We start from the raw sequence: 52120 nt of genomic DNA on the forward strand, positions 1-52120 counted from the left end.
CAATTATTTGCCAAGTAGAGTAAGAGTGTTAACAAGTGAAGAAGGTAAGGCTGAACCTGATATCGTTGATGAAGCAATGGAAATTGAAGATGATCTTGGTGGCTATTCAGATCAGGAAAAGGAGTTAATCACTAATGCTTTGACTGATAAGACGCCAGAGTTGATGGATCAACTTTATATGATGTTGTTTATTAAGCAATGTGATGCTTTAAGTGAAATTTTACCTGGTCTTTTTGAAAAGACGCGTAATTATCTGAAGTTGTTGTTTACGCCGCATTATGATCGCGGAGTTATTCAGGACTTGATTAATGAGATTCCGGAAAGTTACTTTGACGTAAATGAGGAAGGTCAAGTTCAGATTATTGGTTGGCTTTATCAGTATTACAACACAGTTCCTAAAGAAAATTCATTTAAGAAAAAGAGATATCAAACCGATGATATTCCACCAGTAACCCAATTATTCACTCCAGACTGGATTGTCCGTTATATGGTAGAAAATTCTTTAGGAAGATATTGGATTGATATTCTTCATAGTAAGGGAGATGCTCGCTCTGAAAAAGAAATTGCTGAAAATTTTGGATGGAAATATTACATGCCAAGTTCAGAGAAAAATGGAGTTCAAACTAATGATGAATTGGCTAAAAAAGATGTAACGGATATTAAATTTGTGGATCCAGCAATGGGTTCAGGACATATTCTTGTTTACGCCTTTGAAGTTTTCATGCAAATTTATGAAACTCAGGGATATTCTGACAGGGATGCAGCAAGTCTAATTATTAAGAATAACCTCTATGGCTTAGATATTGATACGCGTGCTTATCAACTTTCTTACTTTGCTTTGTTAATGAAAGCTAGACAAAATGACCGTCGTTTATTTAGAAGAGATCATCAAGTTCATCTTTATGATGTGCCTGCAATTCATTATGGTGTTGAAGATTATCAAGATTTAATTGCTGACTTAGGTTTAGATAAAGAGAAGACTACAAAGGACTTGAAGAAGGTTCTAGATGTATTTAGATATGGTGATGATTTAGGCTCAATTATCAAGGTGGATAAAGACATCGATATTGATAATTTGGAGAAGTTAACTGAAACAAAAAAAGAAACTGAACAGTTAAACCTCTTAGCTGATTCAATTAAGAAACGTGAGCAATTAAGTGAAGTATTAAATGTAGCTAAAGTGCTTAGAAATAAATATGATATCGCTGTAACCAATCCTCCATATATGGGTGGAGGAAAGATGGATGCCCCACTTAAAAAGTATGTTCAAAAGAATTATCCTGATACTAAAGCTGATTTGTTTAGTGTATTCATGGAAAAATTAATGAAACTAACTATAGAAATTGGTTACATTGGAATGGTTACTATGCATTCTTGGATGTTTTTGGCTAACTTTGAAAAATTAAGAGTGAAAATTCAAAGACATACTATTATCAATATGGCTCATCTTGGTACGCGTGCCTTTGAAGATATTGGCGGTGAAGTTGTTCAAACTGCTACTTTTATTTTGCAAAATCAATTTAAAAGGAATTACATAGGTAGTTATGAAAGATTAGTTGATTATAGTTCACAAGATGGAAAGAAAAATACTTTTCTTGAAATAGTTGAAGAAAATGATCAAGAGGATCTTTATCAGGTAAGTCAGTCTAATTTTGATAAAATTCCTGGTAATCCAATTGCTTATTGGATTACTGATCAAGCTTTGTCTACATTTGATTATCAAAAATTAGGATCTGAAATTACTGCTGTTAAAGGCTTAGATACGTGCAATAACAAAAGATTTGTAAGGTTATGGTATGAAGTTGCCATCAACAAAGTGGGTAAAAAAGTAAAAGCACTTGATGAAACTTATAATTTTAAATGGTATACATATTGTAAAGGTGGAAATTATAGAAAATGGTATGGTAATACTCAAAATGTAGTTAATTGGGAAAACAATGGTGAAGAACTAAGAAATTATAGAAATCCTGATGGAAGTTTAAAATCCAGACCACAAAATATCGCTTTTTATTTTAAGCAAGGCATAACTTGGTCTACTATTACAAGTTCTAGAACATCATTTAGAATTATGGAAAATAGTATATTTGGAGGCGGTGGATCGGCAATGTTTCCAAATAATAAAGAAAAAATTGAAGTTATATTGGGATTTATGAATAGTAAAGTACCTGCTTTTTATTTAGATCTTTTAAATCCTACTCTTAATGTATTAGTTGGAGATATGTTAAAAATACCTTTTAACATTGAAATTGCAGATAATATAATTTGTTTGGTTAGATCTACGATTAAAATGTCCAAATTTGATTGGAATGCTTTCGAAACATCATGGAATTTCAAACGTAGTCCATTGTTAACTACCAATGCATCAACTTTGCAACAAGCCTATAATAATTGGTCACAAGAAGCATCAGATCGTTTCAATCAACTTAAATCAAATGAAGAAGAGTTAAATAAAATCTTCATTGATCTCTATGGCTTACAAGATGAATTAATCCCAGAAGAAGATGATAAGGAAGTCTCCGTCCGTAAGGCTGATCAAGTCCGTGATATCAAAGCATTTTTGTCATACTTCATTGGTTGTGTATTCGGTCGATATTCATTATACAAAGATGGTCTTGCATTTGCTGGTGGTGATTGGAATGCTTCTAATTATCAAACTTTCATCCCTAACCAAGACAACATTATTCTCTTAACTGATCGTCAATACTTCGAAGATAATCGTGATATCATTGTTCGATTGAAAGAATTCTTATCTAAGACATTTGATCCAGATCACTTATCAGATAATATGAACTTCATTGCTCAAACTCTGGATTCAAAGAAATTTGAAAAAGGCACCAACGCCGAGCAAATCATCAGAGATTACTTCCTCAATGATTTCTACAAGGATCACTCCAAGATCTATCAAAAGAGACCAATCTACTGGGAATTCAGTTCCGGTAGAAATAAAGGCTTCAAAGCTCTAATGTATCTGCACCGCTACACTCCAGATCAACTTGCCATGGTTCGTCATTATCTTCATGACCTGCAACCAGCAATGAATAACCTGATCAATGTTGACCAGAATTTATTAGATCAAGAAACAACAGCTAGTGCTAAGAGTAAGTATCGTAAGACTATCTCAACTCTGAATAAGCAAATGGCAGAAATGGTTAAGTATGACCAAATCTTAGATCACTTATCCCAAAATCCAGTTGACTTGGATCTTGATGACGGCGTACTAGTAAATCATGATAAGCTGCAACAAGGCGAAAAGCTGTTGTCGAAGTTATAGATTATAGAGTCCAAAAAAAGACGCGTCAATCAGTGAGATTAACGCGTCTTTTTATTCTAAGAAAATTTCATTTGTTTCAGGATAGGAAAGAGTTTTTGAGTCGAATCTTTTGGTACATATATTTCAAGCTGAAGATTTGGACATTTTTTATCAAGATATGCGTAAACTTGTAAAACACGTCTGATGTAAAGCTCATTCATTACTTTGGCATACCAGCATTCGTCTGCTACTAAAATTAGCTTAGTACATTCAGGAACTTTGCTAACAACGGCATCAATTTCAGAGAATGAATTCGTTTTTAATAACGATGAACAATTGACTCTCCTTATACAGTGATCGTAGTCAAATAAATTGAAACTAGTATTAAGATCGTCAATTGAATTAAGATCTAGACTAAAAACAATCTTTGGAGGACAACTGGGTAATGGCAGACCATCTAATTGAATTGACAATAGTTTATAAGTAGATTTCATAAAGCACCTCTAGAAATCAAAACCTATTCCAGTATGATATTTAATAGCCTTATTCGCATAGTCTAACATAGTATCATATACTGGTTTTACAATGGTGTTTGTTGGAGATTTTAGACGCTCAATAAGCCATTGACGAAATGTAATACACTTTTTGTAATCGAAGTAATCATAATCTCCCCAGTCGAAAGTAGCATCAAATTTGTGCCACATTTCACTCAGAAATCCATCCTTTTCTAATGCTTGAGCCACTTTTTCGTCAAAAAAATAATTATCTGATGGTTCACCGTCCACATAAGGGATAGGGTATTCTGGATCACATTTAACAGCCGTAGGATTTAACGCAACATGTAACCACATATTATTTTTCCTTTCTTTTTTTAATTTTAAAGTGAGTTAATCGCAAACTATTTGATGGGGTACCGTCAATCTTGCAATATTTGCGCGCTTGTTTATCATAAATTCTAAGATAACCTGCAACTTTGTCAGCTTTTACTATATATCTAGTTCCGTAAAAGCTAAATTTAACTCCCGAATTTGTTTTAATATGTCGATTGGGATCGTTGGTTGGAATAAATTTATTAACCACTTCGTTTAAATCCACGCTTTGTTTAACCCAATCTTTATTCCATTTTCGTTCCCGTTCTTTACTTCTTTGATACCGCTCTTGATCTAAATGATTTTCTGGTACCGTTTTTTTAATATAAGTATTTGAAGCAATGGAGTATCTAGTCTTATAATCGCTCATTAGGCTACTACCTCCATTTTGCTTTTACTGTGAAAATCTTGGAAATACAAGTAATTAATACCTAAAGTATCTAATTGCATGTCAATTTTCTTGTCATGCTTGCCGTAAATAAGCAATGTTTCAGGGAGGATTCTAAGAATCTTATTGGTGTACTTAGATGCCTCAAAAAAATTAGTTGAATTTTTACAACCTAAAAATCCAGAGGCACACATTACTCCTTGAGGGATATTTTTAAAGGTATCGAGTGTTGTAATATCAGCAGTACGGGTATTAAATACAACTTTAACACCATTGGCGACAAGATAAGCCGCAAATAAATGATTAGCCAAAATGAGAGTTTCTTGTAATTCATGATCCATATCTGTAGTTATGGTGATGTCAGGGAATACTACTCCTGCGTATTGCTTATAGATAGGCAAATCCTGTTTGATTTTACTTAAGCGAGGATAAATTCGTCTATCGGGCTCAAAGAAAGCTAATACGGTTTTATTCCTAGGCGCAGTAATTAAAGAATTGGTACGATAATCAAAAGTTACAAATTCTTCGGGAACTTCACTTACAAAATTCGTTCTTTGAAAAATAGGCCAACCATCGGAATCGAATTCAATTTGCTCTTTTAATTCGTCATGCATTTGTTGCATAAATCGACAAATATCTACGATATTATTAATAGCTAGGGGCATAATTAGCTCCTTTCTACACCATTTAAGGTGAAACATTTCAATAATATTTGAGAAACATAGCTAAATGTGCGATAATACAACTGAATCATATAGCTTGTATTTCCGTACACTTGCTGACGTATTAATTGCTGTTGCCTGAGCAATTTAATACGTTTTTTCTTTGCTCAAATTACGAAATAAAATGACATTTTTCTTCTAAAATGGAATATTTGTATGGACATCACTTCCTTTGCTGTTAATTGCCGATCAAGAAGCAATTAAGTTATTAATTTCTAAATTATACAAATCTAAAAGTTGCTGTTCATAATCGGTTAACTCACCGTTTTGCTTATAATGTCGTAGCCATTTTTGATAATAATTAAATGAATATTGTGAAGCCTCGCTGCTAATTTTAAAATTTTCATATATATCATCAGGATCTTGAGCCTTAATTTTATAAACAAGTATAGGTGGTGCAATAATAAATTTAGCAAAAAAATCTGCTTCTCTTTCTTCAGTATCAGTTCTACCTATATGGTCTAAAAAGAAATGTCCTAACTCGTGAAGAATTGTCCAATTTTGTCGTTGAGAACAGTCACAGTTATTATAGTAAATACAATCTTCATTACCGTTTTCTTCAAATGCTCCGTCTTTGCTAAGTGCTTTGATTGCTTCTAGTTTTTTTCCAGATAAGGTTGAATAAGGAATCAATTTAATATGTTCTTTCATAGCAATTTCTTGACCTAAAATAGGCCGAAGACGAATGTGGTCTTGTACGAGAACATGTGTAGCTTCTCCTTTGATGTATTCATATACTTCATCTGTTAACTTATGAGGATAGTCAATCATCTTTTTCTCCTAATAAAATATTAATTAAATCCATTTTCTCTTTTTTAGTCATATTTTTAGCGTTACGAGCAATAAGCTTTTTCGCATAACCTAATTCTGATTTTTGATCTTGAGGAATACCATCAATTAAATAATCAGAAGTGGTATTTAATGCACTCGCAATTTTAGTCATTACGCGTGCTCTTGGCGTGCGGTCACCTTTGATATAATGCGAAATTGCAGCTTGAGTGCAACCTGTTCTTTCTGCTAAATCTTTCTGTGTTATACCGTTTGTCTTTAGTAAATCCTTTATTCGCTTGCCTAAGTTATCCATTATTATGTCTCCTTCATTAATCGACAATTACATTCAACAGCAAAATTATCATTATGTCAAGTAAAAACACAACATGTATACTAAGTGGCAAACTTAACTGCTACATATAGTACTTAATAGGAAGAAATGTCAATTAGTATGCGATAAATCTGCCTTTTTTGCATCCCCGCCTACTGATATAATCTATTTAACAATAGTAGGAGTGAACATGCATGACCACATTAACCACCGATAAAATTATTTCAGAACTTAATAACTATTTCGCTGATGACTATCAATACGTTTTTTGGTATGACAATAAGCAACAATTCCAGGACATCATTGACCAGATCGCTAGCAAATTAACTGAAGCTAAGCTCTACAAGGCACAAGCGGATAAACAATTTAAGACCAAGATCGATCTTTTAGATGATCCACAACATAAATACTTGATTTATGCTCCATATGAGCGCCCAAAGATCCAAGAAAATTACTTAACTGATATGGAACATTATTCCAAGCTCTTCACCGCGGATGCAACACAAATTATTCTGGAAGAATTGAATCTGCCTGAGAATAAATTGTCTTTCGTAAAACGATATCACACATACTTTGGTGCTAAGACTAGACGTAGTGATTTTGTTAAATATTGGTCAGAAGACTTTGAATCTAATCCAGAAAAGGGCATTATTGCGGCAATTACGAAGACTGAAAAGCTAGACATGAACGAACTGCTCATGAAAATCATCGCTGCTGGCAGTTCCAATAATCGCTATTTGTTCTCGTTTGCTAAATACAATGTTTTGGATCCGTTTTGGAAACTGATTGGTAACTACTTTGGCTATGATACAGAGGAGAATGTTAGTCTTCTTGATCTGTTCAACCGACTTTTTGTAACTTATTTGGCTAACGAATTAAGCAGCAAATTGCCACACAAGCTGCAAGAATTGGTGCTTAAGAATAAAGACAACGTTCAAATCTTCATTGATCGCTTCGCCGATTCTAACAAATATCAAGAATATTATGATAATGAGTCAACGCGTGTCTGGATTGATCTTGAGTTGCACGACGTTTTAGTGCAAGAGGCACTGAGCGATTTAACGCAAGTGACAATTTTTGATGAAGTTAATGATCTGATTTTAGCTAAAATTCGCAGTAAATTCGTTGGCAATCAAGTTACCGACTATGAGCAAGTTTTGGAGATCATTGATCAGATGCTGAAGCGGACGCGCAATAACTTCGCTAACCGTACTGAGAATGAGTATAAGTTTTTGCGTTATGCCGCTGAATTGTTGAACTTGCGGGTGCCATTGGTAGAAAACTGGCAGAAAGAACTGAGCGAATATCTTGATAATGAGTACCAGATTGACACGATTTATCGTAAATGCTTGCTAGCTTATACCAGAATTGCGGACACTGATGAATATGCTGAAATTAAGAAGACGGTTGATCTTTACTACGGAAACGGTTTACTTAACAGTTCAGTTAAGCAATGGAATGAAACCTTCGATCTGGCGCAAGTGCCTGCCAAATTAAGACAAGAGCGTTTTTACCATAATTATGTCAAACATGTTCGTGAGCGTGTGGTTGTTATCTTCTCTGATGCGCTACGTTTTGAAGTGGCTAAGGAACTTGAAGAAGAACTCAACAGCAACGACCGTTTAACAATGAAGATGCAGTATGCTTTGACAGGATTGCCATCGGTCACTTACACGGGAATGAACGTGATGTTGCCGCATGATGATCTAACTTGGGATGCCAAGGCTGTCAAGGTTAGAGTGGATGGCAAGAATGCGGAAACAACGCTTAACCGTGATAAGATTCTGAAGGCCGTTGATGAAAGTAATTCGGCTGCACAATTAAAAGATATTTTGGAAATGACCTCCAAGGAAATCAAGCAGTTTATTACTGGGAAAAAAGTAATTTATCTTTATCACAATCAAATTGACGCAAAAGGTCATGAATTAAAGACAACCAAAGAGTTGGTTGATGCCACTGAAAAGGCAATTGCAGAAATCAAAGCTGCAATTCAGTCGTTGAGAACTAACGGTGTAGCCCATATTATCGTTACTGCCGATCACGGGTTTATCTATCAAGAGCGACCAATTCAAGATACGGATAAGATTGACTTGAGTGATCAAAGTTATGAGGGCAATGCTCACTTACGATACTTGATTACGCCGGACAAGATTAACGTTAAGGGTGTGAAAGGCACCACAATGGGCGTCAGTCTGGGCAATAACGATCAGACCAATGTTTATTATCCGACAAGTCCTAACGAATTCGTTGCCAAAAGTGGTAGTAAAAATTACGTTCACGGTGGTTCATCTATTCAAGAAATGCTGATTCCAGTACTTGATATTAAGGCAACTTCAAGAAGATCCGCTGCTAAGCCAGCAGAAATTAAACTTGCTGCAACGACCTTCAAAATTAATAACTTGAAGATGAATCTATTGTTCAATCAAACCGCACCAGTCAGCGATGTAGTTTTACCAACGCAATACCATGTTTACTTCACTGATGAGGATGGCAAGTTGATCTCTAACAGCGTAACGATAGAAGCCGATCGCAAGGGCTCTGCTGCCGATCGCACAATCGCCGTCACGATCACAATTCAAGACGCGCAATACGATATTAACAAAAATTACTTCTTAGTTGTTGAATGCGATGGCTCAGATGAGGATCCGCAACGCTTTAAGTACACCATGGATTTGTTTACTACTAGAGGATAGTTTTAGAAAGATTATAGAGGCTTTTCTTGTTGATTTTGAATCTTTCTTGAGGTTACATATGATACAATTAAGAACCGAATTTTTAGAAAGTTTACAAGTATAATAGATAAAAAATTGTCTTTTGGAGAATAAAGTAAATGAGTTAAAAATTATGGTGTATAAGTCACTAATAAAAATATAAGTGAGGAATATTTAAAGCAAAGAACATACTTTTTACAAGTTGATAAGATTTGATCAAACTCAAAATCTTGAAGTCTCTTTTAATTGATAGATATGGCTCTTGTTGGCATGGAATTAAGATATATTTTATTGCATACTTATCTTGATATTGAACACTGGGTTAAAACCATTTTTTAAGGATTATCACGAATGAGATAGATGAAGATGGTTATTGAATTGTTTAAGAAGTAATTCAAGACAATGCTAATCTAACAGATTTCAGAAATAGCAATATGCTATGGATTAAAGTTGTTGATTATTATGCATAAATTCGCTATGATGAATATAGAAACTATGGCAGATGCCGCCTCAGTCTTTTACTAAAGACTGTTGTAACAGAAAGGAGTACATAAGTACTCTTTTTTGGTTAAAATAATAAGCCCCGAAAGTTGAGTGCTTTCGAGGCTTTTCTTTTATATTATTTTTTCTTAGAAATAGAGTCACGGATATTTAATTGACTATGGCAAGTGATCGTAAGTGGAATTTGAATATATTCCGTAATTAGATCTTTAGCCAAACGAACGGCAGTCTTGCCCATTTCTTCAGTATTCATATAGACACTGGATAGGGTAGGAGTTAAGAAGCGATTGATATCTACATCATCAAAACTAACAACAGAGATATTATTTGGAATATTAACACTAGCATCATTGAAAGCTTTGTATATACCTAGTGCCATAGGATCACTACCTACAATTACAGCAGTAGGCCGATCTTTTAATTTTAAAATTTCTTTTCCTGCGTCAAATGCTGAATCTGTTGACCAATCAGTAATAAAAGAGTGACAGTACTGATCAAGATTATGTAGCTTCATCCAGGACAAATAAGTGAGTTCACGTAGATCATTTTTTTCACAAGCAATCTTACCGTCAAGATCAAGAACCAATGATTTTCCACCGATATAAACAATGTTCTTGTGTCCCAGATTATAGAGGGTATCAAGAATATGAGAAGTTTCTTCCACGAAGTCATTACGAACGATATTACAATTATGAATATTGGTGTTGACGTCGATAAAAATTATATGGGGATTAATGCTTTGAATCTGCTTAATTGCTACAGGTGTCATTTCACCCTCGATTAGCACTGCGCCAAATTTAGCTAAGTCAGCCCAATTTTTATTATCATCTTCTATTCTAAAAGGTTGCTCAATACGTAAATGCCATTTCTTGGCTTCTTCATTAATGCCTTTATGCAGATTGAGAAAATAGGGATCGGTGATTTCACGAGATTTGTTATAACGCATGATTAGTGCAATCGAGAGCTGGTTATCAGTTTGTTTGGGACCAGGATGTTTTTGAGATTTCGAATAATGCAGGCGTTTGGCGGTTTCGATAACGCGGGCACGACTAGCCTCATTGATTCTAAAAGTTGGATCATTGTTTAAAATTCGTGATACGCTAGCTGGCGATACCCCAGCAATACGTGCAATGTCTCTAATACTTGCCATAAAGATGCTAAATTTACTTATTTTACTACACTACATAGTAAAGTGTAGTAAAATAAGTAAAAAAGCAATTGAAAAAGAAGAATATGGAAATAATAAAATCTTAATAATTTGTTCGCTTGTTTTTATATTTGTAATTCATTAAACTTATGTTCGAAATAATGAAAGGAGAAATATATTTTTCAATTGTGGGTAATATAATTCCATATTCGTATATTGACAGTACTTATGAAACAAAAATCATTGATTAGTCAACTAGCAAAAATACATAACGGTACAATTACTCATCGTGAATTAGCATTAAATGGAGTATCAAGTTATAGTATTTCGAAAGCTGTTCAGGATGGTACGTTAGAAAAAATACGTCCGGGAATTTATTTATTTGGTGATGATACCGAGGATATATTTTATAGTTTGCAACAAAAATATAAAAAAGGAATCTATTCTTTAGAAACAGCATTATATTTATGGGGGTTAAGTGATCAATATCCTTTTAGCTTAGATATGACTTTTCCTAGGGGCTACAATAATCCAACTTTGGATATTGAAATAAATCCACATATTCAAACTAAAAGTTTGGCTACTCAGGGAATAACTCAAACTGAATCATTCAATGGAAATGTGATTAATCTCTATACTCCTGAAAGAACTCTAGCTGAAATATTGCGACCGATTAATGCTGTAGATATCGAAATAATTACCAATGCCTTCAAGATGTGGAATAAGGAAAAGAAAAAAGACATAAATACATTAATGTCTTTTGCAGAAAAGTTTAGGGTAACTAGAAAGGTAAATAGCTACTTAGAGGTGTTGTTGTGAAAAATTATGTTGATGAGAAGCAGTTCAAAGCAGATGTAAGAAGGTATGCTAGAGAGCATAATATAAAAGGAAATGAGATTGGTCGATTATGGCAAGAAATTATGTTAGATGATTTGCTAGAAAGAATTTCAGTATCAAAATATCGAGATAATTTCATTTTAAAAGGTGGTTTTTTGTTGTCGGCTATTGTTGGTATCGATAAAAGATCCACGGAAGACATTGATGCTGAGATAAAAGGATTAGATTTGACCGAAAAACAAATAGCTAAAGTATTTGAAGAAATCTGTCAAATAAAATTAGCGGGGGATCTATTAAGCATTTCGTTGTCAGAAATTGAACAGATTCATGAGCATGAAGAGTACAAGGGCTATCGATTACATTTTAATGCTTCTTTTCGGAAGATAAGATATCCATTAAAAGTAGATGTTTCAACAGGGGATGTTATTACACCTAGGGAGATTGAATATAGCTATAAATTACATTTAGAAGATCGACATATTAATATTTGGGCATATACTATGGAAACTATAGTAGCGGAAAAATTAGAAACGGTAATTACGAGAGGAATAGCTAATACACGTATGAAAGATCTCTATGATTTATTCATACTGCAGAGAGAACGAATCAATTTAGCTACTTTAAAGTCAGCTTTTGCTAATACTACTAATTACCGTGAATCAATCTTTTGGACAGGACAAGATATAGATTATAAGTATTGTCTAAGACAAGTAGATATTATTGCTGAAAATAGTAATATGCAGAATCTTTGGAATAGATACGTGAGAAAACATCCTTTTGCTAAGGGAATCACTTTTACTCAAGTTATTCAGGCAGTTCAAACTTGGGTAACTAAATTAGAGTTTGAAAAATAATTTCAATCAAAAATGACGCTAGTTGATCGAACCAGCGTCATTTTTTAGATAATAGATGTAGAAAATAGTTTGAAAAACGATTAGTTTTTATAGAAATCTTTATTATACTTTACTTGTCTTCGTAGCCCTTTGGGTGACTCTTGTGCCAGTTCCAAGCAGTGGCGATCACGTCATCGACATTTTCATGCTTTGGCTTCCAACCAAGAACTGTACGAGCCTTAGTTGAGTCGGCAACAAGCGAGTCAGGATCGCCGCCACGGCGTGGCCCCATTGTGTAAGGGATGTCAATGCCGGTAACTTTCTTAGCACTTTCCAAGATTTCCAAGTTGGAGTAGCCATGTGCAGTACCTAAGTTGAAGACATCTGACTTATTAGTCTTCATCATATGCTTCAATGCTAAAATGTGAGCATCGATTAAGTCTTCAACTTGAACATAGTCACGGACATTAGTACCGTCTTTAGTATTGTAATCATCACCAAAAATAGTAAATTTACCATCACCAGAAATAGCACTCTTCAAAATGTTTGGAATAAGGTGAGTTTCTGGCGCATGGTCTTCACCAATGGTACCATCGCTTGAAGCACCAGCTACGTTGAAGTAACGTAAGGCAGTGTACTTAATGCCATCAGCCTTGTCAGCCCAAGCCATGATCTTTTCCATCATCATCTTGGTTTCACCGTATGGGTTGATTGGGTTAAGTGGGGTGTCTTCAGTGATTGGCAACTTCTTAGGAATACCGTAAGTTGCGGCAGAACTAGAGAAGACTAAGTACTTAACGCCGGCATCATTCATCGCTTGTAATAATGAAATCATGCCAGTAACGTTGTTATCATAGTATTTAAGTGGCTTTTTAACTGATTCAGGTACCAATGAGTAAGCGGCAAAGTGCATTACGGCATCAATCTTTTCATCCCGTAAGATCTTGCTTACTAAGAAGGCATCTTCAATATCGCCTTGGTAAAACTTAGCCTTGGGATCAACAGCTTTTCTGTGACCAGTATACAAGGCATCTAAAACAACGACGTCATTTCCTTCTTTAACTAATTCGCGTACAGCGTGTGAGCCGATATAACCCGCACCACCGACAACTAAAACTTTCATGTTTTGCGCTCCTTTATTTTAGTTATTATCTTTTATTGAAATCGATTACATTATAACACACTATTTAGTAAATTATTTACTAATTCAAAATAAATTCTTTAAATTAATTTAGCGTAAATGAGAATTCATGATCTTGCTCAGGATCGATGTGGTATTGCTCTTCTACATCGGAGCCCCAGCTGTCGATGCCGCCTACGCCGCGAACAGCTCCCGCGATTACCAATACGCTTCTACGAGCCAATGGCAACTCTTCAATGTGGGTGGCATTTTCTAATTCTTCTGCAGTGTATGGCAGTAAACTGAAGTTAAATGGCTGCTTAGTTTGCGTAATCTTTAAACTAAAGTCGCCATCTTTGTCCGCATTGTTTTGCGTAGAATTACGGGTGATGACTAATTCATTAGTCTGCATGTGCATCCCGTTTTCCTGTGGTACAAGATACTTAGTAACTGGCAAGCCGTCAATGTGGAAAGTTCCGCGTTCTGCTCCAGCCATTCTGTCAGGGTAGGTTTCACCAGACAAGCCAGTATAGTCAAAACTTTTAGCCTTGGTTGGCATAATGAATCTCATGCCGATAACAGGCAAAGGCGGCAAGCCTTTTTTACCAAAATAATGCATGGTAATCGTCATGTGACCAGCATCATTAATATTGTAAATGATTTTGACTTTGGTTGCAGGAGTAGTTAAAGTTTCGTAGTCAAAAGCCACTTTTACTTCATGGGCAAATTCCTGATTGCTAAATTGATTATTGATTGGAGCGATAGGCAATTCGTCGAATTGGTGATCGTCAACTTGAACGTGAATACCCACACATTTAGTGAACATGTCAGCTCCTAGCCATTGGGCTGCTTTTTGATTAAAGCCGCTACCGCGATCGTTATCGGTGGTCGCCCGCCAAAAAGTTGGTGTAGGCGTGCGGTAAAGCCATTCTTTGTCCTTGATTTTCAAAGATTCAAGGCCACCACGCTCGTAGCTGAATAAATAGGCGAAATCTTGATCATTGACTCCTAAACTAGCTTCGCCATAAACGACGTGTAAATTATTTGTGTAAGCCATAGTAGTATCTAACCTCCTGCATTGCTGGTTTGGGTGTGCGGTCTGCGAACATTAAACCGTCGCCAGAGAATTCATAATCGGAGTGACGATCATCAAAGTCGCCACCGTAACGCAATACGTCCTGTCCGCTGACTGGATCATGCACAAGCAGAGCCTGATCGATGAAGTCCCAGATAAAGCCGCCCATGTACTGAGGGTATTTATCAATTAGCTTGATGTAAGAGCCTATGCCACCGTCGGAGTTGCCCATGTCGTGCATGTATTCACATTCGACAAGTGGCTTTTTAGGATTTTGGAGATATTCTTCTGCCTCTTTAGGTGGCAAATACATACAGCTTTCAAGGTCTGAGATTTCTTTCTTAAATTCTGGTGCATGGAAGACGCCTTCGTAGTGGGTGAGGCGAGAAGAATCGTGATCTTTGTAGAGTTTGTTCATAGCGGCGATGTTGCTGCCGGCATATGATTCGTTGCCAAGTGACCAGAATAAGATTGCAGTGTGATTCTTGAAGGTTTCATAATTGCTGCGGGCACGGTCGACGACGACTTCACGCCATTCGGGGATGCTGCCGGGTACATTGGAAGTAGCTTCAACTTGGCCTAACTTTTGCCAGGTGCCGTGGGACTCCAAATTGTTTTCCGCCATCATGTAAATTCCGTTTTGATCGCAGAGATAGTACCAAGGAATTTGATTTGGATAGTGGCAGGTCCTAACGGCATTGATGTTGTTGTGTTTAAAGGTAGCAATGTCTTGCTTCATGTCGGCTAGGGTAATACTGCGGCCACGCTTAGCATCCCATTCGTGACGATTAACGCCGTTGATGATTAATCTTTTGCCGTTAAGCAAAACCACATGATCCTTGGTAATTTCAATTTTTCTAAAACCAAATTGGTAAGGAATAAGTTCAACTAATTTGCCATCTTGGTCATGAACTTTAATGATTAATTGATAAAGGTATGGATCATGGTTGTCCCATAGGTGAACATTGGCAAAAGTTTCGTTTTCAATTTCAACGGTTGATTTAAGTGGCAACTTTTTATTAAGCAAAGTTTTGCCATCGATATCTTCAATTAAGACGTGGACATTGCCACTGGTTTTACCCATAAAGTGCAATTTAGCGTTGAAGACACCGTCATGGTAATCATTAACAACAGTTGGTTTGATATCTAGATCCATTAGATGAGTCCGAGGTAAGGCTAAGAGTTCAACTGAACGAAAAATACCGGAGAATCTAAACATATCTTGATCTTCTAGCCAGGAAGCAGTGCTGTGTTTGAAGACTTCGACAGCTAAGATGTTGTCTTTTGCTTGAATGTAAGGTGTAAGATCGAATTCGGAAGGTGTGAAACTATCTTCGGCGTAACCGATGAAGTGACCGTTGAGATAGACATACATGGCCCGTTCAACGCCTTCGAATTGAATATGGATGTCATGGCCGGCTAAAGCAGGATTTAAGTCAAAGTGTTTAAGATATGAACCGACTGTGTTGTCTTTTCCTTGACTAAAATCGCCATCCTTGATGCCGCGCCCCAGGGTGTAGGCAGGTTTACGATAGATTTTGCTTTCCCAGGGATACAGAATGTTAGTGTATTGATTTTGGGCGTAGCCGTTTAATTCAATTTCACTAGGAACGGGGATGGTGTCAAAGGAAGATGAGTCAAAGCTGCGTTTGTAAAAATCAATGGGCCGGCTTTGAGGATCTTTTGAAAAATGAAACTGCCAGGCACCGTTGAGGCTTTGTTTAAAACTGCTGCTGTGGTTTTGCCATTCACGGTAATCTTTGTAAAAAGGATGATCACTGTGAGCTGGCAGTTGATTAATACTGAAGACTTCAGGATCATCAAGCCATTTGATATTTGCTTTCATGATAAGACCTAGTTTCTATAAAAAATATATTTTGAAAACGGTTTTATTATAACACCAAATTAAATAATTTATCAAATAAATAAATAATTTAGTTGTTAAAAGTAAATAAATTAATTGGCAAATCTCGAGAAAAATATTTTTGAATAAAATTGATCTTTATTGGAATTAAGTAAATATTTTGTATAATAAAGACAGGAATATTAGTAAATGGGAAAGAAATAATTATGACAACTATTAAAGAAATTGCACAAAAGTCGGGGTATTCTTCTGCGACTGTTTCGCGGTTGCTCAATAATGATCCTAACTTATCGATTACTGCAGATACCAAAAATAAAATTTTAGAAATTGCTAATAAGCTTGGTTATTGGAAAGACCACCAAGAAAAGGAAATTAAGCCTACAATTGCGCTTCTTTACCGCACTAACCATAAAGAACAGTTGCAAGATGAGTATTTTACTTCTTTAAAGCAAGCCTTGGTAGAAACCGTTAAGCAAGAATCAATGAAGATGAAGACCTTTTATAATGCGGCTGACTTAATTGAAAATGCCTCATTGTTCCAAGGTTTTATTGGAGTTGGAGCAGCGCCAATCGAAAATGCTGAGTTGGTAAAATTGCACGGAGTTTTACCAAATGGGGTGTTTGTTGATACTAATCCAGCTCCCGAATTGTTCGATTCAATTAGACCTAACTTAACTTTAACAGTTAAGAATGCTATTGATTTGTTTATTAAAAACGGCTATGAATCGATTGGTTTTATTGGTGGTGTTGGCCCTAAGCATGATCATATTCAAGAAAATGATCCACGTTCCGTTGCCTTTGCGGAATATATGAAGGTTCGCGGAAAAGATGACAGCAACGTGTTCGTTTCAGGACCATTCAGCGTTGAAAATGGTTATAAGCTTGGCAAAGAAGTAATAAAGAAGTACAAGAACAATTTACCAGATGCATTTTTAATTGCTTCTGATACATTAGCAGTCGGTGTTTTACAGGCCTTTAACGAAGAAAATATTAACGTACCAAAAGATACCGCAATCTTGAGTATCAATAACAGTAATGTAGTGAAGTACGTATCACCACCACTTTCTTCTTACAACATCAACCAGCAGGAAATGATTGATTTAGCTTTAACTATGCTGACCAATTTAATTATTCAACCTGATCGTGCGCATATTGATGTGAATATGAACACTAACTTGGTGGTACGTAAAAGCTTTATTCCTAAAGGTGAGTAAATTTTTTAGTAAATAAAAATTTTTTATTTTGAATATTTTGAAAAGAGAATGCTGAAGCATAGCATTCTCTTTTATTTTTACTATAAGTAAATAATTTAGTTATATTAAATAAATAATTTACCGAAACTGATACTAAGCGTATACTCAGATATGTAAACGATTACAGATTATAACAATTTAGGAGGAAGCATTATGACAAACGGTCATAAAAATTCAGGGAAACAAATAATTTCCTATGCATCATTCTGTCTGGGTAACTTAGGACACGCAGCTTTTTATGGTGTAATGAGTACATACTTTATTATTTTTATTACTAGCGGAATGTTCAGTGGGCTAGAGCAATCAGTAGCTGATAAATTGATTGGTTTAATCACTGGCTTAATGGTAGTGATTAGAATTGTCGAGTTGGTTATTGACCCAATCTTGGGCAACATAGTTGATAATACCAAAACAAGATGGGGAAAGTTTAAGCCATGGATTTTCTTGGGTACTGTAGTTAGTGCAGTATTATTATTAATTTTATTTACTGGAATCTTTGGCTTAGCGCAAAGCAATTGGATTTTTTTCGCTATCTTATTCGTAATTATCTACATCGGTTTTGATATCTTCTATTCATTATCCGATGTTTCATATTGGGGTATGGTTCCGGCTTTAAGTGAAGATTCACATGAGCGTGGTATTTATACTTCATTGGGTGCCTTTTCAGGTGCTATTGGTTGGAACGGTTTAGCAATTATCGTTGTTCCTTTAGTAACTGGGGTAACTTATGCAGTTACTGGTAAACATGAAGAAGGCGCACCAGGTTGGCTTGCCTTTGCGGCCGTAATTTCAGCTTTAGCAATTGTTTGTGCCATTATTGTTTGCTTAGGTACTAAAGAAAAGCACAATTTAATTAGAAATTCAGCCAAGCAGAAAACTACTTTGCCTCAAGTCTTCAGTGCTATTTTCCATAACGATCAAATTCTTTGGCCGAGTTTAGCCTACTTAGTCTTTTCACTTGCTAACACTATTACTAACGGGGTTTTGTTCTACCTGTACAAGTTTGTCATTGGTAAACCAGGCGAATTCTGGGTTGTAGGGCTTGCTGCAACGATTGTAGGGTTCTGTGTCAGTCCATTATTCCCAGTTTTAAATAAGTACATTCCAAGAAAATGGTTGTTTGTTGCAGGTCAAACTTGCATGATCTGTGCTTATCTTTTATTCATTTTCTGCCGTGATAATGTTGTGTTAATGGACTTAGGGTTGGTTTTATTCAACATCAACTTTGCTCAATTAGTAACTGTTTTGACCTTAACTGATGCGATTGAATATGGTCAGCTTAAGAGTGGTCAAAGAAACGAGGCCGTCGTTTTGGCAGTTCGTCCAATGATCGATAAATTCACTGGTGCTGTTTCTAATGCTTTGGTTGGATATGTAGCTATTGCAGCTGGTATGACAGGTGCCGCAACTGCTGCCGACATGACAGCACATGATATCAGCACTTTTAATACAATGGCCTTATATATTCCTTTAATCTTAGCTGTGATTTCAATCATCGTGTTCTTAAGCAAAGTAACTTTGACCGAAAAGAAACACGCCAAAGTTGTTGAAGAATTGAAGACTAAGCTTGCTGAAGGTGAAATCGAAAAAGACGATTCAACTAAAGCAAAAACTAGACAGCAAAAGATTTACGCACCAGCCGATGGTGAATTGATGCAAATGTCCTCCGTCGTCGACGAAGATGGTAAGCCATTCCCAGGAAAGGGATTCGCAATCAAACCAAGTGCCGGCAAGATCTATGCACCATTCGATGGTAAGATTAGATTTACCTTTGGTACAAAACACGCCTTTGAGATTGTCTCAGATAATGGCTTGCAAGTAGTCGTCCACGTTGGTCTTGGAACAGTAAACTTGCGTGGTGAAGGCTTTGAAACGTATTATGATGATGGACAAGAAGTCAAGAAGGGTAACTTATTACTAGAATTTGATCGTGATTTGGCTCTTAAGAATGGCTACAAGGATACGATCGTTACCTTCTACACTCAACCAGGTAGAATTAAAAAAGCTAGTTCAATTAAAGCAGGTTCTACTGTAAAACATGGTGATGAAGTAGTAGAAGTCCAGTTTAAGTAGAGGCTTAAAAATGACAAAAACATTATCACGTTTTCTTTATGGTGGAGACTACAATCCCGATCAATGGACAGAAGAAACATGGCCTGAAGACATTAAGGTCTTTAAAAAGGTAGATTTAAATTCAGCTACAATTAATATTTTCTCTTGGGCAGTTCTTGAACCTAGAGAAGGAGTCTATGACTTTTCTAAATTAGACAAGATCGTTCAAGAATTATCTGATGCAAACTTTGATATTGTGATGGGTACGGCAACAGCCGCAATGCCAGCCTGGATGTTTAAAAAGTATCCGGATATCGCAAGAGTTGATTACCAAGGCAGACGTCACGTCTTTGGTCAGCGGCACAATTTCTGTCCGAACAGCAAGAATTATCAAAGACTGGATAGTGAGTTAGTTGAAAAATTGGCCCAGCACTACGCTGACAATCCGCATATCGTAGTTTGGCACGTGAACAATGAATACGGTGGCAACTGCTACTGTGGAAATTGTCAAAACGCCTTCCGTGACTGGTTGAGAAACAAATACAAGACCTTGGGTGCGCTCAACAAGGCTTGGAACATGAATGTTTGGAGTCACACGATTTATGACTGGGATGAAATTGTTGTTCCAAACGAGTTGGGGGATGCATGGGGTCCAGAAAGTAGCGAAACCATTGTTGCTGGCCTTTCAATCGACTACTTGCGCTTTCAATCCGAAAGTTTGCAAAACCTCTTCAAGATGGAAAAGGCAGTCATCAAGAAGTACGATCCTGAAACGCCTGTAACTACTAACTTCCACAGTTTGCCAAACAAGATGATTGACTATCAAAAGTGGGCCAAGGATCAAGATATTATTTCCTATGATAGTTATCCAACTTACGACGCACCTGCTTATAAGCCAGCATTCTTGTATGACTTAATGAGAAGCCTTAAGCATCAACCATTTATGTTAATGGAATCTGCACCTTCACAAGTTAACTGGCAATCTTACAGTCCACTAAAGCGTCCAGGTCAAATGGCCGCAACCGAATTGCAAGCTGTTGCTCACGGTGCTGACACTGTTCAGTTCTTCCAATTAAAGCAAGCAGTGGGTGGTTCCGAAAAATTCCACAGTGCAATTATTGCTCATTCACAAAGAACTGATACACGAGTCTTTCATGAATTAACTGACTTAGGGCAAAAGTTAAAGCAGGCGGGATCGACCATTCTCGGCTCAGAGACTAAGGCTAAAGTTGCTATTATTTTTGACTGGAGCAATTTCTGGTCTTATGAATATGTCGATGGCATTAGCCAAGACCTGCATTATGTTGACTCAATTCTTGATTATTATCGCCAGTTTTATGAACGAAATATTCCAACTGATGTAATTAGCGTTGATGATGACTTTAGTAACTATGACTTGGTTGTTGCACCAGTGCTTTACATGGTTAAAGCAGGTTTAGCTGAAAAGATCAACAGCTATGTTGAAAAGGGCGGCCACTTCGTTACTACCTACATGTCAGGTATGGTTGATTCAACTGACAATGTTTACCTTGGCGGCTATCCTGGTCCATTGAAAGATGTCACCGGCATCTGGGTTGAAGAAAGCGACGCAATGGTTCCAGGTCAAAAAGTTAGAGTTAAGATGGATGACAAGGAATACGAAACCAGCTTAATGTGTGATTTGATTCATCCAAATAAGGCCAAAGTTTTGGCAAGCTACGCTGATGAGTTTTACGCTGGCACTGCTGCGATTACTGAAAATGATTATGGCAAAGGCAAGGCTTGGTACGTGGGAACCAAGTTAGGTCACCAAGGTTTGACACAATTATTCAACCACATTGTGCTTGAAACTGGAGTTGAATCATTAGTTTGCGACAGCCATAAGCTTGAAGTAACTAAGCGTGTCACAGCAGATGGCAAGAAACTTTACTTCGTGCTTAACATGAGCAATGAAGAAAGAGAATTGCCAAATAAATTTGCGGATTATGAAGACATCTTAACTGGTGAAAAAGCTAAGAGTTCAATGAAAGGATGGGATGTCCAAGTCTTAACCAAGTAACAAATCCTATTTCTTTCCCTCGAATTTAGATCAATAAATAAGGAAGCTAGGCGAAATGTCTAACTTCCTTTTTGTGTTGCTTATATATTTTTTATAAATAGTTCTAAGATCATTAAAACAATAGTGAAAATGACGCCTGCTTTAAATACTAGTACAAATAGTGGGTAATCTAGTAGCCAGTACGATAGTATAAATACCCTCTAAATATAAGAAAAAAACATCAGCTGATTTAGGATCTGCGGAATTACTTAAGATTGATCAAGATTACGGTTCTTTAGAAGTAGGAAAATATGCAGATTTCTTAGTGCTGAAAGATAATCCGTTAAAAGACGTATCTGCAGTTGAACAAGCTGATAAACAAGTTTACCAACATGGTGAAAGAAAATTTTAATAAGCAAAATGGTCTTAGTGTGAGCTAAGGCTATTTTTTCGCAGACAAACGTCTGGCTTTTTTAGTTCACTTAATTAAATATTTTATTTATTATAGTAAACTATTTACTAAAAGAAGCGAAAGAGATATACTAGTAGCTGAAAACGATTACAGTACAAATTTGAGGTAAATAAAAATGAATAAAGAAGAATTACTTACAGAATACGAAAAAACTTTTGGTGAAAAGGGTCAAGACGTCTTTTTCTCACCTGGCAGAATCAACGTAATTGGTGAACACACCGACTACAACGGTGGACACGTCTTTCCGGCCGCAATCAGTTTAGGTGTTTATGGAGTCTATGGTCCAAGAGAAGACAAGAAAGTACGTCTTTTCTCAGGCAACGTTGATGGCGAGATCGTTGAATTTGATATTGATGATACAACTGCTGAAAAAGATGAAGACCGTTTCTGGGCTAACTATTTCAAGGGTATGATCACTTATTTACGTGAGAAATATAATGGCATTGATCATGGCTTTAACTTATATATCGAAGCTAATTTGCCATCAGGTTCAGGTCTTTCATCTAGTGCAGCCATTGAAATGTTAATGGGAATCATCTTGAAAGATGAATTTAACTTAGACGTTGATCGCGTTAGCCTAGCCAAGATGGGTCAAAGAACTGAAAATGAATTTGTCGGTTTAAATTCAGGAATTATGGATCAATTTGCCTGCATTATGGGTAAAAAAGATAGTGCAATTTTCTTAGACTGCAACACCTTAAAGTATGAATACATGCCACTTGCATTAGGCGATTACGAAATTATTATCATGGCAACTAACAAACCACATACTTTAGCTGATTCTGCTTATAATGATAGGGTTGCTGAATGTGGTCGTGCTCTTAAAAAGTTGCAACAAAAGCTTGATATTAAGGCATTAGGTGAACTTGATAACGATACTTTTGATGAATATTCTTACCTCATCAATGATGAAACAGAAATTAAACGTGCGCGTCATGCAGTTAGTGAAAATCAAAGAACCTTACGTGCAACTCAAGCAATGAAAGACGGCGATCTTGAAAAACTTGGTCGTTTAATTAATGCCTCTCACGAATCTCTTCACTATGATTATGAAGTAACTGGTAAAGAGCTCGATACTTTGGCAGAAGCTTCATGGAAACAACCTGGAGTGCTCGGTGCCAGAATGATCGGCGGTGGCTTTGGCGGTAGTGCAATTGCTATTGTTAAGAAGTCAAAGGCTGAGAACTTTAAGAAGAATGTTGGTAAGATTTACCGCGATACAATCGGTTATGATGCTAGCTTCTATGATGCAGAAATCGTTGATGGTACTAAGAGAATTTAATTAGTGTGAGAAGGGAAAGTTATGAAGGTTATTGAAAAATTTGCGGATGAAGTTATTAATAGCGGTGCTTACGAGCCATTAGATCGAGTATATGTTATTAACAAAATTAGAGGATTAGTTGGTGATCATGATGAAGAAGAAAACGATCAACCAGCAGCTAAGCAATTAGTTGACCTGGCCGTTAAGAATGAAAAAATTCCTGACGACATCACTTCACGTGAAGTCCTGAATGATCAATTATATGATTTAGCAACGCCAACACCATCTAAGACTAATAGTATTTTCTGGCAAAAAATGCAAAAGTCTTCAGAAAAGGCTACAGATTGGTTTTATAAATTATGTGAAGACAATAATTATGTTAAAAAAGAGGCTATTGCCAAAAATGTTGTCTTCTCCGGCACTAGCTCAAAAGGTCATGGCTTAGAAATTACGATTAATTTATCTAAACCTGAAAAAGATCCTAAGGCTATTGCTGCAGCGGCACATGCAACAGGCAAGAAGTATCCTCAATGTGCACTTTGCCTTGAAAATGAAGGTTATTTAGGTGGCTATGGTAAAAATGCCCGTTCTAATTTAAGAATCATTCGTATGAATATCGCAGGTCGTCCATGGGGCTTCCAATATTCACCATATGCTTACTTTAATGAACACTGTATTTTCTTAGATCAAAAGCATATTCCAATGGTAATTAATGAACAAACATTAATTAACTTGGTTGAAATTGAAAAGATCTTCCCACACTATTTCGTTGGTTCTAACGCTGACTTGCCAATTGTTGGTGGTTCAATGTTAGCACATGAGCACTACCAAGGTGGTCGTCATACCTTCCCAATGATGAAGGCAGGCATCAAGAAGACCATTGTCTTTGATTCATACCCAACTGTAATGGCTGGGATCGTTGACTGGCCAATGAGCGACTTGCGTTTAACTAGTGAAAATTCACTTGACTTAATTGACCTTGGTGCAAAGATTATCAAATTCTGGGATAACTATTCAGACACTGCACGCAGCATTAAAGCTTACGATGGTAAGACTCGTCACCACACGGTAACGCCAATCATGCACCGTGAAGGCAAGAACTTCGTGCTCGATCTAGTTTTGCGTGATAACAATACTAGTGATCAATATCCTTTGGGCATTTTCCACCCACACGAAAAGTTATGGCACATTAAGAAGGAAAACATCGGCTTAATTGAAGTAATGGGTCGTGCTATTTTGCCAGGACGTCTTAAGAGTGAACTTGAAGAAGTAAAGAAATACTGGCTGGGTGAAGATAACAATATGGCTGCTAGTCATAAAGAATGGGCTGATCAAGTTAAGGCTGAAAACGAAATTAGCTGGGACAATGTTGATCAAGTAATGCAGCAATCACTTGTCGAAGTATTTGAACAAGTTCTTCAAGATGCTGGCGTGTTTAAGAATGATGCAGACGGTGATGAAGGCTGGGATAAATTTATTACAGCTTTAACCAAAAAGATTAAGTAAAGTAATTGAAGCGAGATCTTGAGGGTCTCGCTTTTTGTTACCGGTAACGCATATGTTATTGATAAGAAATACTTTATAATATTAATGAAAGCGAATACAAAAAAGAAAAGGCGAGAACATGAGAACAAGTTTTAATAAATATGGTCGAAAAGATGGCAAAGATCTTTGTGAAATTAGTTTAAAAAATGACAACGGCATGGTTGTTAAGGTACTTAACTATGGTGCAACGCTAGAAAAAGTTTTGCTTAACGACAAGAATATGATTTTGTCATTAAATTCACCAGCTGATTATTCTCAAGAAAGAAATTATTTAGGTGGTACAGTTGGCCGAATTGCCGGTAGAGTCAGAAAAGGTCAATGGAGACATGGTCTTGAAATTCATCAATTGCCAATCAACGAAGGTGAGAATCATATTCATGGCGGAATTGGTACAGATACTGAAGTATGGGATTTTGAACCTTCTTGTGATGAAAACAGTGCACGAGTAGATTTAACGTTATTTGATCCAGATGGTCATAATGATTATCCAGGCAATTTAAAGATTCATGTCAAATATGAATTGGACAATGATGATACTTTGCATTATTCAATTAATGCGGTGAGTGACCAATTAACTATTTTTAATCCGGTAAATCATGTTTACTTTACCTTGGGTGAAAAAGATAATATCAAAGATCTTAAGCTAAAAATGAATGCTGATTATTATTTGCCAGTTGATCACTCTGGAATGCCTAATCGCGGAATGGAAGAAGTTGCTGGCACTGCTTTTGATTTTAGAAAGACTAAGCGTGTAGGGGATGCTTTGGAAGCTGACGATCCTCAAATCAAAGACAGAGGAGGCATGGATCATCCATTTATTTTAAATGGCAATCGGCCTGGCGCTGTTTTAAGTTCTGCAGATCATAAGGTGACTGTAAATACTGATGCACCATCATTGATTATTTATACTGGAAATGGTTTTGATCATACTGGAAAGTATACTTCTGACTTTGGCCAATATGCGGGGATCACTTTTGAAGCACAATTTCCGCCGGCTGAAGGCAGCGATTTAGGTCGTATTACTTTGTTACCAGGTGAAGAATTTAAGCGCAATGTAAGTTGGAAGTTTGAGTAAAAATATAGGATTGGAAATTGTGGTTTCCAATCATTTTTTGCTTGTCTCAATGTTTAATACAAGTAAGAATTTTCTTAAGATAGTACAATTTAGCTATAGTTTATGAAACGAGGTAACTATATGCGTTTAGGAAAAGTGATTATTATATCTGCACTCTTGGGAGTCAGTACTCCGTTTTTAGTAAAGCAGACTCCAGTTGCTCAAGCAGCACAAGAAACGCAAAATAATACGTTTACTCTGGAAATTGCTTCTTATGCTTATCGCAAAGATGGTAAACAGGTTCATCTAGATGAGTTGCGGGATGCAAATGGAGAGAAAGTGGCTTTAAAACAAAATGGCCAGGTCACTTTGATTCCGAAGGGAACGGTTCTTAAATATTATGGTAAGCCTGTCCCGTTGAAAACATATATTGGTACTTCGTCTCAGACTAGTAACGGCGATATTAAGATGTATTACAGCATTGGTAATGGTTATTATATTAATGCTAAAAATGTTGGCTTGCCAAATGGTCCAGCCAATTTGACTATCGATCATAATTCATATGTGTACAATTATAAAGGCCAACGTAAAAAGGCAAAAACAATAAAAAAGAATACTACTCTAGAAGTACCTGGTAAATTTGAAGAAATTAATTCTCCTAAAAAGTTTTATTCTGAGTACTTGTCTTCCTCCGGTATTAAATTTGTTTCTTGGCAAAAGCGGCATCGTTTTTGGTTAAAGTATAAGACAATTCATGGTAAACAATACTACCGCATTGGCAAGAATCGCTATATCAAGGCAAATAATGTGCGCTATCTTGATGGTAAGCCGATTTACGTCGATGAGAAAGAGACTACCGTTGTTTTGAAGAGCAGTCAGCAAATCGTCAATAGAAATTCTAATCGTGAAAGTGGACGTTACTATAAAAAAGGTAAGAAACTAGTAGTTGATAAGTATATTTCAACTTTCCGCGGCTATCCTGATGACTTCTGGTTCAAAACAGGAGTTGGAGATTCAGTTTTCTACCATGTTAAAGGAACCAAGGATGATTGGTTTTGGGGACGTGTCTCCGAAGTTGATGTCAAACGTCATATTGAACCGGTTAATGTTTTTAATCAAAAGAATACAACTATTCAGGCAAAGCCGGGAATTACCAAGGCTGCGATTTACAATAGTCATGGTGAACAAGAGTATGACGACAAGTTCTTAAAAGCTACTAATTACAATCAAGCTGGATATTATCCAATAATTGTTAAAGAACTAAAATATATTTACGTTCCAAGTAGCAAGAAAGTAGAGTTGTTCTATCGGATAAAGAATAATGACTACATGCAATTCTTTGTTAATAAAGAGAGGAAAGGCATTGGATCGGACCCTAGAATTAACGACTTCTATTTGAAAGTTGAAGACTTTGAATATGTTGCTGGTCCAAAATTAACGCCAGTTAACACGCCTGCTGAAGCTGAGAAAGATAAATAATGGAGAATCAATAAGTAAAAAAGATTGGAAACCAAATGATTTCCAATCTTTTTATTTCGTCAAACTTTGGCGATAGATTTTTGGACTGAAGCCAGAATACTTCTTGAATGCCTTTGAAAAGGTAAATTCATCATTATAACCAATAATTCTTGAAATCTCCTGAATCGTATTATCAGTATTAGCTAGATATTCTTTAGCTTGTTCCATCCGTAAATTGATCAAAAATTGTTGTGGAGAAAGCCCTAGATTGTTTTTAAAAAGAGTATAAAGATAACTGCGAGAAAGATCCACCTTGTTGCAAAGATCAATGATTGACAGAGATGAATCTTCGAAGTTTTGTCTTAAATAAGTAATAGCAGCACGCAATTGCTCGTCCTTAGTGGCTGAATTCTTTCTTCTCTTGGTAGGATATTCAATATTCAAATTGTAAAAAGTGTAATAAAGCAAAGCTTCGATCAGTATGTCATTAGTAAGAGAGCTAGGTGAATGTGCGGCCTCAAATAAATTCTGCAGGCTCTGACAAAATTTGCTGTCCTGAACCTGCCTTAAATAATTTTGCGTAGATAAAATTGAGTCTGAAAGCATCGCTCTAATTTTAATACCGGATAATCCTAACCAAAAATAACTCCAAGGCTCTTTACTATCTGCTTGATAAAAGCAGGGTACGCCTTTAGGAAGAATAAACACATCCCCAGCTTGCAAGGTAACCATGGAGTGATTTGCCGAAGCAAAAGTTCCTTTACCTCGTTGAATGTAGTGAATAACATAGTTGTCACGCACATTATTACCTTTAAAAGTGTAATTAGGTGCACAATTTTCTTGTCCCCAGAATAAAATATTGCTTTCTAAGCTTTTATTGCTTAATGCTCTGTATGATCCATCCATAAAAATTCCTCAATTTTACTATTTATACATGTCTTTATGTCTTTAGATTTGCTATATAATACAATGATATCACTGATTGGTGAATTAAACATGTTTTTATGTTCATTAAAAATAATGACATAAATCGTGATGACAGTGCTATGGTTAAAAATTCTTCTCTGACAGATAATAATAACTATAATGAAAGCGAATACATGAACGCTATAGAGGGGGAAAGATCTGATGAAAAAAGATCAAGGAAAAATGTCAATAGGCGCACGACTAGCTTATAGTTTTGGTGCCTTTGGTAATGATTCATTCTATGGATTGTTATCAGGATATTTAATTATGTTTATTACGTCACACTTGTTTAATACTGGTAATGCGGCAGAAGATGCCAAAATGATCAGTATCGTGACATTGATTATCATGGGTTTAAGAATTGTAGAATTATTCATTGACCCATTTATCGGTAATGCGATTGACCGTACTAAAACTCGTTGGGGTCACTTCCGTCCATGGGTTGTAGTTGGTGGTTCAATCTCTGCAGTCATTCTTTTAATGTTATTTACTAACCTAGGTGGTTTGTATCAAAAGAATGCTATCTTATACATGATTGTCTTTGGTGTTTTGTATATCACCATGGATATCTTCTATTCATTTAAGGATGTCGGCTTTTGGTCAATGCTTCCATCATTAACTACTGATTCACGTGAACGTGAAAAGACAGCTACTTATGCTCGTGTTGGTTCAACTGTCGGTGGTGGTTTAGTTGGTATCCTAGTTATGCCAGCTGTAATCTTCTTCTCAGCCAAAGCTACTTCAACTGGTGATGACAGAGGTTGGTTTATTTTTGCAGCAATCATTTGTGGTATCGCATTTGTTTCTGCTTGGTGTGTTGGTTTATTCACTCGTGAAGTAAACAGTGATATTCGTAAGAATAAAAAAGATACTAAAGGTATCGTTGGTATCTTTAAAGCATTATCTGGTAACGACCAATTAATGTGGGTAGCTTTAGCTTACTTATTCTACGGTATTGGTATTAACATTACCAACTCTCTTGAAGTCTACTACTTCACTTACATTATGGGTATGCCAAAGGCATTCTCAATCTTTTCAACCATTAACATTTTATTAGGTATTATTGCAACATCATTGTTCCCGATCTTGTCTAAGAGAATGAGTCGTAAAGCACTTTTCACAAGTTGCTTAGTTGTAATGCTTTGTGCAATGGGAATCTTTGCTTTTGCAGGTAGCAATCTTCCATTAGTTTTACTTGCTGCATCATTATTCGGTTTCCCACAACAAATGGTCTTCTTGATCGTTTTAATGATTATTACCGACTCTGTTGAATATGGTCAATTAAAACTTGGTCACCGTGACGAATCACTTGCTTTGTCAGTTCGTCCATTGATCGATAAATTCGGTGGTGCCGTTTCTAACGGTGTTGTTGGTCAAATTGCCATCATGGCAGGTATGACTACAGGTGCAACAGCCGCATCAATTACCGCTGCTGGTAAGATGAACTTTAAGTTGATGATGTTTGCTGTACCAGCCGTAATGCTTGTTATTGCGATTATTATCTTTGCTACTAAGGTCATCTTAAGTGAACAAAAGCACGCAGAAATTGTTGCTGAACTTGAAAAAACTTGGGGTAAGAAGTATGCTGGCGATCAAGATGCTGCTAAGTCAGCTACTGGTCAAATTGAATTAGCTACTCCAATTGCTGGTAAGTTAATGAATTTATCAGAAGTTAACGATCAAACATTCTCAAGTGGCTCTGTTGGCCAAGGCTTTGCAATTAAGCCAGAAGATGGTCGAGTATTAGCACCATTTGACGCAACTGTTCGTCAGGTCTTTACTACTAGACACGCAGTTGGTCTTGTTGGTGATAATGGATTAGTATTATTAATTCACATTGGTCTTGGCACCGTTAAATTAAAGGGTACTGGCTTTGTCTCATATGTTGAAGAAGGTCAAAAAGTTAAGAAGGGCCAAGAATTAATCGAATTCTGGGATCCAACTATTAAGAAGGCTGGACTTGATGATACTGTAATTGTAGTAGTTACTAACTCAAATGAATTTGAAAATATTAAATTAACAGCTAAGGCAGGTACTGAGGTCAAGGCAGAAGATGAAGTCATGACTTTGGCAGCTAAAGAAAAAGTTGAAGCTAAATAGGAGAAAAATTATGGCAGAAGAATTAATTACTTTCGACGAAAAGAATAAAGTCTTTCATCTTCATAATGAGCAAATTTCATATCTTCTTTCAGTAGAAGATGGCGATACGCTTTGTCATTTATACTTCGGTAAAAAAGTAAATAATTATCATAATGAATTGCGTTACCCAAGAGTCGATCGTGGTTTTTCCGGTAACTTACCTGGCTCATTAGATAGAACTTTTTCTCGCGATTCTTTACCTAAGGAATATAGTACAGCAGGCGAAATGGATTATCATACGCCAGCTGCGGTTGTCCGCCAAAAAGATGGTTCTAATGCTTTGTTTTTAACTTACAAGGATTACCAAATTGTGGATGGTAAGCCGGACTTGAAAGGATTGCCTCATTCATGGGTAAAGGATAATAATGAAGCTCAAACTTTGATCATTACTCTTGAGGATCAAAAGACTAAGCTTGATTTTGACTTATTGTACACCATCTACCGTGATCGTCCTGTAATTGTAAGATCAGTAAAGGTTAAAAATTCAGGCGATGAAACAGTCAATATTGAAAAAGTTGCTTCAATGCAGCTTGATTTTGTCGATCGCAACTTTGATTCAATTACTTTACCGGGTGCTCACGCCCATGAAAGAAGAGTGGATCGCGAACACATTAACCAAGGTATTCACGTCTTTTCTAGTCACCGCGGTACTTCCAGTCACCAAATGAATCCATTCTTGGCTTTAGTTGATCCAGATACCAATGAATTTAATGGGGATGCTTATGGTTTTGCCTTTGTTTACTCTGGTAATCATAAGTTTGAAGTTGAAAAAGATCAATTTGCTCAGACTCATGTTAATGTTGGTATTAATGATTTCAACTTTAACTGGCAACTACCTGCTGGGGATGAATTCCAAACTCCAGAAGTCTTGATGGTTTACTCAGATCAAGGTTTAAACAAGATGAGTCAAGCATTCCATAGCTTGATTCATGATCGAATTATTCGTAGTAAATACAAGAATGAAGTACGTCCAATCTTAGTTAATAACTGGGAAGCAACCTACTTTGATTTTAATGAAGATAAGTTAAAGACTATTGTAGATGATGCTAAGAAGCTTGGCATTGAGATGTTCGTTTTAGATGATGGCTGGTTTGGTCATCGTGATGACGATAATACTTCATTAGGTGATTGGAAAGTTTATAAAAAGAAGTTTCCAAATGGTTTAGGACATTTTGCAGATTATGTTCACGATCAAGGGATGAAATTTGGTCTATGGTTTGAACCTGAAATGATTTCATATGATTCTGATCTTTACAAAGAACATCCAGATTATTTGATGCATGTTCCTGGCAGAAAACCAAGTCCATCCAGAAATCAATACTTGCTTGACTTGGGACGCAAGGAAGTACGCGACAATATTTATAACCAAATGGAAAAGATCTTGGGATCAGGCAAGATTGACTATATTAAGTGGGACATGAATCGTCACTTATCAGATATCTATGAAGCTGATTTACCAGCTAATCGTCAAGGTGAAGTTTACCACCGTTATGTATTAGGTCTTTATGATTTACTTGAAAGAATAGTTGATGCTCATCCAGATCTGTTAATTGAAGGCTGCTCAGGCGGTGGCGGTAGATTTGATGTCGGTATGGCTTACTATGACCCACAAATCTGGGCTAGTGATGATAGCGATGCAATTGATCGTTTAACCATTCAATATGGTACAAGTTTGGTTTACCCGCAATCAATGATGACTTCTCACGTTTCAGTTAGTCCTAATGAACAAAATGGCAGAATTACTCCATTTAATACCCGTGGCGTTGTTGCCATGTGGGGTGATCTTGGTTATGAACTTGATTTAACTAAGATGAATGAGGAAGATCGTGAAGCTGTCGCAAAGCAGGTGGCAGAATACAAGAAGATTAGAAAAGTTACTCAATTTGGTAAGTTCTACCGCTTGAAATCCGCTCAAACCAGCAATCAATGTGCTTGGGAAACTGTTTCAGATGATCAAAATGAGGCGGTTTTGAGCGTAGTCAAAGTAATGGCTTCAGCTCAGCCATATTTAACTAAGACTAAATTAGTTGGCCTTGATCCAAATAAACAATATGAAGATCAAAGAACGCACCAAGTTTATGGCGGCGACGAATTGATGAATATGGGTATCTATGATCCAGTTGAACATGGTGACTTTAAGGCTTATATGTACTACTTCAAAGCAATAAAATAGGAGTAAATTATGGCAATTACAAATAAGGTCATGCTAATTACTTATCCAGATAGCTTGGGTAAAAATTTAACAGAATTAAACGAAGTTTTAGAAAATGACTTAAAAGGTGCAGTTGGTGGCATTCACTTGTTGCCATTCTTTCCCTCAACTGGTGACCGCGGTTTTGCGCCAACTGATTACACTACAGTAGATCCTAAGTTTGGTGATTGGGCTCAGGTTGAAGCATTAGGTGAAAAATATTACTTGATGTTTGACTTCATGATTAACCATATTTCTAGACAATCTAAATATTATCAGGATTTTCAAGAGCACAAAGACAAAAGTCCTTATGCTGATATGTTCTTAAGTTGGGATAAGTTTTGGCCTAAAGATCGTCCAACGCAAGCAGATATTGATTTGATCTATAAGCGTAAAGATCGCGCACCATATCAAGAAATTACTTTTGCTGATGGTAGCAAGGAAAAGCTTTGGAATACCTTTGGTCCTGAACAGATTGATTTGGATGTGCAGAAAAAGGTAACGCAAAAATTCATTAAAGATACTTTAACTAACTTGATCAAGCATGGAGCAGACATTATCCGGCTAGATGCCTTTGCTTATGCGGTTAAGAAATTAGATACCAACGATTTCTTTGTGGAACCAGAAATCTGGGACTTATTGAAGCAAGTTCAAGACGATATTGCAGACGAGGGTGCAACCATTTTACCGGAAATTCATGAGCATTATTCAATGCCATTTAAGATTGCCAAGCATGGTTACTTTATTTATGATTTTGCTTTGCCAATGGTAACTCTTTACTCACTTTATTCTGGTAATTCTAATCGTTTAGCAGCCTGGCTCAAAAAGTGTCCAATGAAACAATTTACTACTTTGGATACCCATGACGGCATTGGTGTAGTTGATGCGCGTGATATCCTTTCTCCTGAGGAGATCGACTATACCAGTCAAGAGCTATATAAAGTTGGTGCCAACGTTAAGAAGAAGTATTCTAGTGCTGAATATCATAACTTAGACATTTATCAAATCAATACTACGTTTTATTCAGCTCTTGGTGATGATGATCAAAAGTACTTCATGGCACGACTCTTGCAAGTCTTTGCACCAGGCATTCCACAAGTTTATTATGTAGGGATGCTAGCTGGCAAGAATGATATTAAATTGCTGGAAGAAACTAAAGAAGGTAGAAATATCAACCGTCATTATTACAGCAAAGCAGAGATTGAAAAAGAAATTCAACGTCCGGTTGTTGCATCATTACTCAAGCTCTTCACTTTTAGAAATACAGAAGCTGCATTTGACTTGAATGGCTCAATTGATATTTCTACTCCTAATGAAAATGAAATTCGAATCGTCCGTATGAATAAAGAACAAACTAGAAAAGCTGAACTAGTTGCAAACTTGAAAGATTTAACTTATCAAGTGCTAGTGAATGGTGAACAGATAAAATTCTAAACCCTTTCTCTTACTCTCTCTCAATTTAAAAAGCATATGTCGATAATTATTCGATGTATGCTTTTTCATTTGTAATCTTAATTCCTTAGTAATTGTTCCTTCAAAGAAAAGTCAAATTTCATTGTTATGATGAATATAGGAAGAAGGAATAAATGTTGAATATTTACGGAGAATATACCCCTGCTTTAGATAAATTGCTTAAACAAATGACGGAGCAATTTACTACTTTAAATCAAAATTATGAAAAAAAGTATCACGAAAGACTTTATGAACACTTGCGTGGTCGAGTTAAAAGCGAAAAGAGCATGGAAGATAAATGCCAACGGAAGGGATTACCACTTACGCCCAATTCTGCCTTAAGGGAAAATCGAGATAGCGTTGGTTTACGTATCGTCTGCAATTTTGTCGATGATATCTACACTTGCATTGCAGCTATTAAAAAATGGGACAACGTTAGTGTAGTGAAAGAAAAAGATTATATTACTAATGCTAAACCTAATGGTTATCGTTCCTATCATATGATTTTAGATGTAATGGTTCCCGAGCAAGATGTCGATGGTAATATTCCAGGACATTATTTTGTCGAAGTACAATTAAGAACAATTGCCATGGATACTTGGGCAAGCTTAGAGCATGAAATGAAGTATAAACATCAAATCAAGAATCCAGAAATGATTGGTAAAGAACTGAAAAGAGTTGCTGATGAATTGGCATCTTGTGACATTAGTATGCAAACCATCAGACAATTGATTAGAGAAGGGGATTGATTATTTAATGAAGATTTTAGTCGCAGAAGATGAACCACAACTACTCAGAGTATTAACTGTTGCCATGCAAAAGGCAGGTTATGAAGTTGATCCTGTCGATAATGGCTTAAAAGCCGTTGAACACACTAAGGAAAATTCATATGATGTCATTATCTTGGACATTATGATGCCGGTAATGGATGGAATTACCGCTTTAAAAAAATTAGAAAAAGTGGTGATAAGTCATATATTTTAATGCTTACCGCAAAGTCGGAAATTGATGATCGAGTAACTGGCCTTGATAGTGGGGCAGACGATTATATAACTAAACCATTCTCATTAAAAGAATTGCTGGCTAGACTGCATTCAAAGGAAAGAAGGGAGGATGACTTTACTCCTAATGAAGTGAGCGTTGGTGATGTTACTCTGAATGTGTCTGAACAAGAATTAGTGAGTCATAATTCCATTCGGTTAAATGGACAAGAAACGCAGTTGATGGATTACTTTATTTTGAATGAAGGAAAAGAATTATCGACTGAAGAATTACTTAGCCATGTATGGCGCAATGACGAAGATGCAAACAGCGACATAGTTTGGATATATGTCTCCTATTTAAGACAAAAATTGCAATCAATTCAAAGTTCTGTGAAGATTAACGGAATAAAAGATGGTAATTATAGCTTAGTTAAGTAGGTGATAAGATGATTCAAAAATTTCGCTGGAAATTTATTGGTGCTTCTGTCGCTGCTTTATTGATAGTTTTGTTAATTACACTAGGTAGTTTGGTAGGAATTACTCGTATTCAAAATCAAAATGAAGTTAATCGAGTTTTGACCGCTTTAGTAAAAAATGAGGGTCATCTTTCACCGCATAATGCGCAGCCGGCTTTTGGCAATCAGGATGACTTAATTAATCGGAATTTTTTAGCGGGAAAATATAATCCTGAAGCTGTTTATCAATATCGCTATTTTGCAGTAATGATTGATGAAAGTCATCGCGTACATGTGATCAACGATAATAATGTTTACAAGGTTAATAATTCTAAGATTCAGAATATTACCAGAGCAGCTTTAGAAAATGGAGACAAAAGCGGTGTAGTCGCCCTAGGGCAAAATCAATATGCCTTCAGAGTTGCTAAAAATTCTACTGGTGAAACGATGATTGTCTTTTTAAATGAGACCCTAATTTTTAATCGTTTTTGGTTATTATTCAGGGTAGCTTTAGTTTTAGGATTAGGAGCTTTGATTGTCTTCGCTTTAGTTTTGATTTTAGTTTCAGGTAAAGCAATCAAGCCTACTGTTGATGCTTATCATAAGCAGCAGGAGTTTATTACTAATGCTGGTCATGAATTAAAAACACCATTAGCAGTTATTTCAGCGAATACAGAAATGGAAGAGATGCTTGGCAATAATTCTGAATGGAATGAAAGCAATAAAGAGCAAGTAGCAAAATTAACCAAATTAATTAATCGTTTGATTTCGTTAGCTCGTACCGGCGAGATGGGTGAACTTACCTTAAGTAAAATTGATTTTTCAAAAATTGTTGAAGAAACGACTAAAGATTTTAAATCAGTCATGAAGAAGAATGACTTAGTTTATCAAGTATCGGTGCGTGAAGGGCTGAATGTTTTAGCTGAAAAACATACTTTAGCTGAGATAGTTAACATCCTATTGGACAATGCCCAGAAATATTGTGATCCTCATGGCAAGATTCAGGTAAAATTGACTAAAGGTGGTACCTTAAGTAAATATGCAGTTTTGCGGCTAGAAAATACTTATCGTGAAGGTAAAGGCAAAGACTATAGTCATTTCTTTGATCGCTTTTATCGTGATGATAAGTCACATAATTCTAAGAAAGGTGGCTTTGGCATTGGTCTAGCCATGGCACAGGAATTAGTGGAAGCTTTTCATGGTAAAATTTCGGCCCACCACAAAGGTGAAGACATTGTTTTTACTGTTAGTTTAAAAATTGCTAAATGATCATTCTGTGATAGTTGTATAATTAGAGCAGAATTGGGGGATCATTTTGGCGAAGAGAAAATCAATTTATACCAAAGATGTTGTCCTGGTTATGGCAGCATCTTTCTTTTTTATGTTTAGTACAATGTTTGTTAATCCTTTGATTAATGGATATGCCAAAGAATTAGGCGCTAGCAGTGCTTTTGCTGGAATCATTGTCGGGATTATGAGTTTAGCAGCAATGTTTTTGCGACCGGTAGCTGGCAATTTAACCGATAAATTTTCTAAATACCGCTTATCGTTTATTGGCGGCACTTTAATTTTTGTAGGGGTAATGGGTTACGTTTTGACTCCGTCAAGTGGTTGGCTTTTGCTCTTTAGGTTAATTAACGGCACCGGTTATGTCCTGTGCACAGTTTGTATGACTACCTGGCTTGCTTTTTTAGTGCCGCGCCAACATGTTGGTGAAGCAATGGGCTTTTATGGTTTAATGAATGCTTTGGCAATGGCGTTAGCTCCAGCAGTTTCGATTAATATTTATCAAAAAATAGGTTATCGAACAAGTTTGGTGGCATCAGCTGTTTCAGCTTTACTTATGATTGTGGCCATTCAGTTTGTGGGCGATCATGCTTTGCCTAAAAAGCGAGTTCGAACGCAGAAGAAGAGTTTCAAAATTATCCAGTTTAATGTTTTACCGGTAGCAATTTTGACAACTTTATTTGCTATCCCGTATTTTGTAACACAGGCAGATATTGTAACTTATGTAGAACAAAAACATCTGACTGTTGCAGTTGGGTCATATTTCTTGATCTATGCGGTTGTTTTGTTGATTATTAGAGTAGGACTAAAAAGGTATTTTGATACAGTACGTTTTGGCGTCTGGTTTTGGTTAAGTTTAGTTTCAACGGCTGCTTACATTATCTTGCTCACAGTAATGAATAATGATTGGCAAATGGCTTTAGCGGCAGCTTTAATGGCGTCAGGCTATGGGATCATTTATTCAGTTTTGCAATCAACTGCGCTGTTGTTAGCACCGATTGAAGAACAAGGCTTAGCTAGTGCTACTTTTTATTTAGGATTAGATATTGCTATGGCCTTTGGCCCGATGATCAGTGGTGTAATTGATTCTGCTTTACCGATAGAATGGTTCTATCCAGTAGAATTAGTCTTAGTTCCATTGATTTTAGTAGTTTATTTCATTTGGCGTAAGCGTTTGAATGGCGCAATTGACCATCATTAGAGGGAAAAATATGAGCGAATATGTAGTTAAATCTAAGTTAGAAGATAAAGAATGGCAAATTGCCAACCAAGTACGTGATCATGTTTTTGTTTGTGATGATATTAAACATGATGCAGGTCCCAACCCAGTTGAGTATCTATGTGGTAGTGTTAATTCATGTATTGTGATGTCGGCAGGGATGATTACTAAAGCACATCAACTTGATGTTAAAAATTTTAGGGTAGAAAATCAGGCACAAACGGAGAATCTGGGCCATGGTAAATCAGTAGTAACTGAGATGAAGATCAAGGTCTTCTTTGATTCGACAATGACTAGAGCAGAGAAGGAAGAATTTTTAGCTCACACTTTGCATGTTTCAACTGTTTATCAAACTATTAAAGCAGCTGTCAAAATTTATGTGGAATTAGGAGAATAAGCGATGAGCGAGCCATATTACAAACAAGAATACCAAGGTGAAAGAAAGTTAGACGGTGAGGCCCCAGTTTTTAGTTTTGGTCAAATTATGAAAGAAACTTTTCTGCGACCATTTACCTGGAATGCAAGAACTACCAGAAGAAGTTTCTGGATTGGCATCATTGTAAGCGAGATTTTAATCTGGATCGGGGGCATTATTACTTTTTGTGCTACACTTATGCCAGTTTCACATTATGAAAATGATTCTGTTGATATGATTAATGGTTTTGCTTTCAATAGTAACCATATTTCAGCGATAGTAATTATTGGCATGATCATTTGGGGCTTGATCTATCTTTATTTGAAATTATGTCAATTAGGCCTAGCTGTAAGAAGATTGCATGATATCAATTATACAGGTTGGTGGATTTTGTTAATGCTGATACCGTTAGGTTGGATTTTTGTTCTGTATTTTGCAATTCAGCCAAGTAAGCAAGAACCAGTGAAATGGGGGACGTATCTTTACCTTTACGAATAATAAAAAATGTTATAATTGAACTATAAGAGATTACGTTAGGAGATTATATCGATGAAAACTAAGAATTTATTTACTTCATTAGCTGCCGCAGTGATGCTTTCAGCTGGTTTAGCTGGTGCAGGTGTGTCTGCTGCAGAATCAGTTCATGCAGCAACTACACAAACTTCAAGCAAAAAAGGTACCATTAGTATTAAGCGTAGATCAGTATCAGCTACAGTTAATAATGCTAATCCTAAGCTTTACGCTGTAAACCAAGATGGTAAAATCGTAAAGTCAATGGATTCAAATTATACTAAAGGTCAAACCATCCAGCTTTACTTCTCTAACGAGGCTAAGAACGATCAAGGTTCTGTTACTTTCTATTATGTTGACAGTCAAACTGTAGATGGACAACAATGTGCAATTTATGTTGTTTCGACTGATGTTACCCCTTCAGCAACAGTTCCAAGTCAAGCAGACTGGTACAAGCAAGCACAAAGTGACCAAAAAGCCATTCAAGATGCTTACAATAATAGAGCATTAAAGTACATCGTTGTTTCACCTAAGTCAAAAAAGGGTGCAAAGATCTACTACGCATATAAGAAGAGTGCTAAGGCTAAAAAGGTTTACTTTAAGGCAACCAAGAAGAAGATCAAGTACGGTAAGAAGTACAAGTCATCGATGATCGTTAAAAACGGTAAGAGCAGATATGCTTATATTGGTAAGAAGAGATACTTAAAGACCTCTACTATTAAAGTAGTAAGTGCTAAGTACGCACCAGTTCAATTATCAGATGATTTGAAGAACTTAATTGTTCAAAACTAGAAAAAGTTAATAAAAATTGTAGCGTAAAGGATGAATTATTGTCCTTTACGCTTTTTTGATCTAAAAATTAATAATAATATTGATAAAAAATCTCACTGACCTACAATAGACTTTGCGTTATTTTTAGGGAGTTGTAAAAATAAGAATGAAGAGAGTAAAAGTCTATTTAGGATTAGCTTGTTTGATGACGTTATTATGTTTGAAGCCGCAAGTGGTTGGGGCGCGAGAACTAAATCCATTTCAGACTAAGATGATTAATCCGCATACGTCTTATAGAATTTATCAAAACTTAACTCGTAAAGGTCCGTCAAGAAGTCTATGCCTTGCTAATACGTTTAAACATGGCAATGTTCAAGCCAGTGCAGTTAGAAAAGTTCGCGGTAATAAGTATTGCTATGTTTGGTTAGACGGACATAGAGGCGGTTGGGTCAATCAACGAGCTTTTTTAAGAAGAAAGATTGCAGTTGTACATCAGATTAGTTTAGTGAAGAATTCGCATTATAGTTTTCCAACTAGGGATGCGATTAATTATGCAACAGATGCAGCAGGAACGGTAATTGAGCCAAGTAAAGTTAAAGTATCTCGAGCAGAAGTTTCATCAAGTAAAAAGGAAAGCTATCGGGTAAGTTATTCTTATGGTAAAGCTCATGCTCAGACAATTGTTCAAGTGAGAGCTAATGCTAGAGAGGGCATTGTTAAAGCAACCAAAAAACCACAAGCTGGAGACAGTGCTCGTAGCTGGTTCAAGCACTATAAGACGTCTGGTAATTGGGGTAGAAGCTTTGCTCCGGAAACTAGACCGCATGTTTTGAAAAGTGGACATTTTAGACTGAAAACCTATTTCTATCAACCTGCGACTTTATGTCAAAGTGATTCGGTAACTGGAACGGTGGGACCAGTACCAGAAGGATTGACCGTGTCAAATGGTTCAATGTATGCAACAATGTATCATTCACCACATGATACACGTGCTCACATTGTTTCTTATCAGTTTAATCATGTACCTAATCGCTATGTTATGCAAAAGTTGTCATGGCTACCTTGGTCACAATTTCTGCGGCTTGCATCCCATGTTAAGATTAAGCCCATATATTAAATTGGGACATGGACAAGCAATCGGTTCAACTCGAAAGTATATTTATGTGATTGCTAATAACCATTTATTGCGCAAGAGCTCTCAATCAGAAGAAATTATGCAGATTAGTAAAAACAATTTGCAAATTAAACAGATTTGGACTTTTAAAGTTTGGAATCATTCAGCTAGAACAGGTCGTTATTTCCATAATGCTACTTTTGTAAATGATCACCAATTTATTGCCCTTTACCATGATGCCACAGACCACCGTTTTGAATATTGGGAAGTTACTCGTCAGGGTAATAGTTGGTATCCTAAAGAGATTGGCGCTACTAGAGGAGATTTTATGCGCAATGATTCTCCCGTTCAAGGAATTACCTATGACAAGCATAAAAAACAGATTTATTTGGCCTTTAATGATTATTTGTTTAAATTGAAACGCTCAGGTAAAGTGCTGGCTAGAGGTCACTTTCATACAGGTCGTGAATTTGAGGGGATTAGCGTAAATGGTCGCCATCTTTATGCGGAATTAGCTCAGCGACCAGAGTTATTGTGGCAGAGGATAAGATAATTAAAATTTTAAATTTTTATGTATCTTCTAATAGTTGAATTTGTACTGTATGATATTAGTAATGATTATTAGATAAAAATAAGGGAGTGAGAATATGCAATATCCTGATAAATTTCATTTGACGCAAGATCAGAACAGAAGATTTGCTAGGAAAAATCTTGTTAGATTAATATTTACTAATTCACGTTTTGAAGGATTGACTACGACATTGCCTCAAACCCAAACCATTGTTGATGGAATGAGTGCTGCAGGTGTGTCAATAGATGATACTAACGTAATTGTACAGTTAAAGAGAGGATGGCAATATATAATTAATGAAAATAAGCCTCTTTCTTTGAAAATTGAACAAAACATTAATTTATTAGTAGCACGTTATGATTCATTAGATCCAGGAAATTTTAGAACTGGGGAAGTTACAGTTGAGTTGGGCAATAATCGGGGAGAGTACAAACCAGATAGTCTAAACTATAAACAAGAAGAAAAATTTTTTGATGAGTTAATGCATAGTGATACTTCAATTGCAGATAAGGCAATGACGTTGATGTATCATAATATGCGTAATCAATTATTCTGGGACGGGAACAAGCGCACTGCTACACTAGCTGCAAATAAATTAATGATTGACCATGGGGCAGGACTAATTAATGTTCCACTAGATAGATGGGATAAGTGGAATGAATTAATTAGTAAATATTATTTGAGTGGAGAAATGAATGCTCTCAAAGACTGGACTTACGAAAATGGTATTCAAGGTGTTGTGTTGAATAAAAACTCAAATCTACCTAAACCAGATATTAACCCAACTGATTATGACTAGATACTAAAGTAGACCATTAAGGTCTGCTTTTTTATATTAAAAGCATTTATTAATAAAAAATTGTTAAAATAAAAAAATGTTAGTGCAATTACGAATATATAAAGATTTTGATAGATAACAAGATGTAGAATGCAAAAGATTGGTTAAGAAAGTAATGAGGAGAAAAAGATGAATAAAAAAGTGAAAGTTACTAGTCTAGCCGCAATTGCATTAGCATCTTTAGCATTAACTGGTGCTAATTTGAATGATCAAGTTAAGGCAGATATTACTACAAATGCTGGTAGTAGCAAATCAGTATCACAACCTAATTCTGCTGTAGTAGCTAATGAGAGTGATACAAATAAATTAGCAGGATCAAAATCTGCTGCACAATCAGAAGAGAATAAGAACGATACTTCAAAGTCTTCGGCCACCAATGCTCAACCTAAAATGAGTCAACCTGTAGTTAATACAAATAATGATGTTAAGCAACCTGTAAACAATGGCGATTCGATTGACACAGCTTATGAACTTAATTTTAATTATGATGATGCTATTAAGAGGAGCAATAAAATTAAATTCATCAAGGGATTAACTAGTGATGATGTAAGAAATTATTTTATGAATCATTCTAGTATGTTTATAAATGGTAAAAAGGCTGTAAATCGTTATACCGAAAATATTAATAATACCGACGATGAACAAAAAAATGTTGATGAAAAATACGGTTATGAAACGGACAAATACTCTAAATTCAGTGGCTATGCTATCATTGTAAGAAATAAAAAAATCAACAGATTTATAATAAAAAACATGTTTTGATTCTTGAACCAGGAGATACTATTGAAATTAAGCGAAATGCTTCATATCTGTTACCTAATAAGTGGTATAAATGGATAATGACTGGAGATACTATTGGTAAGAATGTGATTGAAGAAATTGAAAAAGAAATGGGAAAGAAAATACCTGTAGAAATCGTAAGTAGAGTGTCTGAAAGTAACGGTTTCTTAACAGAAAAAACAGATTTGTTTGGTAATTTACCTAGGATTACATCAAACAAAAAGATAAATGGTAATCCTGTTTTTTATGACTTTGGTAGATATATGACGTTGCCATTTGTTCAATTCGTGATTTCAAATGATACAGATGCAACTGTAATTCCACATAATCCATATGACGTTGGAGCACCAGCCGATTGGGTACAAGATACTCCTGTAGTACCTGAAAATGGTGACAAGAAGGGAAGTCAAAAAGCTGATGATGCAATTAAGAACGATTCTGATTCAAATAAGTCAGATTGGAATAATGCACCAGTAGATAATGGTACTGACTTTTCATTTACTCCTATTACTAATGTTGAAGAACCTACATCAGTAACTACAAGTTCAACAGCAACAACTGTTAATACATCTTCCGAAAATACTGATAAACAAAATATAAGTCAAAAAGCAACCGTAGCAAATACCAAAAACTTGGTTTACATTCATAATGCTTTTGTTTATGACAAAAATGGCAAGTTGATTTTATCTAAGGATGGCTATCGCTTAAAGGCACTCCACACTAAAGCTAAGATTCTTGATAATGGCAAGATTTATACCATCAAAGGCAAGAAATACTACAGAGTGGGCAAGAACCGTTTTGTAAAAGTAGCTAATGTTGGTAGAGTGTCAAAGGCTCAAAAGATTAATACCCGTGGTACGATTGCTGCTACTAAGAAGTATGGTGTTAAACTTTACAATGCTAATGGTAAATACACTAAGAAGTACTTAACTGTGGCTAAGAAAGTTAAATTTGATGCAAAGAAATTTATGAAAGGAACAACTTTCTACAGAATCAAGGGAACTAACACTTGGGTTAGATCAGGCAATATTAAGTTAGTTAAAACAGCCAAGTAATATACGTTTCCTGCAGATAACACGTACTGATGGAATATTGTTTCTAAAAACTCTACAAAATAAAAAATATTCATTCTTGAAATGATTTTCCAAAAAAGTTATCTGCAGTTACTACTCTTTAAATGATTTAATTGCTATACGAAGCGTAAGTCGTTCCATGACGAGATAGCATCATGCTATCTCGTCTTTTTTTATTCGAAAGCTCTTTTTGAAAATATCATGATAAAAGTTCATAATAGAAATTGTTTGTTTATGTTAAAGGAGTTGTTTTATTTTTTATGAAGAATAATGATCACAGCAAGATAAGTCGTAGTAGTCTGGTCTTGATGATTTTTTCTTCTATTTTTGGATTTAGTAATTCTCTGACAGCTTTTTACCAAATGGGTTATTCAAGTATCATTTGGTATATTGTCACCGCTATTTTATTCTTCTTGCCATCAGCCTTAATTTTCGCTGAATATGGTGCTTCCTTTAAAGGAATTAAAGGTGGAATCTTTTCATGGCTTGAAGGATCTACTAATGAAAAAGTAGCATTTATTGGAACTTTTATTTGGCTATCAGCTTGGGTGATTTGGTTGGTTTCTTCAACCCAATTCTTCTTGGTTTCAGTTTCAACTGCAATTTTTGGTCATGATACAACCCAAAGTTGGCATTTAGGACCATTAACTTCAACCCAATTATTAGGTGTTTTAGAAGTTATTTTTTGGCAATTGTTACATTCTGTGCCGCAAAGGGAATTGATAAAATAAAGGCGATTAATAATATTGGTGGGATCTTTACTTTAGGAATTGCCATTGGTTTTACAGCAGTTTCACTTTTTGTATTTATTTTGAATCGTGGGCAATTAGCTGAACCAGTGACCGCACAAAATATGGTTCATTCACCTAATCCAGCATTTCAGTCACCGATTGCGGTTATTTCATTTATTGTCTATGCTTTATTTGCCTATGGTGGTCTGGAAACAACCTCAGGAGTAATTGATTCAGTTGATAAACCGGAAAAGAATTATCCTAAGGCTCTGATTACGGCCATGGTCTTGATGACAGCACTTTATGTTGTAAACATCTTTATGTGTGGGGGTGGCTGTTAATTGGAACAAATCGTTAGGTGGTAAAGGTGTTGACTTAGCTAATGTCGAATATGTTTTGATTAATAATTTAGGTATTGTCACTGGTCATAGCCTAGGTCTATCACATTCTACTTCACTGGCAATTGGAACTGTCTTTTCTCGTTTGGCCGGAATTGCGGATGTGTTATCAGGAATTGCCGCTGCCTTTTTGATGGTTTATTCACCGATTAAATCATTTATTGAGGGGTGTGATCCGCGACTATTGCCTAAGAAGATGGTCAAGTTAAATAAGCACAATATGCCTGAATTCTCGATGTGGGTACAAGCAATTGTGGTTAGCGTTATTATCTTATTTATTTCATTTGGTGGTAATGGAGCACAACAATTCTATACAATTTTAATGGATATGATGAATGTTTCTTCATCAGCACCATATTTATTTTTAATTGCTGCTTACCCATTTTTTAAAGCTAAAAAAGACTTAGATCGGCCATTTGTTTTTATTGAAGGTAAGAAAAAAGTTTGGGCAACGACAATTGTTGTTTGGTTAGTGGTTGCGGTCGGAATTATCTTTACTTGTATCGAACCACTCTTTACCGGAGACTGGCAAACTTCATTCTGGACGGCTATTGGTCCAGTGGCCTTTGGTGTTATTGCTTGGATTTATTACGCATATAATGAACGAAAAGAAAAAGCAATGGCTTAATACGCAAAATAAGACGAAGGATTTTGTCCTTCGTCTTATTTCTTTTCTCTATTTTTTACTTTAAGCCAGCTACTCTGACAACATCGCGTTCAATCATTAATTCCTCATTAGTTGGAATAACCATACCAACAATAGTTGAGTCGGGCTTGGTAATAATGGTGGCATTTTCTTTATTAGCGGCTGAATCAGGCTTAAGGCCTAAAAGTTCGAGTGAATCCATGACATGTTCACGGACACCAAAGTCGTGTTCACCAACACCAGCTGTAAAGGCGATACCATCTAGGCCACCCATTTCAAGGGTATAAGCACCAACATAGCGAATGATTCGATTAATGAAAATGTTTCTAGCTAAGTCAGCACGCTTCTTCTTTTCCCCTTCGAGCTTAGTCATGTCACCACGTAAATCACGCATATCTGGTGAAATGCCTGAAATTCCTAACAAACCAGATTCGTTGTTTAGAACCTTAAGCATTTGATCAGCATCAAGATTTTCCTTTTTCATGACAAAAGCAAGTAAAGAAGGATCAACATCACCTGAACGGGAACTCATCGTAATACCCGCCATTGGTGAAAAGCCCATTGAAGTATCGAATGATTTACCATCTTTCACAGCGGTAACTGAAGCACCAGATCCTAAGTGACAAACGATTAATTTCAAGTCCTTTAAGTCGCGTTTCATAATTTCAGCGGCTTTTTGACTAACATATCTAACCGAAGTGCCATGTGCGCCATATTTTCTTGCACCGTATTTTTCATAGTATTTATATGGAAGTGAGTACAAGTAGTGCACTGGATCCAAGGTTTGGTGGAATGAAGTATCAAAGACAGCGACTTCAGGGACGCCAGGCAATACTTTCATGAAGGCATTAATGACATCGGCTTCAGCGGTATTATGAAGCGGCGCATATTGTTTCAAATCATAAATCTTTTGTAGTGACTTTTCATCAATTAAGGTGGAGTCCTTAAATTCTTCACCACCCGCAACAATTCGATGTCCGATTCCGATGATTTCTTTAGGATCGTCAATTAAATCATACTTTTTTAAATTTTCAAGCAAGATTGTAACGGCAGTTTCGGAATCAGGAATGTCAACTTTTTCTTGGTGTTTTTCACCTTTAACCTTGATTGTAAAGGTGGAGCCGTTAAGCCCAACTCGATCAGCCATCCCTTCGCTGATAACTTTTTCATCAGGAAAGGTGAAAAGCTTAAATTTAAAAGAAGAGCTACCCGAATTAATCGCTAAAATTTTTTTCATAAATTATGCCTCTTTTTCTTAATTTTTGCAGTGCAACCTATCCAGTAAGGGCCTGCAATAAAGAAAATGCCACTAATCTGCTTTAAGTAAGTTCTTGCAGTAATAGTGTCAACGTCTTTATTATACAACTTTTGCTGTAAGCTCTTACAGATATTTTTTTATTACTAAAATTTATATATAAATTTGATTGATCATATATAAATTTAGAATATCAATTTGCAACAAAACCGCTTACAAACTATAATGAAATTAACATACAATATATATTGAGAGGAGAAAAACGAATGACCCACTACTACGAAGGCTTTCCACAAAGTGACCGCGATGAAAAAATCAAGATGGTGAATGTGGATGAACTTGAAGAACGTGTTAAGAAGGTAATGCCAGAAGGTGCATATTATTATATTGCTTCGGGTGCAGAAAATGAATGGACCTGGCGTAACAATACTGCTGCTTTTAATCATTTTCAAATTGTACCTCGTGCTTTGACTGAGATGGCTGATCCGCAAACTGATACTGATTTTATGGGGATGCACTTAAAGACGCCAATTATGATCGCTCCAATTGCTTGTCATGGAATTGCACATAAAGATGCGGAAGTCGCAACGCAAAAGGGTGCTGCTATGGCTGGTGCGCTCTTTAGTTCTAGTACTTATGCTAATAAGAGTGTAGAAGAAATTGCAGCTGCAGCTCCAGAAGCACCAAGGTTTTTCCAACTTTATTTGAGTAAAGACTGGAATTTTAATCAGATGGTTTTTGATGCAATTAAAAAAGCTGGTTATCAAGGCATTTTCTTAACCGTTGATGCTTTGGTATCAGGTTATCGTGAAGCAAACTTGCGGACTAACTTTACTTATCCTGTACCATTGGACTTCTTTAAGCGTTACCTTGGTGCAAAAGGTAAAGGTCAAAGCGTAGCTCAAATGTACGCTTCTTCTGCGCAAAAGATTGGTCCTGAAGATGTTAAAAGAATTAAGAAAGAATCAGGTTTGCCAGTCTTTGTTAAAGGTGTTATGTGTGCTGAAGATGCCTATAAAGCAATTGGAGCCGGTGCTGATGGAATTTACGTAACTAATCATGGTGGTCGTGAAGTTGATGGTGCTCCTGCTACCATTGATGTTTTGCCAGAAATTGCGCAAGCAGTAAATCATCGGGTGCCAATTATCTTTGATTCAGGTGTCCGTCGTGGCTCTCATATCTTTAAAGCTTTGGCTTTGGGTGCTGACATTGTTGGAATCGGTCGTCCATATCTTTATGGTTTAGCCTTAGGTGGTGCGCATGGAGTTGCTTCAGTTATTGAACAATTAAATGATGAATTAAAGATTGATATGCAATTAACGGGATGCAAGACAATTGATGACGTTAAGCATGCTAAATTGACGCACATTGCTTATACTGCTGATAATTTGCCATCTAATACTGATCCAAGCAGACGCAAGGAATATCCGGTAACTGACGAAAATCAAGTTAAGCAAACTGATGCGGTATCTGGTGCTTCTAAGTTAGAAGGAAAGCCAGCTCCGGAACCAGAGACTGATACCACAACTGGTGCTTCAGTAAGATAAAGCAAAAATATAATTAATATTTTTCAATATGATTGTCATTGAATAAATGATAGTCATATTTTTTTACTATCAAGAACTCAGCGGCTACAATCAAGGTGAAAGCGATTTGGTTTTTGGAGAGGGAAATTAAATTATGGAAGAGAATAATGTTTTGACTGATACTGAAGAGCTTAAAATCTTGAGTGATCTTGTTGCAATAAAATCCGTTAATGATAATGAAATTTTAGTAGCAAAATATTTACAAAAACTATTAGGAGAAAGAAATGAGAACATGGAATTAGTTCACGTTTGTTGGAATATTCCACAACTCGCGCAGATTTATTGGCTGAAATCGGAACAGGCCATCCCATTTTAGCAATTTGTGGTCACATGGATGTTGTTTCACCAGGTGAATTAGATCAATGGCATACTGATCCCTTTAAATTAACCAATAAGGATGGTAAATTGTACGGCCGCGGAGCGACTGATATGAAGTCTGGTTTAGCTGCCTTGGTTATTGCCATGATTAATATTCATGAACACCATTTAATTAAGCATGGTAGTATCAGGCTGTTAGCTACTTTTGGTTGGTGAACCTTCTGGCTACAGTATTGCCATTGCTCATAAGGGTTCGATGGATATTAAGTTAACTTCCCAAGGCAAGGAAGCTCATAGCTCAATGCCTGAAAAGGGTTATAATGCGATCGATCCATTAATGGATTTATTAGTTAAGGCCAACAAGGCTTTTAGAGAAACAGATAAAAACAATCCAGACTTAGGTAAGTTGACGTTCAATACTACTGTTTTTACTGGCGGGGAACAGGTCAACATGATTCCCGGAGAGGCTACCGCGCAAATTAATGTGCGGACTATTCCTGAGTTCAATAATAGTTTGGTTGAAAAGAAATTAACTGAATTAGTTAAGGCAGAAAATGCGCAAGGAGCTAAAATCAAAATGGACATCTATATGTCGGAGCCTTCAATTAAAACTGACGGTAAGTCTGAATTTGTTAAATTAGCTCAAAAAATTGGAGCAAAATATGCGGAAAAGCCGATTCCAACAGTTGCTATTAAACCAGTAACTGATGCTTCAAATTTGATTGCCGACAAAGGACCTAGCTATCCGTTTGCCATGTTTGGTCCTGGTAATGACACGCCGCACCAAGTTAACGAATATGTTGATGAAAAGATGTATTTGAACTTTGTGAAGATCTATACTGAATTGTTTGTGGCCTATTTGAATAAATAATTTGGAAAGTAATAAAGAGCCTAGGCAAAATTTTAGCCTAGACTTTTTTATTGTATTTTGAAGTATTTTTTAGCCGCATCACTCATCCGTTCAGGGGTCCAAACAGGATACCAGACAAATTCTACATCAACATTTTTAACTTCAGGTACTTTTTTAACGGCTGTTGTAATCTGCTTGATCAAATAATCAGTCAAAGGACAGGCAGGTGTAGTTAATGTCATATTGATGAGACAGATCCCATCTTGATCGAGGTCAATTTCATAAATCAGCCCCAAGTTGACCACATCGACGTTTAATTCTGGGTCAATAACTTGAGCTAAATGTTCAATAATATCGTTTTTAATTGTTTTGCTATCACGCATTGTGTTACCTACGCATCTTTACCAAAAATTTTTGCTTTAATTGCTTGACCTGTTGGTGTACCAGCTAAACCGCCGATTCCAGTTTCACGCAGAGATGCCGGCATTTGATGACCAACTTTCTTCATTGCTTCAATACATTCATCAGCTGGGATTACACTTGTACATCCCGCTAGCGCCATATCAGCTGCGATAAGTGCATTACCAGCGCCAATACCATTTCTTTTGACGCAGGGAACTTCAACCAAACCGGCAATCGGATCACAGACTAACCCAAGCAAGTTAGACATCGCAATCGATAAAGCTTGGGCACTTTGTTCAGCACTGCCACCAGCCACTTCAACTGCCGCGGCAGCACCCATGGCTGAGGCACTACCGACTTCTGCTTGACAGCCGCCAGTTGCCCCCGCAATTTCGGCATTATTGGCAATCACCATGCCAAAACCGCCAGCAGTAAAAAGAAAGCGAATCATTTGCTCTTCGCTGAGATGTAATCTTTTTTCTAATAAAAATAGAACGCCAGGTAAAGTGCCGGAAGAACCAGCCGTCGGGGTAGCGCAGACAACGCCCATCGCTGCATTGACTTCGTTAGTGGCTATGGCATTTTCAACTGCTGCCATCATTGTATCGCCTGAAAGTGTGTGTCCTTTCTCGCGATATTTTTTCAGCTTAATTGCTTCGCCACCAGTTAAGCCAGTTTTTGAAAAGACACCGTTTCCAGATTCACCTCTTTTAACGGCAGCTCGCATAGTTTGCAAGTTATATTTCATGCGCTGCCAGACTTTTTCTCGTGGCAAGCCTGATAGTTGACATTCTTGTTCAATAATTAATTCAGAAATAGGTTTGTGCGTTTTTTCTGCTGCAGCAACAATTTCCTTAATATGGTTATACATAATATTGCCCTATGTTATAAACAAATAATATTCTCAAATTTTTTCTTTAGTTCTTGCAATAAATCAGGATGAAGATAATTTTCTACATCATATTCATAAATATTATAGTTTTTAGTATGAAAAATTCGTTTGCGACTAAAGGGTGCTTTTTCGTGCAAGAGCGCGGTAAGCTCTTGTTCAATGCGAATGTTTTTGTGTGGATCAACTAAAATAATAATAGGTAATGCACCAGCAGGTTGAATCTCGGTATTATGTAAGACAATTTTGCGAATTTCAATTGCACCACCACCGATAGAGCATCCAGCCAATTCCACTTTCTTTTTATCATTAGACATATTTAAAATAGCAGTATTAGGGTGACCAATTGGGCTAGGACCATCTTCTTCAACAAAACGTAAATCTACGCCGCGCTGGCGTGCAATCTCAGGTGCCTTTGGTACGCGTAGATCGTCTGAGTCAAAGCCTAAAATACCTGCCGCAATAGCATAGTCTGTTCCATGACCACGGTGAGTTTGGGCGAAAGAGTCGTAATAATGAACGGTAACTTTACTCGGGGTACCGCCAAAAAGTTTGTAACCAGCGCGTCCAATAGCGACGGCTCCGGCCGTATGTGAACTTGATGGTCCCACCATTACGGGGCCAATAATGTCAAAAACACTTTTATACCGATTAGTCATTTTAATCCCTGCTTTGTAAGTTATTCTGTTTTTAATGGTTCAGTATAAATTCTTGTGTAAACGGCTGTGAGATTTAGGATGCCTTTCGGGA

Annotated in this window: 41 protein-coding genes and 4 pseudogenes (1 of these 45 running past the window's edge); 30 read left to right on the top strand and 15 right to left on the bottom strand. The window is 36.4% G+C overall.

What is annotated here, in order from left to right; genetic code table 11:
* Positions 1-3271: the 3' portion of a BREX-1 system adenine-specific DNA-methyltransferase PglX gene (pglX, locus tag CP363_RS02740; protein WP_098035806.1), read on the top strand. Its footprint begins 329 nt before the window's first position; the window shows 3271 of its 3600 coding nt (coding positions 330-3600); its start codon lies beyond the left edge, outside the window; its stop codon occupies positions 3269-3271.
* Between the two features lie 56 nt (positions 3272-3327).
* Here the strand turns inward: pglX and CP363_RS02745 are convergent, their stop codons facing one another.
* From CP363_RS02745 to CP363_RS02770, 6 genes are all read right to left on the bottom strand, one after another.
* A complete protein-coding gene (locus CP363_RS02745) occupies positions 3328-3744 on the bottom strand; it encodes a hypothetical protein (protein ID WP_089147334.1) in 417 nt (138 codons plus the stop codon).
* A gap of 9 nt (positions 3745-3753) precedes the next feature.
* On the bottom strand, positions 3754-4101 hold the full coding sequence (locus CP363_RS02750; RefSeq protein WP_065989569.1) for a hypothetical protein: 348 nt from the start codon (positions 4099-4101) through the stop codon (positions 3754-3756).
* A 1-nt stretch (position 4102) separates the two neighbouring features.
* Positions 4103-4489 carry a hypothetical protein gene (locus tag CP363_RS02755; RefSeq protein WP_065989567.1) on the bottom strand — a complete coding sequence of 129 codons (387 nt, stop codon included), beginning with the start codon at positions 4487-4489 and terminating at the stop codon, positions 4103-4105.
* On the bottom strand, positions 4489-5172 hold the full coding sequence (locus tag CP363_RS02760; protein WP_065989565.1) for a DUF4417 domain-containing protein: 684 nt from the start codon (positions 5170-5172) through the stop codon (positions 4489-4491). Before CP363_RS02760 ends, CP363_RS02755 begins: the two co-directional genes overlap by 1 nt.
* Before the next feature lie 246 nt (positions 5173-5418).
* Complete coding sequence (locus CP363_RS02765; protein ID WP_098035807.1) at positions 5419-6000, bottom strand: ImmA/IrrE family metallo-endopeptidase; 582 nt, start codon at positions 5998-6000, stop codon at positions 5419-5421.
* Positions 5993-6313: a helix-turn-helix domain-containing protein gene (locus tag CP363_RS02770; RefSeq protein ID WP_089143240.1), complete on the bottom strand. Its 321-nt coding sequence runs from the start codon at positions 6311-6313 to the stop codon at positions 5993-5995. Before CP363_RS02770 ends, CP363_RS02765 begins: the two co-directional genes overlap by 8 nt.
* Before the next feature lie 212 nt (positions 6314-6525).
* Between CP363_RS02770 and pglZ the strand changes: the two genes are divergently transcribed.
* Positions 6526-9024 (top strand): BREX-1 system phosphatase PglZ type A, encoded by a 2499-nt coding sequence (gene pglZ / locus CP363_RS02775; RefSeq protein ID WP_098035808.1) that lies wholly within the window; start codon positions 6526-6528, stop codon positions 9022-9024.
* Positions 9025-9661: 637 nt separating this feature from the next.
* Here the strand turns inward: pglZ and CP363_RS02780 are convergent.
* The gene (locus CP363_RS02780; protein WP_098035809.1) at positions 9662-10693 is read right to left on the bottom strand and encodes a LacI family DNA-binding transcriptional regulator; all 1032 of its coding nucleotides are present in this window, start codon (positions 10691-10693) and stop codon (positions 9662-9664) included.
* A 225-nt stretch (positions 10694-10918) separates the two neighbouring features.
* Between CP363_RS02780 and CP363_RS02785 the strand changes: the two genes are divergently transcribed.
* Positions 10919-11509, top strand: a complete 591-nt coding sequence (locus CP363_RS02785) for a type IV toxin-antitoxin system AbiEi family antitoxin domain-containing protein (protein ID WP_005719553.1) — start codon at positions 10919-10921, stop codon at positions 11507-11509.
* Positions 11506-12381, top strand: coding sequence for a nucleotidyl transferase AbiEii/AbiGii toxin family protein (locus CP363_RS02790; protein ID WP_098035810.1), 876 nt, complete (start codon positions 11506-11508; stop codon positions 12379-12381). The genes CP363_RS02785 and CP363_RS02790 overlap by 4 nt, the downstream gene beginning before the upstream one ends.
* Positions 12382-12490: 109 nt before the next feature.
* Here CP363_RS02790 and galE read toward each other — a convergent pair whose 3' ends face one another.
* From galE to CP363_RS02805, 3 genes are all read right to left on the bottom strand, one after another.
* The gene (gene galE, locus CP363_RS02795) at positions 12491-13483 is read right to left on the bottom strand and encodes a UDP-glucose 4-epimerase GalE (RefSeq protein ID WP_089145387.1); all 993 of its coding nucleotides are present in this window, start codon (positions 13481-13483) and stop codon (positions 12491-12493) included.
* Positions 13484-13586: 103 nt separating this feature from the next.
* The gene (locus tag CP363_RS02800) at positions 13587-14537 is read right to left on the bottom strand and encodes a beta-galactosidase small subunit (protein ID WP_023488665.1); all 951 of its coding nucleotides are present in this window, start codon (positions 14535-14537) and stop codon (positions 13587-13589) included.
* On the bottom strand, positions 14521-16401 hold the full coding sequence (locus CP363_RS02805) for a glycoside hydrolase family 2 TIM barrel-domain containing protein (RefSeq protein WP_098035811.1): 1881 nt from the start codon (positions 16399-16401) through the stop codon (positions 14521-14523). Before CP363_RS02805 ends, CP363_RS02800 begins: the two co-directional genes overlap by 17 nt.
* Positions 16402-16625: 224 nt before the next feature.
* Between CP363_RS02805 and CP363_RS02810 the strand changes: the two genes are divergently transcribed.
* From CP363_RS02810 to CP363_RS02845, 8 genes and pseudogenes are all read left to right on the top strand, one after another.
* Entirely contained in the window at positions 16626-17633 is a 1008-nt protein-coding gene (locus tag CP363_RS02810) for a LacI family DNA-binding transcriptional regulator (protein WP_023488663.1), read from the top strand.
* 192 nt (positions 17634-17825) lie between these two features.
* Positions 17826-19745: a PTS sugar transporter subunit IIA gene (locus CP363_RS02815; protein WP_023488662.1), complete on the top strand. Its 1920-nt coding sequence runs from the start codon at positions 17826-17828 to the stop codon at positions 19743-19745.
* A gap of 10 nt (positions 19746-19755) precedes the next feature.
* Positions 19756-21762, top strand: coding sequence for a beta-galactosidase (locus tag CP363_RS02820; protein ID WP_098035812.1), 2007 nt, complete (start codon positions 19756-19758; stop codon positions 21760-21762).
* A gap of 223 nt (positions 21763-21985) precedes the next feature.
* Positions 21986-22153, top strand: a pseudogene (locus tag CP363_RS02825) (amidohydrolase family protein); the annotation flags it as partial.
* Positions 22154-22328: 175 nt separating this feature from the next.
* A complete protein-coding gene (locus tag CP363_RS02830) occupies positions 22329-23495 on the top strand; it encodes a galactokinase (RefSeq protein WP_098035813.1) in 1167 nt (388 codons plus the stop codon).
* Between the two features lie 21 nt (positions 23496-23516).
* Positions 23517-24980, top strand: coding sequence for a UDP-glucose--hexose-1-phosphate uridylyltransferase (locus CP363_RS02835; protein ID WP_098035814.1), 1464 nt, complete (start codon positions 23517-23519; stop codon positions 24978-24980).
* Between the two features lie 118 nt (positions 24981-25098).
* Entirely contained in the window at positions 25099-26094 is a 996-nt protein-coding gene (locus tag CP363_RS02840) for an aldose epimerase family protein (protein WP_098035815.1), read from the top strand.
* Positions 26095-26214: 120 nt separating this feature from the next.
* The gene (locus CP363_RS02845) at positions 26215-27552 is read left to right on the top strand and encodes an SLAP domain-containing protein (RefSeq protein ID WP_158227356.1); all 1338 of its coding nucleotides are present in this window, start codon (positions 26215-26217) and stop codon (positions 27550-27552) included.
* A 51-nt stretch (positions 27553-27603) separates the two neighbouring features.
* Here CP363_RS02845 and CP363_RS02850 read toward each other — a convergent pair whose 3' ends face one another.
* Positions 27604-28437 (bottom strand): AraC family transcriptional regulator, encoded by an 834-nt coding sequence (locus CP363_RS02850; RefSeq protein WP_098035817.1) that lies wholly within the window; start codon positions 28435-28437, stop codon positions 27604-27606.
* Positions 28438-28659: 222 nt separating this feature from the next.
* Here CP363_RS02850 and CP363_RS02855 point away from each other — a divergent pair, with 222 nt between their 5' ends.
* From CP363_RS02855 to yjeM, 16 genes and pseudogenes are all read left to right on the top strand, one after another.
* Complete coding sequence (locus tag CP363_RS02855) at positions 28660-30597, top strand: PTS sugar transporter subunit IIA (protein ID WP_035434136.1); 1938 nt, start codon at positions 28660-28662, stop codon at positions 30595-30597.
* Positions 30598-30607: 10 nt separating this feature from the next.
* Positions 30608-32809, top strand: a complete 2202-nt coding sequence (locus tag CP363_RS02860; RefSeq protein WP_025005369.1) for an alpha-galactosidase — start codon at positions 30608-30610, stop codon at positions 32807-32809.
* A 9-nt stretch (positions 32810-32818) separates the two neighbouring features.
* On the top strand, positions 32819-34261 hold the full coding sequence (gtfA, locus tag CP363_RS02865) for a sucrose phosphorylase (RefSeq protein ID WP_025005370.1): 1443 nt from the start codon (positions 32819-32821) through the stop codon (positions 34259-34261).
* A gap of 155 nt (positions 34262-34416) precedes the next feature.
* Positions 34417-35028 (top strand): GTP pyrophosphokinase family protein, encoded by a 612-nt coding sequence (locus tag CP363_RS02870; RefSeq protein WP_025005371.1) that lies wholly within the window; start codon positions 34417-34419, stop codon positions 35026-35028.
* Positions 35029-35035: 7 nt separating this feature from the next.
* A pseudogene (locus CP363_RS02875) lies at positions 35036-35700 on the top strand (response regulator transcription factor).
* A gap of 8 nt (positions 35701-35708) precedes the next feature.
* Complete coding sequence (locus tag CP363_RS02880; RefSeq protein WP_098035818.1) at positions 35709-36986, top strand: cell wall metabolism sensor histidine kinase WalK; 1278 nt, start codon at positions 35709-35711, stop codon at positions 36984-36986.
* A gap of 46 nt (positions 36987-37032) precedes the next feature.
* The gene (locus CP363_RS02885; RefSeq protein WP_061204827.1) at positions 37033-38205 is read left to right on the top strand and encodes an MFS transporter; all 1173 of its coding nucleotides are present in this window, start codon (positions 37033-37035) and stop codon (positions 38203-38205) included.
* A 10-nt stretch (positions 38206-38215) separates the two neighbouring features.
* A complete protein-coding gene (locus CP363_RS02890; protein WP_089145410.1) occupies positions 38216-38620 on the top strand; it encodes an OsmC family protein in 405 nt (134 codons plus the stop codon).
* A 3-nt stretch (positions 38621-38623) separates the two neighbouring features.
* Positions 38624-39136, top strand: a complete 513-nt coding sequence (locus tag CP363_RS02895) for a DUF805 domain-containing protein (RefSeq protein ID WP_013086579.1) — start codon at positions 38624-38626, stop codon at positions 39134-39136.
* 51 nt (positions 39137-39187) lie between these two features.
* On the top strand, positions 39188-39940 hold the full coding sequence (locus CP363_RS02900) for a hypothetical protein (protein ID WP_098035819.1): 753 nt from the start codon (positions 39188-39190) through the stop codon (positions 39938-39940).
* 145 nt (positions 39941-40085) lie between these two features.
* Positions 40086-41036, top strand: a complete 951-nt coding sequence (locus CP363_RS10895) for an SH3-like domain-containing protein (protein WP_233187126.1) — start codon at positions 40086-40088, stop codon at positions 41034-41036.
* Positions 41011-41586, top strand: a complete 576-nt coding sequence (locus tag CP363_RS10900) for a hypothetical protein (protein ID WP_233187127.1) — start codon at positions 41011-41013, stop codon at positions 41584-41586. Before CP363_RS10895 ends, CP363_RS10900 begins: the two co-directional genes overlap by 26 nt.
* Before the next feature lie 94 nt (positions 41587-41680).
* Positions 41681-42403, top strand: a complete 723-nt coding sequence (locus CP363_RS02910; RefSeq protein ID WP_013086576.1) for a Fic family protein — start codon at positions 41681-41683, stop codon at positions 42401-42403.
* 168 nt (positions 42404-42571) lie between these two features.
* On the top strand, positions 42572-43204 hold the full coding sequence (locus CP363_RS02915) for a hypothetical protein (protein WP_089146234.1): 633 nt from the start codon (positions 42572-42574) through the stop codon (positions 43202-43204).
* Between the two features lie 77 nt (positions 43205-43281).
* On the top strand, positions 43282-44277 hold the full coding sequence (locus CP363_RS02920; RefSeq protein WP_143438844.1) for an SLAP domain-containing protein: 996 nt from the start codon (positions 43282-43284) through the stop codon (positions 44275-44277).
* 278 nt (positions 44278-44555) lie between these two features.
* Positions 44556-46052: pseudogene (gene yjeM / locus CP363_RS02925) on the top strand (glutamate/gamma-aminobutyrate family transporter YjeM).
* A gap of 55 nt (positions 46053-46107) precedes the next feature.
* Here the strand turns inward: yjeM and CP363_RS02930 are convergent.
* Entirely contained in the window at positions 46108-47307 is a 1200-nt protein-coding gene (locus CP363_RS02930) for an acetate/propionate family kinase (protein ID WP_098035820.1), read from the bottom strand.
* 284 nt (positions 47308-47591) lie between these two features.
* Between CP363_RS02930 and CP363_RS02935 the strand changes: the two genes are divergently transcribed.
* Together CP363_RS02935 and CP363_RS02940 are read left to right on the top strand one after the other, a co-directional pair.
* Positions 47592-48872, top strand: a complete 1281-nt coding sequence (locus CP363_RS02935; RefSeq protein WP_005723285.1) for a lactate oxidase — start codon at positions 47592-47594, stop codon at positions 48870-48872.
* A gap of 133 nt (positions 48873-49005) precedes the next feature.
* Positions 49006-50100 (top strand): annotated as a pseudogene (locus CP363_RS02940) (M20/M25/M40 family metallo-hydrolase).
* 47 nt (positions 50101-50147) lie between these two features.
* Here CP363_RS02940 and CP363_RS02945 read toward each other — a convergent pair.
* The 3 genes from CP363_RS02945 to CP363_RS02955 are packed head-to-tail and all read right to left on the bottom strand — an operon-like array spanning position 50148 to position 52029.
* Complete coding sequence (locus tag CP363_RS02945; protein WP_005719496.1) at positions 50148-50462, bottom strand: metal-sulfur cluster assembly factor; 315 nt, start codon at positions 50460-50462, stop codon at positions 50148-50150.
* A gap of 8 nt (positions 50463-50470) precedes the next feature.
* Positions 50471-51352 carry an L-serine ammonia-lyase, iron-sulfur-dependent, subunit alpha gene (gene sdaAA / locus CP363_RS02950; protein ID WP_098035821.1) on the bottom strand — a complete coding sequence of 294 codons (882 nt, stop codon included), beginning with the start codon at positions 51350-51352 and terminating at the stop codon, positions 50471-50473.
* Between the two features lie 14 nt (positions 51353-51366).
* On the bottom strand, positions 51367-52029 hold the full coding sequence (locus CP363_RS02955) for a serine dehydratase beta chain (RefSeq protein ID WP_005719492.1): 663 nt from the start codon (positions 52027-52029) through the stop codon (positions 51367-51369).
* Between the last annotated feature and the right edge of the window lie 91 nt (positions 52030-52120).

It is taken from the genome of Lactobacillus sp. UMNPBX12 (assembly GCF_002553955.1).
Lineage (GTDB): Bacteria > Bacillota > Bacilli > Lactobacillales > Lactobacillaceae > Lactobacillus > Lactobacillus crispatus.

Coding starts and splice junctions, on each gene's coding strand:
- CP363_RS02955 (WP_005719492.1), bottom strand. CDS start 52,029: ATGACTAATCGGTATAAAAGTGTTTTTGACATTATTGGCCCCGTAATG.
- CP363_RS02755 (WP_065989567.1), bottom strand. CDS start 4,489: ATGAGCGATTATAAGACTAGATACTCCATTGCTTCAAATACTTATATT.
- CP363_RS02845 (WP_158227356.1), top strand. CDS start 26,215: ATGCGTTTAGGAAAAGTGATTATTATATCTGCACTCTTGGGAGTCAGT.
- CP363_RS02830 (WP_098035813.1), top strand. CDS start 22,329: ATGAATAAAGAAGAATTACTTACAGAATACGAAAAAACTTTTGGTGAA.
- CP363_RS02835 (WP_098035814.1), top strand. CDS start 23,517: ATGAAGGTTATTGAAAAATTTGCGGATGAAGTTATTAATAGCGGTGCT.
- CP363_RS02850 (WP_098035817.1), bottom strand. CDS start 28,437: ATGGATGGATCATACAGAGCATTAAGCAATAAAAGCTTAGAAAGCAAT.
- CP363_RS02760 (WP_065989565.1), bottom strand. CDS start 5,172: ATGCCCCTAGCTATTAATAATATCGTAGATATTTGTCGATTTATGCAA.
- CP363_RS02935 (WP_005723285.1), top strand. CDS start 47,592: ATGACCCACTACTACGAAGGCTTTCCACAAAGTGACCGCGATGAAAAA.
- CP363_RS02765 (WP_098035807.1), bottom strand. CDS start 6,000: ATGATTGACTATCCTCATAAGTTAACAGATGAAGTATATGAATACATC.
- CP363_RS02750 (WP_065989569.1), bottom strand. CDS start 4,101: ATGTGGTTACATGTTGCGTTAAATCCTACGGCTGTTAAATGTGATCCA.
- CP363_RS02860 (WP_025005369.1), top strand. CDS start 30,608: ATGGCAGAAGAATTAATTACTTTCGACGAAAAGAATAAAGTCTTTCAT.
- galE (WP_089145387.1), bottom strand. CDS start 13,483: ATGAAAGTTTTAGTTGTCGGTGGTGCGGGTTATATCGGCTCACACGCT.
- pglZ (WP_098035808.1), top strand. CDS start 6,526: ATGACCACATTAACCACCGATAAAATTATTTCAGAACTTAATAACTAT.
- CP363_RS02805 (WP_098035811.1), bottom strand. CDS start 16,401: ATGAAAGCAAATATCAAATGGCTTGATGATCCTGAAGTCTTCAGTATT.
- CP363_RS02880 (WP_098035818.1), top strand. CDS start 35,709: ATGATTCAAAAATTTCGCTGGAAATTTATTGGTGCTTCTGTCGCTGCT.
- CP363_RS02855 (WP_035434136.1), top strand. CDS start 28,660: ATGAAAAAAGATCAAGGAAAAATGTCAATAGGCGCACGACTAGCTTAT.
- CP363_RS02840 (WP_098035815.1), top strand. CDS start 25,099: ATGAGAACAAGTTTTAATAAATATGGTCGAAAAGATGGCAAAGATCTT.
- CP363_RS02930 (WP_098035820.1), bottom strand. CDS start 47,307: ATGAAAAAAATTTTAGCGATTAATTCGGGTAGCTCTTCTTTTAAATTT.
- CP363_RS02900 (WP_098035819.1), top strand. CDS start 39,188: ATGAAAACTAAGAATTTATTTACTTCATTAGCTGCCGCAGTGATGCTT.
- CP363_RS02890 (WP_089145410.1), top strand. CDS start 38,216: ATGAGCGAATATGTAGTTAAATCTAAGTTAGAAGATAAAGAATGGCAA.
- CP363_RS02785 (WP_005719553.1), top strand. CDS start 10,919: ATGAAACAAAAATCATTGATTAGTCAACTAGCAAAAATACATAACGGT.
- CP363_RS02920 (WP_143438844.1), top strand. CDS start 43,282: ATGACTGGAGATACTATTGGTAAGAATGTGATTGAAGAAATTGAAAAA.
- CP363_RS02770 (WP_089143240.1), bottom strand. CDS start 6,313: ATGGATAACTTAGGCAAGCGAATAAAGGATTTACTAAAGACAAACGGT.
- CP363_RS02780 (WP_098035809.1), bottom strand. CDS start 10,693: ATGGCAAGTATTAGAGACATTGCACGTATTGCTGGGGTATCGCCAGCT.
- CP363_RS02815 (WP_023488662.1), top strand. CDS start 17,826: ATGACAAACGGTCATAAAAATTCAGGGAAACAAATAATTTCCTATGCA.
- CP363_RS02915 (WP_089146234.1), top strand. CDS start 42,572: ATGAATAAAAAAGTGAAAGTTACTAGTCTAGCCGCAATTGCATTAGCA.
- CP363_RS02820 (WP_098035812.1), top strand. CDS start 19,756: ATGACAAAAACATTATCACGTTTTCTTTATGGTGGAGACTACAATCCC.
- CP363_RS02910 (WP_013086576.1), top strand. CDS start 41,681: ATGCAATATCCTGATAAATTTCATTTGACGCAAGATCAGAACAGAAGA.
- CP363_RS02800 (WP_023488665.1), bottom strand. CDS start 14,537: ATGGCTTACACAAATAATTTACACGTCGTTTATGGCGAAGCTAGTTTA.
- gtfA (WP_025005370.1), top strand. CDS start 32,819: ATGGCAATTACAAATAAGGTCATGCTAATTACTTATCCAGATAGCTTG.
- CP363_RS10895 (WP_233187126.1), top strand. CDS start 40,086: ATGAAGAGAGTAAAAGTCTATTTAGGATTAGCTTGTTTGATGACGTTA.
- CP363_RS02810 (WP_023488663.1), top strand. CDS start 16,626: ATGACAACTATTAAAGAAATTGCACAAAAGTCGGGGTATTCTTCTGCG.
- CP363_RS02745 (WP_089147334.1), bottom strand. CDS start 3,744: ATGAAATCTACTTATAAACTATTGTCAATTCAATTAGATGGTCTGCCA.
- CP363_RS02945 (WP_005719496.1), bottom strand. CDS start 50,462: ATGCGTGATAGCAAAACAATTAAAAACGATATTATTGAACATTTAGCT.
- CP363_RS02895 (WP_013086579.1), top strand. CDS start 38,624: ATGAGCGAGCCATATTACAAACAAGAATACCAAGGTGAAAGAAAGTTA.
- CP363_RS10900 (WP_233187127.1), top strand. CDS start 41,011: ATGTTAAGATTAAGCCCATATATTAAATTGGGACATGGACAAGCAATC.
- sdaAA (WP_098035821.1), bottom strand. CDS start 51,352: ATGTATAACCATATTAAGGAAATTGTTGCTGCAGCAGAAAAAACGCAC.